Genomic DNA, 57671 nt, shown 5'->3' with positions numbered 1-57671 from the left:
GCTGATCTGCACCGAGGGCATGATTAAGCGCGTCAATGTCTGCCTGTTTGGCGGTCATCCCCAGAATCAGCGATCCCGGATCGCCCGGTGTCAAATACATAATAGTAAACACCAGGAACGTGGCACCAAACAGAACGGGGATGGTGAGTAATAGCCTTTTGATTACGTACTTATACATACTGTTTCCTCCGTCTTTTTCATTTAGGTTTTGTATAATACCAATTTTCTTTTATCGACATTTTAACTCATTTTGTAAAATTCGTCAATAAATTTGCAAAATTTATATTGCAAATTTTTTTAAAATTTGATAATATGGTGTTGCAAACAAAGAATCAATCAAAAATAAAGGAGGAACGCCAATGACTACCAATCAAAGGTGGCCCTATCCATCACAGGTCGGCAAAACCACCCATATGGAAGCTGATGTGCTGGTGCTGGGCGGCGGTATCGCAGGCTGTATGGCAGCGATTTCGGCGGCGAGAAAAGGCAAAAGCGTCATTCTCGTAGAAAAAGGCGCAACAAAGCGCAGCGGTGCAGGCGGCAGCGGCTGTGACCATTGGGAGTCCGCAGCAACCAATCCGTGCTCCGGAGTTACACCGGAAGAACTGGTTGAAGCTATGCTGGACGATAATGACGGCTACAACAACGCTATTTCCCATTACATAGAATGTAGAGAAGGCTGGGACCATCTGCAGGAAATTGAAGAAATGGGAGGCAAAATCAGAGACACAGAGGACGAATTCGCAGGAGCCGACTTCCGCGATGAGAAGACCAAGCTGATGTTTGCCTACGATTATAAGAATAAATTTACCATCCGTATCTGGGGTACTACTTTTAAACCAGCTATGGAAAAAGAGTTGAAGAGACTGGGTGTCAAAATCGTTGATCGTGTCATGGTCACTTCCCTCTTGACTGAGAGCGGAAAAGTCGGTGCTAAATGCATCGGCGCTACCGGCATTCACACCAGAACCGGCGAATTTTACGTATTCTCCGGAAAAGCAAGTATCATCACCATGTCAAGACCTGCAAGAGTATGGCTGTTCTCATCGGCACACCCCGGTCTTTGTGAATTCCGCCCGATGACAACCATCGGTGACGGTCACGCGATGGGATGGCGCGCAGGCGCTGAATTCAATATGATGGAAAAATCCGTTCGCGCAGAGTTTTCCTCCGCAGGACGTTCCTTCCCGCCGTACAGCGCAGGCAACAACCACAACACCTGGTATCCGGCTTCTCTCATCGATGCAGAGGGAAAAGAAATCCCATACGCAGACAGAGACGGCAATATCTTAAAGGATGTCAAATCCAGATTCTACCCTGCCGAAGGACAGCACTACTTTATGAAGGGCGGCAATATCGAGCAGGCGAAATATGAATATGACGGACCGGAAACCCTTCCATATGATAAATTGAAAGAAATGGGCTATAAGCTTCCTTTCTATGCAGATCTTTCCTCCATGCCGGAACTTGAGAGAAAAGTCATCTGGGGCATGATGGTCGGGCAGGAAGGCAAGACCAACGTACCGGTCTATAAAAATTTCACAGAAGCTGGATTCGATCCTGAGAAGCACGTGCTGCAGTGCTACGGCGTAGGCTGGACCAGTGCAGAGTTCCTGCCGCAGGAACGGCAGCTCTTCGGTATGCCTGGTGGTTTCATGAACGACTGGAATCTGATGACTAACATCGAAGGACTCTTTGTGGCAGGCGACAGCCTGTACTCTTCCAACTGCTTCGGTCACGCCGCTTCTACAGGAAGCTATGCAGGCAGAAAGGCTGCCGCCTTTGCAGAGGGCAAAGAACAGGTATCCCCTTACCAGCCGCAGATTGACGCAGAAATCGAACGAGTTTACGCTCCCCTTTACGCAGATCCGGAAACAGGCATCAGCTGGAAAGAACTCAACGAGGCCACCGCAAAAGCGATGCAGAATTACTGCGGTGAAATCAAGCGTGATGAACTCCTTGAGTCTGGTGTGGAACTTCTTGCAAGATACGAAAAGGAATTCGTTCCAAATGCTTACGCTGCAAACCCGCATGAACTGACGAGACTGCTGGAAGTATTCGATATCCTCACTGTATCTCAGATGATTCTGCAGGCTTGTCTGGCAAGACATCAAACCTGCGAAAAGCTGGAATTCTTCCGCTCCGACGATGACGGCAAAGAAAAAGCACCGTTCATCGTAATCAGTCAGGACGGCGAAAAAGTAGTTCGCAGAGAAGTACCGCTGGATTATGCAGGCAACATCAAGGAAAACTACGAAAAACACAATCAAGATTATATTGAGGAAAAGAAAGGAGGCTGCTGCGAATGAAACCGATGAAAGAATTTACCATTAGAAAGACGCCTCCTGCTGTACCTCTCACCTTTGATACAGAAAAGTGCATCGGCTGCGGTCTTTGCATGGAAGCATGCCAGATGGACGTTTTAATCCCGGCGGCAGAAAAAGGCGCACATCCTGAAGTTGCTTACGCCGACGAGTGCTGGTACTGCGGCTGCTGCGTCATGGAATGTCCGAAGGACGCCATCAAACTGCACCATCCGCTGATGAATCAGACCCGCTGGGTAGAAAAGGCAAGCTTACTTGCGAAAGGAACTGAAAAATAATGGAACTGTTAAAAGAACTGACCCAGGCCTGGGGCGTAGCAGGCCGCGAAAAAAATATCCGCGCCATCATCAAGAGAGAAATTGAAGGTCACTGTGATGAAATGTTGACAGATGCGGTAGGTAATTTAATCGCTGTCAAATACGGTGTCGACCATCCTGACAAGAAAAAAATCATGCTGGCTGCCCATATGGACGAAATCGGTCTGCAGGTGAAAAAGATCGAAGGCGACGGTCGCATCAAAGTATGCCATGTCGGTTTTGTCTGGGCAGGCGCCCTCTTCAACGACAAAGTGGTCTTCCAGAACGGCACTGTCGGTGTAGTTGGCTGCGAAGGCATGATCTGGGATGCCAAAAATGATTTAGATAAACTATACATAGACATCGGCTGCACGTCCAAAGAAGAAACCGAAAAATATGTCAAGGTCGGTGACTACTGCGGCTTTATCGGGAACTACTACGAGTTGAAAAACGAACGAATTACGGCCAAATCCTTCGACAACCGGGTCGGCTGTTACATTCTGATTGAGGCTTTAAAGAAAAACGACGGCACCGGTCCCAATGATATTTACTATGTCTTTACGGTACAGGAAGAAGTCGGCTGCCGCGGTGCGATCGTTTCTGCTGAAAGAATCAAGCCGGACATCGGTATTTCTGTCGATGTAACGCCGGATCACTTCTACCCAACTGACCTAACCGGCGCAAACGCTGTAGGCGAAGGAATCGGCGTCAGTGTGGGCAATCCATCAGCGATGCTGGACGAATATCTGGTCGACTCTATGATCGCATGCTGCGAAGAAAACGATATCAAATATCAGCGCGACGTCATGGACAGAGGCGGCACAGACGCCAGCAGCATCAACATGAGTGGCATGGGTGTTCGTGTCTGCGGCATTTCCGTTGTTGACAGATTTCCACACAGTCAGAGCTCCATCATCTCCAAGGAAGATGTCAGAGGCGCCATCAAACTGACTGACTTATACACCAAACAAGTCTTCCAATTTACAGAATAGGCACGTTGTCCATTCTGTAAGTCGTGATAGAACCGAAAGGAGAAGAATTATGAAAAAGAAATTGATGAAGGGACTTGCCCTGATGCTGTCCCTGACCCTTGTGATGGGTCTGTTTGCAAGCTGCGGCGGAGGCGGCGGTGACAACGGCGGCGGAGAAGCAAAAACTGATTTGACCGTAGCAATCGACTCTGACTATGCAACCCTGCACCCTGCCGACACCATGTCCGCAGCAGAAGCACGTATGACTGCGCAGATCTACGATCCACTGATTTTCAGAAATTATGAAGACCAGACCAAGCTGGAATCAAGAGTGGCGGAAAAATGGGAAGTCAGCGAAGATGGAAAATGTTACACTTTCTATCTCAGAGATGATGTGACATTCCACAACGGAGATCCTGTTACAGCAGAAGACGTTGGTTTCTCCCTGGATTTATTCAAAAAATCTCAGTATCAGGGTGCTGTCGTAGATGGACTGGATCACTACGACATCGTAGATGCACACACCATCAAAATCTATACCACCCACGTATACGCCCCATTCCTGACCAGCATGTCAGACCTTTACATTGCAAGTAAAAAATACTACGAATCCGTAGATGAAAATACGTTTGCACAGGAACCGATTGGATGCGGTCCTTACAAATTTGTCAGCCACGATATCGGCGACAAAGCAGTCTTTGAAGCATACGACGGATACTATCAGGGCGAAGCACCTATTAAAAAGGTAACCTGGAAAGTCATCAGTGACGTTGCTTCCATGGGTATGGCAATCCAGACCGGCGAAGTTGACTTTGCTGAAATCGACGCATCTGTAAAGAGCACGCTGGAAGGCGTTGACAGCGTGCGGCTTCTTGATGCAGACCAGACTACATTCGGATTCGTTGCCATGAACACCGAAAAAGAACCGTACAACAACGTAAAATTCCGTCAAGCAATCAACTATGCGATCGACCGTGAATCCATCGTAGCAAGCGTATGTGAAGGCCTTGGTGAACCAAACTCCAACCTGCTAACACCAGGCAGAATGGGCTATAGCGAAGAACAGATCCAGTACACTTATGATGTAGAAAAAGCAAAAGCCCTGCTGAAAGAAGCCGGCGTAAAAGAAGGTACTGACCTTGGAAAAATGTATGTCGCAGAACAATACAAGCTGTTAGCCCAGATGGTACAAGCAAACTTAGAGGCCGTTGGTTTGAAAGTACAGATCGAAATTCTGGAATTCAACGCTTATCTGGATAAACTGAGACAGGGAGACTTCGGCATTACTGCGCTGCAGATGGGACTGGAAGGCGATACACAGATGCTGTCCATGGCACTGACCAAAGATTACATCGGTATGGCAAATAACGCCCGCTACTCCAACAAAGAAATCGAAGATATGTTCAAAGAAGCAACTACCATCATCGATGATAAAGACAGAGAAGCACTGTATGTAAAGCTCTTCACAAAAGTACAGGAAGAAGCAGTCTATGCAATTCTGTATAACCCTGGCATGCTGTATGCTGCCAATGCAAATCTGAATGTACATACCCTGCCGCTTGAGGGTGAGTATTTCTTCTATGACTTCTCATGGTAAAGGATGATATCCTGTTTCCCAATGAACCAAAATTCTAAAGAGGATATGGAGCATCGTCTCCATATCCTTTTCTTTTATCAACCCTAAAGGAGGTACTGACATGGATCCCAGAAATCAAAAATTATCCGAAATGATTGTAAATTATTCTACCAACGTGCAAAAAGGTGAAAAAGTACTCATCGAATACGAAAACGAAGTCTGCATCCCGCTTGTGAAACAACTGATTGCCGATGTGTACAAAGCAGGCGGTCTGCCTTACGTCAATATCCGTGAGTCCGCGATTATCCGCGCCCTCTGCATGGGATGCACAGAAGAACAACTTGCATACCAGACTGACTACCTGCTCTATCAGGGACGGGAAATGGATGTATATATCGGCGTTAGAGCCTTCAACAACGTATCCGAAATGGCTGACGTGCCAGCAGATAAAATGAACCTGTATTTCCGCGTCAACAGCCCGACCAGAGAACAGCTGGTCAACGATACCAAATGGTCGGTGATGAAATATCCCAACGCAGCGATGGCGCAGCTTGCCAGCATGAGCGAAGACGCGTTCACAGACTTTTACTACGATGTCTGCACCATGGATTACGCAAAAATGAGCAAAGCCATGGATCCGCTGGTGAAGCTGATGGAAAAGACTGATCAGGTACATATCGTAGGTCCAGGTACTGACCTTACCTTCTCTATCAAGGACATTCCAGTCATCAAATGCGACGGCAAAATCAATATTCCAGACGGTGAAATCTACACCTCCCCTGTCAGAGATTCTGTTAACGGCGTGATTACCTATAACACACCGTCCCAAGAACAGGGATACACCTATGAAAATATTCGCTTTGAAGTCAAAGACGGAAAAATTATCGATGCGACCTGCAACGATAACAAACGAATCAACGAGCTGCTGGATACCGACGAAGGCGCTCGCTACTTCGGCGAATTCGCCATCGGCGTACATCCGTACATTCTCCATCCGATGAAAGATACCCTCTTCGACGAGAAAATCTGCGGCAGCTTCCACCTGACGCCGGGCAGAGCTTACGAAAACGCCTATAACGGCAATAATTCCGCTGTACACTGGGATTTAACCCTGATTCAGCGTCCAGAATACGGCGGCGGAGAAATGTGGTTTGATGACGTGCTGGTCAGAAAAGACGGACTATTTGTTCTGCCGGAACTGTTACCGCTGAACCCGGAAAATCTGAAATAAAGAGGAGTCCTTCAAATGAAACAGGAAATTACACGTCTTCGCACCGTCATGAAGGAACATGGACTGGACGGCTATCTGGTGCCGACCACCGATTTTCACGGCTCCGAATACGTCAACGATTATTTTAAATGCCGGCAGTACCTGTCCGGCTTCACTGGCTCCAACGGCACCCTGCTGGTAACCGAAGATGACGCCAGACTCTGGACTGACAGCCGCTATTTTATCCAGGCGGCAAAACAGCTTGACGGCACCGGTATCTCCATGATGCAATGCCAGCAGCCGGGCGTTCCGGAAATCGAAGACTATCTGCCTACCATCGCGGGAGAAGGTTTTAAACTAGGCTTTGACGGGCGCATTGTCAGCTTCCAAAACGGCGAAAAGTACGCTGCCAGCTGCGAAGTGGTCTACGATTTGGACTTGGTAGACGAAATCTGGGAGAATCGTCCTGCCATCAAAGCGTCAAAAATCTACGCCCTGCCCGATGCTGTCACTGGAGAAAAAGCTACTTTCAAGCTTTCCCGCGTCCAAAAGACGCTGGCAGAGGACGGTATCGATTATCATTTGATTACCAGCCTTGAGGACATCGCATGGCTTTTTAACCTGCGGGGAGACGATGTTGCCGATACACCGGTATTCTTTGCATTTGCACTGATTACATCAAACGACGCACGCCTTTATATTCTGGACGAAACTTTTGATAAAGAACTGGTGCCTGCAGGTGTGATTGTACTTCCTTACCTGCAGGTATTTGAAGATTTAAAGGGGCTGGCTTCCGGCAAGTGCCTTTTAAACAAGCGGCTGGTCAGCTATTCTCTGATGCAGTCCATTCCAGAAACTGTAGAGGTTGTAAACGGCGCAGGTCCCATTGAACTGATGAAAGCCATCAAGAATTCTGTGGAAATCGCTGCTACCCGGCACGCCCACATAAAAGACGGCGCGGCTATGGCAAATTTCATCTACTGGCTAAAGAAAAATGCTGGCAAAATGGAAATCACCGAGGTTTCCGCCAGCGAATATCTGAAGCAGTGCCGCTACGCGCAGGATGGGCTAATCGAACTGAGCTTTGAAACCATGGCGGGCTACGGCGTCAACGCCGCCAGCATCCACTACGATACGCAGCTTGGACACCCATGCTATCTGAAAGATGAAGGGCTTTTGCTGGTAGATTCAGGCGGGCAGTATATCGACGGCGGTACGACAGATATTACCAGAACCATTTCTCTGGGTACCTTAACCCGTGAAATGCAGGAGCACTACACCATGGTGCTGCAGGCTTATCTGGCGCTAGAACACGCTCAGTTTACCGCTGAGACGACCGGCCGGGAACTGGATCAGCTTCCGCGAGAAAAGGTAAAGGCAGCAGGTTCTTGTTACCAGTACGATACCGGTCACGGCGTAGGACATATTCTCAGCGTTCATGAGGGACCCCGCATGATTGGACCGACTGACAATCACATTCTGCCGGGCATGATTACCAGCAACGAACCGGGCATCTACATCGAAGGCAGCCACGGTGTACGCATCGAAAGCGAACTACTCTGCGTGGAAAATCCGGACGGCAGCCGCAGCTTTGAATGCATCACCATGTGCCCACTGGACAGAGCCGCCATCCTGCCGGAGCTTCTCACAGATGAGGAATTGACATGGGTCAACGCTTATCACAGAGAGGTTTACCAGAAGCTGGCGCCGCTGCTGGAAGAAGATATAAAAAGGTGGCTAGCAGAGGAAACAAAAGAAATTACCAGATAGTTGTTCTCATCATACAAAAGGCTGCGAAGCGCAGACGAAATCATTTCGCCTGCGCTTCGCAGCCTTGCTTTTTCGCAATACTTTGCCCGTCTCATATAAAGCTATTAGACGATTTTGAGAAAGCCTAAACCTCAACTCCTGTACCGTATCCGTACCGGGGCCGGTATTTCAGAAACATAAACACAGACAGGCAAGCGGCAGCAAACTCTGCAGCTGGTGTCGCCACCCAAATCCCTGTAATACCAAAGAGTGACGGCAGCACAATCATCGCAATCACCATGAACATAAAGGATCGCATAAAAGCGAGCACTGCTGACACAATACCATTTGACAACGCAGTAAACATGCCGCTGGCAAAAATATTAAAACCAATAAATAGCAGCGCGATCGTACAAATACGATTTCCGCCTACCGCCAGATCAAACACCGGGTTATCTGGTCGCGCGAAAACAGAAACCAACGGTTTTGTAAGAAGCAGCGACAGCGCAACTGTTGCTGCGGAAATGCAGCCAATGACTTTTAGACTGATCTTAATCAGCTTCTGTAATTTTTCACGATTTTTTTCTCCGTCATAAAAACTGATCATCGGTGCGACGCCATAAGAATAGCCGGTATACAAAGAACTTGCAAACATCAGCACGTACATAATAATCGTGACAGCTGCAATGCCGTCTTCTCCCACATAGTGCAGCATGGTCCAGTTAAACAGCATGGTGACAATCCCGGTAACAAGCGCAGTTGCCATCTCAGAGCAGCCATTGGATGCGGCACTGCGAAGAACGCGCAAACGAAATACTGGCTTTCTGAAATGCAGTAAGCTTTTTTTCTTGCTGAAGACAACCAAACCTACGACCGCCGTCACAGAATAGCCAAGCCCCGTTGCCAAAGCCGCACCGCTGATTCCCATGTCAAACCATGCAATCAGCACATAATCAAGCACCATATTCAAAATGCCGCCGCTGACAGAGCAAATCAGTGAAAGGCTTGCCTTCTCACTGGCAATCATATACAGGGTAAAATTGTTCATCAGCAAAATGGGAACCGAAAACAATAGATAGCGGCTCAGATAAGCCGTACAATAACCCATAACATCCGCAGATAATCCCATATTCGTGAGAATTGGCTTCATCACCCCATAGCCAAGCCTGCACATAAAAATCCCCACAACAACATTCACTAGAATGAGAAAAGTGAAATCTTCTCTGGCTTCCTCTGTCTTTTGTTCGCCCATTTTGCGCATAATCACCGCGCTGCCGCCTGTAGCAAGCATGGTTGATATTGCCGTAACCAGCTGAATGAACGGCGCTGTCAAATTGATGGCAGACAGCGCTTTGGTGCCAATCAAATTAGAAACAAACAGACCGTCCACCATGGTATAAAAAGACATAAATACGCTCATTGCAATGGTCGGTACCGCGAACTTCAAGATATTTCCTAGTGTTACAGGCTGTGCATATGCATTTTGTTTTTCCATTTTTCTTCTCCCCGCACTTGTTTCTCTCTACTGTATGTAGTATCATAAACCATACAGTAACTGTACAGTCAAGAGAAAAAGGAGAATTTTTATGGATACGAACGCAAAACTTCTCACGATTGGTCAATTTGCCGCCCTCCACGGAATCAATAAAAAAACACTCATGTGGTATGACGAAATCGGACTATTCAAACCCGCTCTCATCCACCCTGAAAATGGCTATCGCTACTACAATTATCATCAAAGCGCGCTGCTCGAAACCATTTTAATGCTCAGAGAATTAGATGTTCCTGTCAGCGAAATACAAACCTTTATCGCACATCGATCCGCAGAAACGCTGCAAAAGCTGCTGGACAAGAACATACTTCTGCTCGATAAAAAAATCGCTCATATGCAGGCGATGCGCAAAAACCTTTCTACGCGCCGTCAGCACATAGAGCATCTGCTGCATATGGATTTATCAGAAATCCGCCGCATCAAAAAAGATGCCTCCTGTCTGGTTACAGTTCCTATCGACAAACAGACATCCTATGATGAACAAGTAGAAATGATTCTGGAAGAAACACAAAAATATCAACTGCGCCGCCTTCACGACGCTTCCTACGGCACGATGATTTCTGTCAAAAGTTTGCTGGAAAAACAATTTGAAGATTACAGCAGTCTATTCATCGAAATTCCTTTCCCCATTCAAAGCGAGGGACTGCATATGCAGCCTGCGGGCGACTATCTTCAAGCATTTTACCAGGGCGATTGGAATCAAATGTCCGCTAAATACGAGGAAATTTTTTCTTATGCTAAAGACCATAATCTGCAGCTTTCAGGATACTCCTATGAAATGATAATTAACGACAACGTAACAGAGTCTATGGAGAATTACATCGTGCAGATTGAAATTCCTGTTTGTTCCGACCGTATATTATTGTGAGACTTTATTTTCTCGGCATTTCGCCCGATACTGACTTGGGGACATGCCGACCTGCCGCTTAAATGCCCTGCAGAAATATGCGGTATCCTGAAAGCGCATAGTTTCTGCAATTTCAGTTATATTAAGTTCTGTATTTACTAATAGTCGCTTCGCCTCCGAAAACTGTGCTTCACGGATCAAAGTACCTACTGTTTTGCCGGTGATTTTTTTAATTTGCTCATTAAGATGACTCTGGCTAACTCCCAAAATTTCCGCATATTCCGATACTGATAAATTTTCGCAAACACGCTGATCGATTAGATTTTGGAGCCGCAGATGCAGTTCCCCTGCCATGCCAGGCGTTCGTGCTATGCCCTGATGTGCAATTTCTCGATGCCGCCTGTGAAAATAAATCAACAAAATATTGAGACATGCCCGCAGCACCTGCGCATAGTCGGGCGACTTGCTTTCATATTCTTTCAGCATCATCCTGCAGACTGCCCGCATGGTCTGTGCAAAATCCTCGTCCATATAGATGGCAGGCATTTCTACCATTTCCTTAAAAAGTTGAATTTCCCAAACAGAACTGACACTGATGCTGGACTGAAACAGAAACTCCTCCTGGAAATAAATAAGAATGCCTTTCGCCCTGGTGACATTTTTCCAGTAGTGTACCTGACCGGGACTGATAAGAAAAACCACATTTTTCAGGTCATCGTACGCCGTGTAATCGATGATATGCGCTCCATCTGTCTCTTCAAGGAACACAATCTCATAAAACGGATGCCGATGTGCAAAAGCTGCCGAATCCCCAAAAGCGCTGTCGTCAATATTGTTATAAATACAGAACCCGAATTCCGGGTCTTTCAGCTTTTCCGGCTGATGAGTCTGAAGTGATTTGTAGTCTTCCAAAAGTTCAAGGGTATAAGTCTCTCCGCCATAGTCAAACACCCGGGCGTCTTCCAGAACCTCAAGTTCGTGGGTATGGTACGGCGGAATATGTACCAGACAATCCTTCTCTGCAATGTAGGTTTCACCTTCCACATCAAAACGAATTTTGCCGTCCGCCACATAATAGAGTTCCCAGTTTTGATTTGGATAATGCCATTCCACGCACAGTCCCTTCTGCAGGAAAGCGATGGATTATACGACGGAATTATGGTACTTTTTAATAAAATGCAACAAGTGCACACTAACCCATATCTTTCTTATACTTCGTCAGTTGTGCATATGCTGTCAATTTATCTCCAATCCGCACAACTTTCACGATGCAAGGTGTGCAAATCCTGCTGACCATGCTGCCTCTTGCACAACTTTTGCGCTTTGTAACACGAAAAACATTTTTTCCATCAAAAAAGTTGTGCAAAACGAGATGGTTTCATCCTGTTTTGCACAACATACTGCATGCCAGTTTGCCCTTCTTCACTAAAAGTTGTGCAAATTACGCATTTCAATCCTTCCTTGCACAATCAACTAGGCTAAAAGTTGTGCAGAAACGGTTTTATCACATTCATATGCACAACTCTGCAGCTTACATCCTTTTACCGCCTGCAATATACCTCTATCGCCCGGCTGACAAAGGCCGCCGTACCGGCGCCCCCAGCTTTATCGATGTTTGCCGAAAATTCCGCGTCTGCGATATACATCGCGCCAAGCCCTGCTAAGATCTCATCGGTACAGGTATAGTAGTGTTCCGTAATAAAATCCTGCAGCTTCTGCACCTGTGCCTGCACCTTATCAGATTCCGGCGCGCTTTCCCGCATAGCGCCGAATTCCGCAAAAATTTCCATCATCTGCATGCCCATATGCTGCATCTCCTCTCCGGTGCAGTTTTTCGTCTTTTCGGTAAATTCCTTGTACGCAGAGGTTTTTCCGTATGCCGCTTTTGCGCGCGCCGCGTATTCGTCCATTTTACTTGTATCAAATGGTGTAAAATCCATATTGCTCACTCCTGTCGTTTTGATTTCACGGGCAAGTTCAATAAGATTTTCAAGGTGCTGCTTTTTCATCGTCAGCAAAGTAATCTGCTGCGTAAGCGCCTTGTCTCTGTCAAAGTCCGGACTTCCCAGAATCTCTTTGATCTCCTTTAAGGAAAATTCCAGTTCTCGAAACAGCAAAATCTGCTGCAGCCGTGCCAGTGCTGTATCACCGTACAGCCGGTAGCCTGCCTCCGTCACAGCGTCCGGTTTCAAAAGCCCGATGGCATCATAATGATGCAGTGTGCGCACACTGACGCCGGTAAATGCACTGACCTCTTTTACTGTTTTCATACTGATTTCCTCCCGTGTAACTACAGTATAAACGATGACGTAACGTTAGAGTCAAGGGATTTTTCTATATTCACTCGTTGCATATAAACCGGCGTCTTGGGCACGTTGATCTCCACGCCGTCATCATTAGGCACAGGAATGAGTGGCAGATTCGTAATGCGTTCCACAACGTCCCAGCCGGAAATCACTTTGCCAAAAGCGGCAAAATTTCCGGAAAGCCGCTTGCCTGCCTCATCGGACAGTACAATGTAAAACTCACTGCCTGATGCGATTTTTCCATCGCCGCTCATGGCAACTGTTCCCTTTTCAAAGGGCACGCGGTTGACAAATCCATTCAGCGCGCACTCTGCGACTAGTTCCACATCGCAGCGTGAATCATCAAAATGGGTATAGCTGGGCTGCAAAACAAAGTCCGGCACAATGCGGCGAATCTGCCTGCCGTCATAAAGCCCTGCCTTTGCCATGCGAATAAAGGAAGCGACCGTCTCCGGCGCTTCCCTTTCATATAATCGGATTACTACACTGCCCAGCTGCGTATTATCCATTGCAAATTCTATCACTGCAGTGGAATCATTCATGCCTTGTTTTCCTTTCTCTGAAAAAATCCAAGCAGCAGCGGCATCATTTCCCTGCTGTATTCCGAAAGGGAATACGCGCCGCCCGTGAGACACCAGTCTGTTACAATGGCTCGCTCCGTCATCACATAAGCACGCACCAGCTGGCTGACCGTTTTATCTCTGGTAAGTTCCCCTCTGCGCTGTCCTTCCTCGATGATTCTGGTAATCAGGCGAAAGTACACACGATTGGTATCCAGAAGATGACGATATCCCTTGCCCTGCAGCTGCTCCGCATACATCGAAGCAATCAGATCCGGCGAAGTCATATCTTCTATCATAGCGTGGATTTCACCGTTGAGAAAAAGCAGTTTCTGAAAGCTGTCCATTTCCGGTTTCAGCTCTTTTTCCAGCTCCGTGTATTTCTCATCCAGAATATCAGACCAGGTCGCAAGCAGATCACCTTTGCTCCGGAAATAATAGTAAAAAGAGCCCTTGGCAATCCCTGCTTCCTCCAGAATATTGTCCAGGGTCGTATCTTCATATCCTTTCTCCCGGAACAATTTCCACGCGGCGTCGATAATGCGGCTTTTCATGTCCGTCCTTTTCATGTCCGTCCGAGTTTCACGATTCATCAGAAAACCGCCTTACATGCTCGCTGCTTTATCCATACATGCCTGCATACACTCGATCAAAGCGCTGCGAAATCCTCTTTCCTCCAGCACACGCACCGCCTCTATCGTCGTACCTGCCGGCGAGCAAACCATATCCTTCAGTTCGCCCGGATGTTTTCCCAGTTCGGTTACCATAGCAGCGCTGCCCTGTACTGCCTTTGCCGCAAACTTATACGCCTGCGGTCTTGGCATGCCGCCCATGACTGCCGCGTCCGCCATGGCTTCGATCATCATAAATACATAGGCAGGGGAACTGCCGCTGACGGCAACTACCGCATCCATCACGTTCTCAGCAATAATCTCATAGTCTCCAAAACCGCCTAAAATTCTGCTGGCAGTTTCCTTGTCTTCTTCTGTAACAAATGTATTGCAGCACATTGCCGTCATGCCGCAGCCTACCATAGCTGGCGTGTTCGGCATAGTTCTGATAATGCGCACGTCTTTGCCAAACTGGTCAGAAAGCCACTGCAGCGTTTTTCCCGGTGCAATAGTGATGATTAACTGTTCGCTGACTGCATCTGTGATCTCCGCAATTACGGACTGGTAGTATTGCGGTTTTACCGCTAAAACCACTATATCGACAGCTTTGACAAGCGCCACGTTGTCCGGTGCAGTCTGAATCCCGAACTGGCTGACGGCTTTTTCTATAGCAGCCGGCAGTGCATCTGTTCCATAAATATCCGTCGGTGCAAAGACCTTTTCCTTAATGATACCGCCCATAATTGCGGAAGCCATATTTCCGCATCCGATAAATCCTATCTTCATAGTCAAACCCTCTTCTCTTTACTGTAATTTTTCAAAGAATACACGGCAGGCAAGGCACGCCTCGTACAAGTCGCTTTTCAGCATAAATTCGTAAGGCGAATGCGCACCCAGCACGCAAATTGCCGCATCAAAGCTCTCCATACCCATGTTGGAATAATCCACTGCGATAGTACCAAAACCGCCAAACTTTTCGATGCCTGCAAACGGCTGCCAGATGATATCGTTGTCATTGAATATCTTTCGAACCTGCCCCAAAAATTCTGCGCTGGCTTCACTGGTGTCCATTTTTCCATAACGGCTGGCATATTTAATCACCTGCAAACCATGTCCCAAAAGGGAACCGCTATACGGCTCACAAACCTCTGGATAATTCGGGTCATTACCGCAGACCGCTTCCAACGACATCACTTTGCTGCCCAGCTGAATGCGGTTTAAGGCGATGCCATCTCCGCCGCATCCGCTCTTTTCCGCCAGCAAACGGAGGAAATAGTCCGTTACTCTGGAATGGGAACCGGAACGTCCTTCAAAACCAATTTCTTCTTTATCCGCAAAGATGGCAATTGCGGTTCGTTCTGGCGCCTCGCACGCCAAAATGCCATGAAGCTGCGCATATACTGCCGCCCGATCGTCAAAACCGTAGCCGCACAGCGCGCTGCTGTCAAGACCAATATCTCTGGTTCTGCCTGCCGGTACGATTTCGATTTCCGCACTGATAAAGTCTTCTTCTATCATACCATACTTTTCGTAAAGATACTGCAAAATATTTTCTTTTACGGCGTTTGCCATATCTCCTTCCGCAGGGGTTGCGCCCAGGAACACATTCATCTGCTCATGGTTATAGGCTTCTTCCTGCTTTCTCTGCCCCTGCTCCACAGAATAGTGCAGCGACATATCGGTGATAAAGAGAGCCGGTTCGTCTTCCGACGCACCCTCTGCAATTTCTATGACAGAACCGTCTTTGCGCACCACGGTGCCGTACATGGACAGAGGCGTGCTGGTCCATTTCTCCAGCTTGGAAAGGCTGTACATGCAGGTCTTTCCGTAAGCAAAACCATCTTTTTCAAAGATTGGCAGAATCTTAAAGTCAAGACGTGTACAGTCAGTATGAGCTGCCACAATGTTTGCGCCCTCCGTTAGCGGCTTCTTTCCGACCACAGTCAAATAGAGCAGCTTTCCGTTATCGTTATAGTACACCTTGTCGCCGGCGTTCACGCTGTCCTTTCTCGTGATATCAACAAAGCCTTTCGCCTCTGCCCGTCTGACCGCCTCCGCCACACAGAGGCGTTCTGTCTTGGACGCGTCGTTAAACGCCTTAAAATCTGCTGCCGTTTCCATAATACTGTTTTTCTTTTCTGCGGAAGCATTCTTCCAAATATTGGTACGCTTATAGTTCAGTTCCATCTTTTTTCCTCCTAGTTAAAATCCTGTTCGGTTCTCATGATGATTTCATCCTGCAGCGCTTTGGACAGGTTGCGGAAATAGTCGCTGTAGCCCGCCACGCGCACGATCAAATCCTTGTTTTCCTCCGGATGTTTCTGCGCCTCAATCAACGTATCTCTGCCCACCACGTTAAACTGGATGTGGTGACCATCCATGGCAAAATAGGATCGAATCAGGTTTGCCATCTGTTCCAGACCCGTATCTCCTTCCACGGTTTTCGGCGTAAATTTCTGGTTGAGCAGGGTGCCGCCTGTGGTCAGATGATCCATCTTTGCCGCCGATTTGATGACGCTGGTCGGTCCGTAAATGTCCGCCCCTTTTTCCGGTGAAATCCCCTCGGATACCGGCATGTGGGCGTGTCTGCCGTTGGCGCTTGCCAGCATCACCTCGCCGAAATAAACGTGACAGGTAGTCGGCAGCATATCGATGCGGAAATGTCCGCCCTTAGTATTCGGTCTTCCCGTTACGGAATCTCTGAAATAGGCGAAAACTTTTTTCATGATGTCGTCCGCGTAATCGTCGTCATTGCCGTATTTCGGGCTAGCGTCGTGTACCCAGTGATAGATATCATCGTGGCCTGCAAAGTCGTCTTCCAAAGCCTTCGAAAGCTGCTCCATATCAAAGTGCTTTTCATCGTACACGTTATATTTAATGGCCGCCAGGCAGTCAGTAATAGTGCCAATCCCCACACCCTGAATATAGCTGGTATTGTATCTGGCACCGCCTGCGTTGTAGTCCATAGCTTTTGCAATACAGTCGTTGGTAATGGAGGAAAGCAGTGGCACCGGCATATCCTTTGCGTAAATCTGCTCGATGACGTTAGTTCCTCTGATTTTGATATCCAGGAAGTACGCAACCTGCTCAAAATATGCTTTTTCCAGTTCCTCGTAGCTCTTATAGTCTGCGGCATGACCGGTTTTTAAGCCCAGCTGTTTTCCACCCACAGGGTCAAAACCGTTGTTCAGCGTAATCTCTAAAATCTTCGGCAGGTTGAAGTACCCGTTCAAAATATATGCTTCGTTTCCGAACGCGCCGGTTTCTACGCAGCCGCTGGTGCCGCCAAGGCGAGCATCCGCAATGGATTTTCCTGCATTGACCAGTTCCATGACGATGGCTTCTGTATTATAAAATGCCGGCTGTCCCCATCCCTGTCTGGAAATCTCACAGGCTCTTTTCAGGAATTTTTTCGGCGTTTTTCTGCTGATCTGCACGTTGGAGCTAGGCTGTAGCAGACGCATGTCGTCCATACAGTCTAAGATCAGATAGCTGACCTCGTTGACGCCGTTTTCCCCGTCCGGCGTGATCCCGCCGGTATTGATGTTTACAAAGTCCGTATAGGTGCTGCTTTCTTTCAAGGTGATGCCTACCTTCGGCGGCGCCGGCTGGTTGTTGAATTTTACCCACAGGCACTCCAAAAGTTCCAGCGCTTTTTCTCTGTCCAGGACGCCGTCTTCGGTGTCTTTTCTATAAAATGGAATCAAATGTTGATCCAGTCTGCCCGGTGAAAACGCATCCCAGTTGTTCAGTTCGCCAGTCACGCAGATATGTACAAACCAGTACATCTGAATCGCCTGCCAAAAGGTTTTCGGCGCATGCTCCGGTACTACCCTGCAGTTTTCGGAAATCTGCTGAAGCTCCGCCTTGCGTTTTTCGTCAGTTTCCTGTTCCGCAAGCTCGCCTGCATAGCTTGCATATCTTGCGCCCAGTGCGATAATGCCCTCGCACGCCAGCTTCATACCTTTCAGTTCGTGTTCCTTTGCCAGTGCCTGCGGGTCGTTATAATAATCGATGTTTTTTAGCTCTGTTTCAATTCTTTCAATACGCTCTGCAAATCCTTCCACGTAAATCCGATTGCCGCAAACGGTATGTCCCGGACCTCTCTGCTCCATGAACTCTGTAAAAATCCCTGCTTCATAAGCATCTTTCCATTCCTGGCTCATGTGGTCTTTTCTTCCTGATAGTGCGATTCTGCCAGTAAGGGATAATTTCCGTCTCCTGCAGGGCAAACCCCGCCTCATCGACAGAAAAATTGATTAAATCCCTGTCGTTCATCACGTGCATGTCTTCCATACTGTGACAGCAAAGTTCTGGAAAGGTCGGCGCACCTTGGGGCGACGCACCTTTTTCTCCCACAATCAATTCCCCTTCGCCGATGTAAAGGGTCTTTTTCTCACAGTAATCCTTCAGCGCCTGTCCCCGCAGCTCCGGTACGGAAAGCACTCCCTCAAACTGCTTATAGGTTTCCGTCATAATCTTCGCGCGCTCCATGTCGATGTAAGGCTGAGTGGTTACGCTCTTTTCCCGCAGCTTCTGCACTCTCTCATTCATGCCTCTTTGTTCCATCTTCTTATCCTCCAATCTTTACGTTCTGAAATCCCATTTGCTGTAATATGTTCTGATAATCCGACAATTCGCCATCTGTCGGCGGCGCAAATACATCTTCGTAGGTTTCACCCAGCTGCCGGTATTTATCTTTGCCGTGATCATGATACGGAATTAAATTGATTTGTGCCGGCGCTATGTGATTCTCTCTGAGCCAGCGTCCAACAGATTCTATATCTTCTGACGAACTGTTGACCGGCTTTGCCAGAGGCAGCCTGAGCCAGATCTTAGCACCTGTTTTTGACAGCTTCTGCAGATTTTCTAAAATCAGATTATTGTCCACGCCTGTATAATGCTGGTGTTTTTCCAAATCTAACGCTTTTAAATCATATAAAAAAGTATCTGCATAAGGTAAAACTTCTTCAAAATTTTCCCACGGGCAAAAGCCGCAGGTGTCAATATTGACTGAAATTCCTCTATCGTAAAGCGCCTGCACCAAGTTCTTCAAATAGCCCGTCTCAACCCCCATAACTTCACCACCGGAAAGGGTTACACCTCCACCAGATTCCTCATAAAAAATCTGATCTGCTTCCAACATTTTTACCAGTTTCGCAGCTTCATAGCTGCGCCCTACTCTTTCAAGCGCCTGATGTTTACAAGTATCTACACATCTGCCGCATTTTCTGCAAAGATTCATATCTATAGATATTCCATTTTCCTGCATTTGAATGGCACCAATCCCGCAGGTCTTGATACAGCTGCCGCAAGAGACACACCGCTCCCGAAAGATGCGAATCTGTCTGTCCGGATTCTGCGTTTCCGGGTTGTGACACCACTTGCATTTCAATGGACACCCCTTGAAAAATACTGTGGTTCTGATGCCCGCTCCGTCATGAATGCAATATTTCTGAATATTGGTTATGTATGTCATCAATCATTTCCTTTATTTTATTGAACTTCGGTTTGTACTGTAGTCTAATTATATCACTAGTTCTATTTTTCTGTCAACAGTTCTTGCAAATCGTTCGCAATATTTTGTACTGTACTCAAATATTTTTGATTAAAATTGTAATATTTTGCAATATATTATCTTTTTTTATTTATCTCTTGAATTTTCTTCAAAATTTTGCTAAAATATAAATAGATTGTTTTAGGAGGATTCATCATGGCAAACAGTACTACATTATCTGAGCAGATTTACGATGAACTTTATCATGATATTACTGACCAGAGACTGGTCTGCGGTCAAAAGCTTACGCTAAAAATGCTAAAAGAGCGATTCAATGTAAGTCATACCCCGATTAGAGAAGCGCTGACCCGGCTTTCTGAAAATGGGCTGGTTACCTACTACTCCAACTGCGGCGTTACCGTAAGGCAATTTACCGAAAGTGATATTCGCCAAATTTTCCAGCTGATTGGGGAACTTGATGCACTGGCAATCCAGTTTTGTAAAAATTCCTTTTCCGAAGCTCCCCTTGTCTTTGAGCTGGAGCAGATTATCAAGAAAGGCAATGCCCTTCTTGCTGATAACAAGATAAATGAATGGAAAGATTACTCTGAGGAGTTCCACATTGCCTTTTACCGGCATGCACAGAATGAGTATCTTAACGATGCAGCCAAGAGACTGCGCTCCCAGGTCGAGGTACTGTCCTGCTTATATTATCAGCCAGTCAATGTGGACGAAATCAACCTCCGTCACGGTGAAATCTTCCAGTATATCAGTATAGGTGATTTTGACAGCGCAGCAAACCTCATGCGCAAGCATCTCCAGTTCGATATGGTCTATGCTTTGAATGCTTATCAGGAATATCAAAAAAAGAATAATTAAAAGCAAAAGCTGTCTTGCCTATAAAATGCAAGACAGCTTTTTAAATTGATGAGATTATCTGTCTACGTTAAGTTCTGCGACAGAATAAAGCGCTGCTTTTCCTGCCAGCTTTACGCGATCTGCGTCAAGTCTGCAGTACAGGGTACCTCCTCTTTTAGACGCTTGATATGCGATTAGTTCTTTTTTTCCCCAAGACCTCTGCCCAGTATGGTATGATATGGCAGTGCCCAGAACCACAAACTGGGTCTTCCGACACATTTAGTTTCGGCGCAAAGGTGCGAGACACGCAGTCCACATCGTTTCCCGGTGCAGTTACCTGCAACAGTAAACCATCCAGAGCTTTTAGCTTTTCCTGATTCGGCGCAAGGCTTTCTATAATCCCAACATCATCAAATACGCAAAGAAGGTCGCGTCCCATATAGGCCGCCTTCGGTCTTGCACCTATTGCCGCTGTCATTTCTTCTGTCACCGCTACCGGCTGCAGATTATAAGCGGGAAAATCCATCTCGTAAAGATCGCCGGCTTTCACCACTGTCAGCTTGCCGCTCAAGGTATGAAATATAATCTGCTCTGCACCCCTTTCATATTCCTGCATTAAAACAAAAGCTGTCGCCAGGGTAGCATGTCCACAAAGGTCAATTTCTCCACCCGGTGTAAACCACCGCAAATGGTATCCGTCTCCCTCCTTCACTGCAAAAGCCGTTTCGAACAAATTATTTTCTATTGTAATATCCATCATCAGTTCATCTGATATCCACTGTTCTAAAATACAGATCGCGGCAGGATTACCCCAAATACGCGATCCGTAAAAGCGTCAACCACATATTGCTTTATCATGTTGAACTCCTCCTTGCCAAAGTTGTCATCATTATAGCATAAAAGCACTGATTTTAAAATCAATTCTTCATAAGACGGTTTATTGCGTTCTTATTTCTGCACAAATTTTTCTTTACTATTTTGCAAAATTTATCTTTATATTATAAATAATTTGCATTTTTCTATATAATATGGTAAAATACAGATATTCTTTTATTGATTTTGAGAGGACTTCAATGAGCAATAAAACTACTTTATCCGAACAGATTTATCAGGAACTTTTCCACGATATCACAACACAAAAACTCATATTTGGGCAGAAACTGACCCTGCACGATTTGAAGAACCGTTTTCAGGTCAGTCAGACACCGGTTCGAGAGGCCTTAACCAGACTGATCGACGATGGTCTAGTTAACTACTATTCCAATTTAGGTGTTGCAGTAACAGAATTCACTGAATCGGATATCCAGAAACTTTATCAATGTATCAGCGAACTTGACGCACTTGCCATCCTTTTCTGCAAAAATTCCTTCACTACAGCGCCGCTTATTTACGAACTTGAAAAAATCATGGAAGCCGGGGATAAATATCTGTCTGAGGGTAATATCGATAAATGGCGATACTATTCTGATGACGTTCATCTCGTATTTTACCGCCATGCCCAAAATCATTACCTAGATGAAGCCGCTAAAAAAGTACGTGCTAAGATTTACTTCTTCTCTAATATGTACTATTATGACGATCCTGTTCATGTAGAAAACATTCATATGGGGCACCGCGAGATTTTAGAGAATATCAAGCTAGGAGATTTTGATGAAGCTGCTAATATCATGCGGCTGCACCTGCAATACAACATGGTATACGCACTCAACGCCTACAAAGAAGCTCCAAAAGCAAAGGATACATTTAAATAACCGCACGCATATTAAAAGACCTGACAATGATTTGCCAGGTCTTTTATACTCGATATTTATTCAGCAGCAGATACTGTATAGTTTGCCAATACAAATTCCTGTGCGCGGTTTACACCGTCCACCACCGCCTTAGAAGAAATGGTTGCCTTGGAAATTGCATCAATTGGAGAGCCCTGTGCAGTTTCGCCTGCAATCACAACCGGCAGATATCTTCCTGTAAACTGACCTTTAAAAGCGTCTGTTGCGATTTTTTCGCCCAGATACTCAGTTTCCTTCTGGCGCAACACATCAATGCCAAGTACTAGCGTGCCATCCGCAGAAATAGTGACAGCCAGTTCAATCGGCTCTTCAGCATTGTAGCCTACTGTAGTTCCCTTTACAACGTAGCCTACCAAAGCACCAGCTGTATCGTACGCTTCTTCCACTGCAGTTACGTTATAGTCTGCTGCATTGGTGCCTGCGATATCAATATCCTGTGTGGAGGCAATGGTAAAGTCCACTTCCACAGGTTCTGTATATTTCTTATTTGCACTGCCATAAATCGCCTCTGAACCAAAAATCACTGCCGCAGAAACTGCAATCATGACAACCAGCGAAATCACCCAGCTGGTAGATTTCGGATTAAAATGTGCACTCTGTTTCATACTATTCCTCCTATTTTATATATTGCTCAAAACCTGCGCTATAGGTCTTTTTATAGTCTTTATCCACCCAAACGGCTTCCACATCGTCCATGGAATCCACAAGACTGCGTCCCTCCTCAATTGACATATTGAAAAGAGTTGTGGACAAGGCATCGCCCAGCGCAGAATCCTTGCAAAGCACCGAAACGCTTGCCATATATTCCGCCGGCATTAGAGTCTTCGGATTGATAATGTGGCAGTATTTCTTTCCATCAACGATATAATATCTCTGATAATCTCCGCTAGTTACTACTGAAAGCTCTGTGATTGCAAGACTCTCAAGGTTTTCCTTGCTGTCAGGGTCAGGACTTTCTATCCCGATGTTCCAAAGTGTCTTCCCATCGTCATTCTTGTAACCGAAGGTTACTACATTTCCTCCGATACTGATTGCCGCCGAGGACCAGAGATTTTCTTTTGCGTAAGCTGAGGCCTCTCTGACCGCAAATCCCTTTGCTACAGCACCTACATCTAAACGCAGATTTGGATCCTTAAAATAAACAGTACGTTTTTCTTTATCAATGATTAAGTCGTCAAAGTCTGTATGTTCTGCCGCCTGCTTCAACTCCTGCATATCCGGAAGATACGCTTTTTCGGGGTTGTTTACAGAATAGGTTCTGCTGTCATGCCAGAGAGAAAGTACTGTGCCAAAGCAAATGTTGGTCTGTCCATTGCTCATATCGTAAACTTCCCGGCAATATTCCAGAAGATCAATAATCCTTTGATCGACCTCTACCGGTTCGTCTTTTGCACGCTGATTGATGACAGCAAGATTCACCATACCATCGTAAGTATTGTAAATATCATACAGCTTATTATATTCTTCCAGCATTTGATGAAAGGTTTCTAAATGGGCATCAAAGTCCTCCTGGCTATTATCGTAAGCAATTACCGTCGAGGCCGTATCAAAGACGTCGATAAAACTTGAGGAAAACCTCTCCGTCTTACCGCCTTCGGAATTCCCACACCCAGTGCATACCATCACAAATGCGATGAATAACAGGATAATTTTTTTCTTCATGTTTACTATGGAAAAGAGAGCAAAGAAGCCCTTGCTCTCTTTCAAACTCCGTCAGTAATTATTTTGCCATTGCAGCTTCAATAGTAGCAGCGATAGCGGAAATTACAATTGTACAGCCAGCCAGAAGTTCTTCATCTGTAGGATATCCATCGCCATCAACAGCTCCAGTAATTTCGTCTACAGTTTTGCCTACTGCCCACTTTTCATAAGCAGCAGCCTGTTCGTACCATTCTTTTTCGATTGGGGAAGCACCCTTCATGTTATAGTCTTCCTTCAATTCTTTTTTAGTCATGTAGCTTCCGGCTTCAACCTTGAATTTTCCGCCGTCTAATGCGCATTTTGCCTGAGAAGCGTCGATGAGGCAAGAAGTAATTTTGCCTTCAGCATCTACAGTTACAGCTGCATAAGCTGCGTCATACTGCAGATTTTCATCGCTGCTCTGATAAGATTTTTCAGCTGTTACAGCCAGCTTCAGAGTATCATCTGCAGAAGCGCCTAAATCCTGTGCATTGTTAACTGCGTTAGTGATTGCTGTTACGATGTCGTTTAAGAAGATAGTGCAGCCGGCAGTCAAATCTTCGTCAGTCGGATAACCGTCTTCACCGATACCAGCAGCTACTTCGTCAGCAGATTTACCTACTGCCCATTCTTCTAATGCGGCAATCTGTTCATACCACTCTTTTTCGATTGGGGAAGCGCCCTTCATGTTGTAGTCTTCTTTCTTTTCCAGCTTGGATCTCAGATCAGCAACAGAGCCGTCATCAGTTCCAAGGTCCGGCTTAATCTGCATTTCGTCAACTTTCAGGCTAACGATTTTGCCGTCAGCATCAACCAGAACAGCAGCAACTACAGAATCGATAGTCAAGGTTTCATCTTCAACATCTGCGATAGAGCTTACTACTGCATAACCAGTCTTTGCTCCAGCCGCATTTGCGTCGCCGCCAGCATTGTCACCACCATCATCAGAGCTGCCACAAGCAGCAAAGGAAAATACCATAGCGAGCGCCAATGCGGAAATTAATAATTTTTTCATCTTCAGCATAGTTTTCTCTCCTAATTTTCTTTTCATATTTTAGTATTAGCGTATAGTTATATTATATCGAACAATCTCTCAATTGTCAATATTTTATCAAAGATTCATGATTACTCAAACACTTTAATAATCTTTCTCGGACACTTCTCCGCACATGCACCGCAATGCGTACATTTGCTGTAATCGATTCTTGCAATGTTATTTTCCATTACAATTGCATCTGATGGGCAGTTCTTTGCGCAAAGCCCACAGCCGATACATCCTGCTTTGCAGGCGTTCATTACCTCTTTGCCCTTAGCAAGAGATATGCACTGCACTCTGTGAGTTGAAGCAGCCGGTACCAATTCAATTAAGTCGTGCGGACAAACTTTGATACACTTTCCGCAGGCAATACAAAGCGCTTCGTCTACAACGGCTTTCTTATCGATGATACGGATTGCTCTCTCCGGACAAACCTTTGCGCAGGAACCATAGCCCAAACAGCCATATTTGCAGGCATACGGGCTGGAACCCGGCATTTTAGCCGCATAAGCACAGCTTTCGATACCGATGTACTGATAATCCACCTGTTTCATGTCGCTGGTTCCGTTACATCTGACATAAGCAACCATTTTCTCCATGTCGCCTACTTCCTGTCCCATAATCTTTGCGATTTCCTCTGCAACAGGCTTACCACCTACAGGACATGCAGTTACTGGAGTGCTGCCTTCTGCAATGGCTTTTGCAAGGGCGTCACAGCCTGCGTAGCCACAGCCACCACAGTTACTGCCGGGTAACACTTCACGAACTGCCACTTCAAGCTCATTGACTTCTACGTGGAACACTTTTTCAGCAATACTGAGCGCAATACCGATGATTGCACTAATCGCACACAGAGAAACGACTGCGATTACAATTTCACTCATATTCATATCTGGTCCCTCCTCTATGCTAACATACCGAATCCATAAAATGCGATAGACATCAAACAAGCTGTCATTAATACAGCCGGTGTTCCCCTGAAGGAATCAGGGAAATCATTAGTCTCGCTCTTTTCTCTCACACCCGCCATGATAATGATGGCAATACCAAAGCCGACAGCAGTTCCAATTCCGGATACAACACTTGTGATGAAGTCATTTCCTGACTGCACGTTGGTCAGCGCTGTACCAAGCACCGCACAGTTGGTCGTAATCAACGGCAGGAATACACCTAAGCTCTGATAAAGCGGCGGAATAGCTTTCTTCAGGAATAGCTCTACAAGCTGTACCAGAAAAGCGATTACCATAATGAACACGATAGTTCTCAGGTAAGTCAAATCAAACCTTACCAGCAAGTAATCATAGAGCAAGCTGGACACTGCGGAAGCAATAGTAATAACGAAGATTACTGCACCACTCATACCAGCAGCTGTTTTTACATTCTTAGATACACCTAGAAATGGACAGATTCCTAAAAACTGACTCAATACAACATTGTTAATCAGCGCTGTTGTAAGAAGTACTAAAAATAAGCTGTTACTCATTTGCCTCTACCTCCTCACATACAGCCGGGCACTGCTTGCAGTTGCCGCTGCAGCCACCTTCACCTTTGACATGACGGTTAGCCCCTTTCAATTTTAGCTTGTTCTGAATCATACAGAGTATGGACAGTACGAAAAACGCACCTGGTGCCATGACGAAAATAGAAATCGGTTCATAGCTTTCCGGCATAATCTGTATGTTGAAAATGGTCCCATTACCAATCAGTTCTCTCACCATACCGATAACGGTAAGCCCTAGGGTAAATCCAAGGCCTATGCCTACACCATCAAAGATGGATAGGAATGGTCCATATTTGGACGCATAAGTCTCTGCTCTTCCTAAAATGATACAGTTTACTACAATCAGAGGAATAAAGATTCCTAGACTTTCATAAAGGAATGTCATATATGCATGCATCAAAAGTTCCACAATTGTTACAAATGATGCAATAATGATGATATAAACCGGTACTCTGACACCGTTTGGAATCACCTTCCGTAAAAGTGAAATGATGAGATTCGACATAATCAGTACCGCCATGGTAGCGATACCCATACCGAAACCGTTGCTGGCACTGGTAGTTACTGCAAGAGTCGGACACATGCCGAGCATGAGCACAAAGGTTGGATTTTCCTTGATGATGCCGTTATATAATCTTTCTAATACTGCTTTCATCTACCTCACGCTCCTTTCAGTTCATTATTGTAATACTCAATTGCACCGTTTACCGCTGTCAATACAGCATCCGTTGTAATTGTCGCACCAGCAATCATGTCAATTTCATTGTTTTCCTGCTTTGCACCAGAAGAAACGTGGGAAACAGTCGCTGCCTTCATACCGATAAACTGCGCTGCAAACTCATCGCTGGTACACTGTCCGCCAAGGGTCTTTGTCTCGTTACAAATCAGCGTGGAAAAGCCTTTGATGACTCCATCGCTTCCGATTCCCAGTGCAATCTGTAAATCTCCATCATAACCATTATGTGCAGTTACAATAACGACATAGCCTTCGCCCTTTGCATCTTTGACCTCATTGACTGTATAGTCTTCACCGCTGACTTCACTGAATTCAATGTCTGTCAATTCTTCCGGAGCAATGCCCGGGAACGCTTTTTCCATCGGGTCTGCCTCCTCTGTCGGCGCAAGCCCTCCGCCGAAGTTAGCTTGGTAGAATGCGATGGCTGCATTGGCTGCATCGGTTACAGCACCTGTCGTAATGGTTGCACCGCCAATAGCATCAATTTCATTGTCAGCAGAAGCGCCAGTCTTGCTATATGCGAGCTGTTCTGCTTTTTTTCCTTTAAATTGCTCTGTAAAAGCAGGCTCTGTACACTTGGAGCCAAGTCCTGCAGTTTCCGAATGGGATACTACATTAAACCCTGTCAATGTGCCATCAGAAGTAATTCCGACTGCAATCTGAATGTTACCGCCGTATCCGCTAGGGGAAGTTGCTGCGATAACATAACCCTTTGGTGTCGCACTGGAATCTGCCGGGTCGATTACTGCTAAAACATCGTTAATAAAGCATCCGTCGTATCCTGCTCCAGCCAGCATTTCTGCCGAGCCTTCAAGAAGCGCATCTGTGTTATCAATCTGAGCAAAACCCTTTGCCTCTGGATACACAACTTTGTAAACTTCTGCTCTGGCGTTGATTTCTGCCTGGTCAATCGGACCCTTGGTAACCTGATAGACAACCGATAATGCCAGAATCGCTATAAAAGTAACAACTACTAATACTAATGTATTGGCAACCGTTGCCGTTTTCTTTTTCATGCTTTGCTTCCTCCTTTCGCCTTTTCACTGCCGAAAGGCTTTGGAATTGTAATATTCTCAATCAGCGGAACAAGAAGGTTGCAGATAATAATCGCATAGGACACACCTTCTGCGGAAGAACCTACGGTTCTAAACAGAGCTGTGAACAATCCCAGAAGAATGCCATAGAGTAATTGTCCCTTCGGCGTAATCGGGCTAGTCGCATAATCTGTCGCCATAAAGAATGCTCCTACAAGAAGACCACCAGAAAGAACCTGTGCTAACAGATAATTCGTACTGATGTCACCACCGTTAATCAAATTAATCAGCAGAATAAATGCTGCCGTTGACAGTATATAAGTAAGCGGAATTCTCACAGAAATCACTTTCTTTACAATCAGATAAATACCTCCCGCAAAAATTGCCAGCGCGGATACCTCTCCGATACATCCGCCGTGGAAGCCTAAAAACAATGACAGCAAATCAGGCAGTTCTCCGGCCTTCATTGCTGCAAGCGGAGTTGCAGAGGAAACACCATCCATAGTAAAATCTGTCATTCTTCCTGAAAATGAAATTAACAGAAAACATCTTGCTGCCAACGCAGGATTCATAAAGTTCTGCCCCAGACCGCCAAACAGCATTTTTACTGCAACGATAGCAAAGAGACCTCCCAGTACTGGCATCCACCATATTGCTGTAGCCGGCAGATTGATTGCGAGAATCAATCCTGTCACTACTGCACTGCCATCAAAGACAGTCACCGGTTTCTTGACTGCTAAATCAAATAAAATCTCTCCAATTACACAGGTCACTACTGAAATAATAATTACCTGCAGTGCACCTATTCCGAAATGATACACGCCAAAGGCGAGAATCGGAAGAAGTGCAATGATTACATCCCGCATAATAGACTGGGTCGTACTTTGCTCCCTCACATGAGGAGACACTGAAACATTATACATAAAACACCTCTACTTCTTAACCAATGATACGCATTTCACGCACTTTTGCCTTGCCTAGCTTAAACATCTGCGTGAGTGGAATCTTTGCTGGACAGCCATAAGTACAGCAACCGCACTCCATACATTCCATACCACCTAAACGGTCGAACTTCTCATAATTCTCTGCCTTAATTTCTTTTGCGAGCATTTGCGGAACCAAATCACTCGGACAAACGCCTACACATCTGCCACAATGGATACATGCCGACTGGGCAAGTGCAGCTACATCATCCTGATTGAATACAAGAATCGCAGAGGAGGTTTTCACCACAGGAACATCCAAAGTGCTAAGTGCTGCCCCCATCATAGGTCCTCCGGCAATAAATTTCACTGCGTCCTCTCTCGCACCCCCGGCAGCTTCCAGTACTTCACCGAAAGACATCCCCAGCGGAACATCTAAATTACAAGGCGTATTTACACCCTCACCTGTAATTGTCATAACCCTGTGAATCAGCGGCATATTCTGATATACTGCTTCATATATTGCAAAGCAAGTAGCTGCATTGACAACCAAACACCCTTTGTCCGCCGGCAGCATTTTAGAATTGATTTTTCTTCCTGTCACGGCATAAATCAGCTGTCTTTCGCCACCCTGCGGATATTTGGTCTTCAAAGAAACGACAGAAATTCGCTCTTCGCCTGCAGCCTTTTCCTGAAGCAGCGCAATCGCCTGCGGCTTATTGTCCTCTATTCCGATTACTGCTCTCGCTTTCTCAAAGAGCTTCAGGATAGCTTTGATGCCCAGAATCATTTCATTACTTCTTTCCAGCATTAAACGATAATCTGCCGTCAAATATGGCTCGCACTCTGCACCATTGATAATAATGGTATCGATATCCTGCGGATTCTTCGGAGAAAGCTTCACTCCGCTAGGAAAACCTGCACCGCCTAGACCGACAATACCAGCTTCTGTAATCGCATCAATAATTGCTTCTGCTGACACGTTGTCCAAATCACGGCTCTCACCATAACCATCTACGGTTTCATTCACATTATCGTTTTCGATTATAATACAGTCTGTTTTTTCTCCGTTTACAACAGTTCGCTTTTCAATGGACTTTACCGTTCCTGACACTGCGCTGTAAATTGAAGCAGAAATATACCCGTCAGATTCTGCAATCATTTGTCCTTTTAGTACACGTTCACCCGGTGAAACAATTGCTTTCGCCGGCGCTCCAATATGCTGCAGCAAAGGATATACCATGGTATTTGTCGCAGAGACAGAAGTGATAGGACTATCTTTGGATAGCTCCTTCCCTTCATACGGATGAGCTCCTTTTTTTGCCTTATTTTGACTCATTCAATCACGCTCCTCTTATTAAATAGGCAGTTTTATATCTTATTCTAGCATAGTACTTTAGTACTAGCAACGATTTTGTTAATTTCTTGACAAAATTTCCTAATATATGTATAATATTTTTTAATATATATTATTCAGTCTATTCCATCTACTGTTTTGCCTTTCGATATCCTGCCTCAATCGCTTCTTCCTCTGAATCAAAAATAATCAGATTCTTGGAATCTTCCATCTCCTCATAAGCTCGCTGACCCGGGCAGTGATAAATCTTAGAGCGTTTATTACCCCTTATCTCTTCGACAATTTTCTCCTCTTCATCATCCTGCGCTGCTGCATTATTTAGGTCGAGTCGATTAGCCCCATTGCTGTAATCAATTTCGATTCCTGGCTGTACATTATAAACAAATACATTAAAACAAACACCCTCGCCATCGTCCTCCACAGAATATCCTTCCATCTGCACTCCTCTGGCTACTAAATCGTTTCCATCATAAATTGGCGTTACACGATACAACACATGTCCGCCTGTTTCTTTTACATAATCCGCCACCATATCCTCAAAGGGAAGCATTCCGTCCACATTCATATATCTGGTGCCGGTAATGAGATTTTGCTCATTGGCATTCTCTCCAGTTAGCTGATATCCCAGAAGATGGCAGCGATTATAAAGATATTTTCCGTCTACAATGTCGTATTTGGCAAGCTGCCAGCCAGACGGCTTGACCATGCCGATGCTGCCTCTCTTTTCGGTGGGCATTAAATCCCTGCCTACATTGGCAAAAGCAACACCGCAGCGTCCAAGACGGTCCAGATCGCTATATGTCTCAAAGGATTCTGTGGACATATCTGCTTCTGAAAACGCTGGCATATTATCTTCCAGTACAACATAAGGGCTGTTCTCATAAGGCGGAATTTCTGAAAGAGAATAAGACGCAGTCTCTGAAGTTTCTAAAATCCCCATCTGCTCAAGCTGACTGCACCCGGACAATAATACTGTCAAAGTTAAAATCAGTATTAAAACTCTATTCTTATTATAAAACAATTTGTATAAATCCATTCCTGCACGCTCCTATCTATTTATTCTATTTCATTATCCCAAAAGAACATTCGTTCGTCAAGAGCTATTTTCAAAAAAAGAAAAACTGTGCATTCAATGTGGCACTGAATGCACAGTTTGGATCCTATCTCTTTTTACACACTTCTATAAGACTTTGTTCCGCCAATACGAGTCACCTGATAGATTCCTCGAGTTGTAATCTGCCGTTCTGCCAACACTCCCCGCACCCGTTCTATTGAGTCAATCCTCAGATAGAGTCCGGTGCTGCAGGAATGGGTTATCTGCGGAGGCAACTTTCGCAGGGCAGCATGAAATCCATTTTCCTCCAGGACATCTTTGGCATAGGCTGCTTTATAAAAAGAAGAAAAGGAAAGAATATACTCATTCTCCATGGTAGTCTCCTTCTATGTGCTTCTGAAATCAGAATAAATTTTTTATCTTCCGTATGTAATAGGTTAGGAAGGAAACTTTCTTTACATCTCTGTCGGACACCAGATCGTAGGTGCCTGCTTTTTCTTTTCCGATATATACAGTCAAAGTGCCTACTTTGTCACCTTTTCGCAGAGGCAGTTTTATGTTCTTATTTATGGTAACTTTACATGCCGCCTGCTTTTCTTCTCCTTTTTTAACAAAAGCTGTTATTTTTTCGGTAGTTAATGCTTGAAAAGAATAAGGTTCTCCTTTATCAAGGGTCACTTTTTTCATGCGCTGCCCCTTGTCTGCCAAGGTGACCGACGCATAGTTGGCAAATCCGTAATTCAAAAGCTTTGAAACTTCTTCAAACCGGATTTTTGAAGTCTTTGCACCTAACACCACGGCTATCAGCGTAGTATCATCCTTTGTCGCCGAAGCAGAAAGGCAGAAGCCCGCCTCCTGAGTGAAGCCAGTTTTTATACCATTAGCACCGGGATACTGTTTGATTAATTTGTTGGTATTGGTCAGTCCGAACTCCTTTTCTTTTCCGGGAAGCCCAACCTGTATCGTCGTCTGCCAGGTATTAAACCATTTTTGCGTGTGCTCGTGCTTCAAAAGCTTTTGCGACATCACTCCTATATCATATGCACTGGTGTAATGATCTGCTACAGGTAATCCGTTGGTATTTACAAAGTGCGTATCCCTCATGCCAAGTTCTTCAGCCCGCTTATTCATTTTTTCCACAAAAACTTCTTCACTGCCCGCAATGTATTCCGCCGTAGCAACACATGTGGCGTTTAATTGGGAGAACTTTTGGGAGCATTTCTGTCTGTTTTTTAAGCAATCCTGAATTTATAGTTGACTTCTACAGTGTGATCTTCAAATATGTAAATGCTGTCAATCAAATTCAAAACCATTTCTCTCGTTAATTCTTTTACATCGAAGTTATCTGCAAAATTCTCCAGCCAGGAACCGAAATCGGCTTTTCCTTCAGGTTCAACTTGCTCTCCTTTGCACTTCTGAATTTTTCGCTGCAGTTCTTTTTCTCTGTCGTCATAGTTTTCTTTCAGCTTTACATATTCAGACTTGTTTAAGAGTCCGTCTGCGAAATTTTCAAAGGCCTTAGCCTTATAGTTTCCTATTTTCTTCAGTTCCTCATTAAGCTCATTCAGCTTGTATGCTCTGTCTTCACTGCCGCTGATACACTTAAACGCTCTTATTCTGCCTTTGCTTTCGCTGCTCAATATAACCTTAGCCTGCTGCTGCAAATCCTTCAGAATTATTTCCTTCAATGTATCTTCACGGATGTTATGGCTGGTACAGTATCGGTTGCCAAATCTTTTATACTCACTGCAAATGTAGCATTTATGTCTTTCACCATTCTTTTTCCTCTTTGTGTAATATGGTGTCATAGGCTTTCCGCAGTCTCCGCAAAAAAGTCTTCGGGCAAACAGCCCTTCATTCAAGAGGTGAATATTCGTCTCTCTGTGTCGTTCTGTAAGCCTTTCCTGCACCCTTCGAAAAGTCTGTTCATCGATAATCGGTTCATGAGTATTTTCAACCCGGATCCATTCTTCTTCCGGCACAGCCTTTTTTTCTTTTGTTTTATATGATCGTTTCACACACTTGTTTTGAACCAAATGCCCAATGTACACTTCATTTTTAAGAATGGTATTGATCGTCTGGAAGGACCAGCGGCTGCTTTCTCCATATTTCTCATTGGCATTATGATAATTCAAATGAAGTACCCGCCTCTTATATTCCGAAGGGATAAGAACGCCTTCTTCAGTAAGAATACAGCCGATTTTGTCCTTGCCGATTCCACTCAGATACATATGAAATATCCGTTTTACAATGCCTGCCGCATATGGATCGGGAATCAGCAGATGATGATCCTCCGGCGATTTGACATAGCCATAGGGAGCAGATTGTCCTAAAAACTGGCCTTTCTGCTGTTTTATCTTAAAACTTGCCCTGATAGATTCTGACAGGTCTTCACAATACCACTCGTTGATCAAGGCATTAATCTGTCTTGATTTTTTGTTTCCCTTAACCGCCGTATCCACATTGTCCACCAGACTGATGAACCGAATTCCCCAGAGTGGAAAATCATGATGCAGATATTTCTCCAGATGTTCAATATTTCTGGTAAATCTAGACTGACTTTTTGAAATCACTACATCAAACTTTCTTGCTTCCGCATCGTGAATCAGTTTCTCAAAACCCGGTCTGTCATCATAAAGACCGGAATAGTCGTCATCCTTATATATGTCATATAGCTCAAAACCGTTTTTTTCAACGTAATCAAGAAGCATCATCGTTTGATTGATGATAGATTGACTCTCCTGTTCTTCGCATTCCTTGTCAAGATCTTCCTTAGATAATCTGCAGTATATTGCCGCCTTTAATTTCATTGGTACTCCTTTCCCGACAATATTTATAATGATTTGCTCTATATTACCGGATTATTTCCCTGCTGTAAACTTTGCGTTACTACCATTTTAATAATTTTAATCATACAATTCTCCAAAGATTCATTTCCATAGTTACACCTGATGGTATATCCACTGGATGTTTTTTCGTTTTTCAAATTCATTTTTCTTTCTTTCATCTCTTTATCACCCCATATAATCTATGATTAAATTGCATTAACATGTCCCCTTTTTTCATTTTTCTTTCTAAACAAAGCAACACAAAGTGATGAGTCTTAGTTTACCCTTCTCTTTCTTTATTCCGAACCGCTATTTTCCTGACCCAAAAGACGACTGTTCTTTTTCTTCACAAAATAGTCAAATCCCAGCCGAACTCCGCAGTATGTACAAATGTCTTTATGATTGTCCTTTGGATTCACCCTCCATATTCTGTACTGCTCATTCCAGTTAAACTGATTCCTGCACTTTGCACACAGTGTGAGTATCATTGGTGTTATCTTTTCAAGTTCCAGACTGACTGCAAGTGCCCGGTCAATTTCTTTCAACTGTTCAGGGCTCAAATGTCCCAGCTTTCGAATGAGCCTGGTTTTATCAATGGACTTTGGCTGCTCTAACAGTACCATGGAGGTTTTTAGTAGTCCGCCTGTATCTTTGAGCCGAATATGTGTCGGTAAATCACGCTTTACTTTTGCAGTAATCGGCGCAACAATAACCAGCGGACTGTAGCGGTTTCCCATATTGTTCTGTATAATCAGCACAGGTCTTGTTCCCCCCTGCTCACAGCCAAGACCGCAGGGAAGCTGCGCCATAAAGATATCTCCTCTTTTTATCATAATTTTTTCCTTTTCCGTTGTCATACTTTATGTAAATCTCAGTGAAACGGCTGCCTGCGAATCAGCTCCACGAGGTCTCCCTCCCCCGACTCTGTCCGGGCTGCCCCCATTGCGATGTCTGTGGCTGGGCAGGAGTATCATTGTTACTGTTATGGGTCATGGCAAATCCGGAAGCAATCCGGATCTTCAGGCAGATAGTTCTCGCTCTGACAGTTTCTTTTCACTGCCGTCCCGGCGTATCTCCTGATGTGCTTACGCTTTTGGCGATCATAACAGGAATGTATTTACTGAGACAGTATTCAGTTGTCAAGGTTCAAAGGTTCTTTCCTGTTCCTTTCACTATAGGTATTGCTGACTTTTTTTCATTTTGTCCCGCAAAAAGTTCGTATTTTTTTCAGAACATGATTTTTCCGTCTGTCAATGGTTGACTTTCCCACACCATACAATTTGGCCAGTTCTCTTGTGGTGTACCCTTCTTCGCTAAAATACAACAGATTAATCAGCTGCTTTTCCTCCGGCTCCAGCATCATTAAGGCTTCCCTCAATCTTTCACGTTCTTCCTTTTTGCATAATGCTTCATCCGGACCGCAATCCTCTGCTTTCAATTCTTCCAGCAGAGTCCCGGCACCAAACCGGTTATCCAGATACTCCGGTTTTGGGGCCTGTTCGCTTTGCTTCTTCAGGTACTGATGGCGGTTATACTCCCGTTTCCATTGTTCATAGACTTCCTTCGATGTCTCTATCACAATTTCACTGCAGTCATAGTCAATGTCATCTGTAAGCAGAATAAAGTATCTCTTTTCATGCTTCATTTCCGAGACGATCTCCCGAAATGCTTTCCCGCTGACTTCAATTAATGTTCCAATGTTTTCTTCATTTTCATTATCCTTTACCAGATATATCTTTCTTTTCATTTCCATGCGCTCCTTTCAGATTTTCGATAACTTTCAAAATCTGAAAGATCATGGATAAGCTGCGGTTCGCTCTGCCCATATCCGTTTCATAGGTCTTCCTTTCGGGCAAAACGAAAGCCACTGATTTCTATCAGTGGCAAAGATTGCAAAAAGAAAAAGAGCCCGGCAAAACAAAGCCCTGATAATTCAGGTTACTTTCGTTTTGCCAGGCTCTCCAGTCCAGCTCTTCACAAACTCTTGATTCTGAGGCCGAATCTGCAGATTCTCAGCCTGCTCTGACGGTACCATCAGAATCTCACTGATTCAGTTGTTTTATGCCTGTATCTTCTTTCAAATGGCAGGGAAGCCTTCATGAAATACTTCCTGCTGCGAAACAGGCAAAGGTTAGAATAAAATTCTCACCCTTTATTTTCTCCACGTGCTGCGTGATACTCTGACAGCTGCAGCACTCCTGCGTAATACTTGATGATCAGGCCCTGTCTGCATTTGGGACACTGTACCTCTATCTTATTTGCATCCTGTGCACGAAACAGCATCTTCCCACAGACCGGACAGTAAACATAGTATTCCTTACTCACACAGCATCCCTCCTTTGCCATGTATTCCTGCCATTTTAAACTGTAGCCAAGGGACTTACCTCATCATCAGCCGGAGTATTTCTTCGTTCTCCCTTTTCCCCGCACTTCCTGATGGTGATAACTCTGCATTTGGTTGTTCTTTCATCCCTGTAAAATTCTTTTTCATTCAGCCTCTTTTTCAAACCCATCGACCTCGCAATCAATTTAACTTTTTAATGACATTTACGGCTACACCCTGGATTCTGCAGTCAGAAACCAGAATATCCTCCATCTCCGAGTTTTCCGGATGAAGTCTGATCTGATCTTCTTCTTTGTAGAATCTTTTCAGAGTCGCCTCCTCATCCATCAGTGCAACAACGATTTCTCCGTTCTCCGCACTGTTCTGCTGCCGGATGACAACCAGATCGCCGTCTCCGATGCCTGCCTCAATCATGGATTCTCCATGTGCCCGGAGAATGAAGAACTCACCGTCTCCGAATAGTGATGCAGGGAGGGAAACATACTCTTCGATATTTTCTTCTGCGAGTAGTGGAACCCCGCAGGAGACACTGCCGAGTACAGCAGCCCTGTTCAGTTTCGGAGCAGTCTTTTCCATGATATTGGTGGTAATCACCTTGTTTGCGTAGGATAGCATGCCGTTTTCATTCATCTCCACGATGTACTTGTAAACAGTACCTTTTGCAATTCCCACACACGCGGCAATCTCTGCCATCGAAGGAGATTGATAATGCTCCAGATAATACCGGTTCACACAATCCAGAATTCTTTTCATTGTTTCTGTGCTTTTGCTTCTCATTGTCATCTCCTTTTCTAAAAGAAACTTTTCGTTTCCTTTAGATTCATTATATACTATTTGTGACAAATTGCAAGAGAGAAAAATAAAAAAGACAAAATGTGCAGGTCTGAAACTAATATATACCCCTTTATCGGGCGAACCAGTAGAGGGGTATATATCACTCAAATATTCTCTTCTTTGTTTTTCTCTTAAGATTTAAAAACAATCATTAGAACGTATAAAAATCACTCTTTGCTAAGAATGGGGAGCAAAAACAGTCCCCTACTTCCAGATAATAATCCGAAACTTCTTCCCTTGATATCCATACTTCCAATACTCCAGCCGTTTAAAGCTATTGCGATAGGAGTCTTCAGTGATGCGTATTTTTTTGTACCCTGCTTTTAGTATAAGCGCTTTGTCTTCTTCCGGCTGTTTTGCAGTTACCATAGGAAGTTTCCTAAACATACCGGTATCATCACTGTGCGTAGCTTTTTCAGGAATTCTCCTCTCCGTAATCAGAATAATTGCCTGAGACAACAGCCTCCACGCTGATTTTTTTAAACTTTTTTCTCCTCTGCGATAATCACCATCATAGATAATTACTTTACCGCCTGGCTTTAATACCTCTCGCCACCTGACAAAAGCTTTCTCAGGATCATATAATGTCCATACCACATCCCTGGAGATAATAACATCGTAGCTTTCTGCAGCTTCCACAGGCAATTCTACAGCATCTTCTACCTCAACCACAGCCTCGGCACTTTCCTTTTTCAGATTCCGGGCTGCACAGTCTACCATGCCTTCAGCCCCGTCGATAGCTTTTACCCGATGTCCCAGTCTGGAAAGCATAATAGATAGAAACCCTGGTCCACAGCCCACATCCAGCACATCTAAAGGCTCTTCTCCCAGAATCTGTTTCAGCTCTCTTGACCAATGAATTACATCTCGTCTGTTAGACAGCTGGGTCTGTACCAGGCGGTCATAGCTGTTTGAGTCCTCTGTCCACGCATCCTCTATTTCTTTAAACATAAGTTTATCCTCCCTCTTATGGCAATACATCTATTTCATCCCAGCACAGACCTTCATAAGACGTCGGAGCAATCTTTAGTCCTGTTACTCGTTCTTTGTTATAGATAACAGCGTTCTTCGGATAATACAGGGGTACTGTCACTGCTCGATCATTCATTTTAGATAGAATAGAATTGTACAGCTCTGTCCTTTTTTCCTCATCTAAAGTCTTTAATACTACACCGATCTCCTTACTGATTTCTTCATCATACCAGCATACCGCCTGGTTTCCCTCTGTCTGATAGAACATACTGCTCAAAAACCCATGAGGATTCCAGGAATCTTCATAAGAACGATAAATCAGCATATCATAATCTCTTGTACTCCAAATAGCATCATAATAGCCTGTGGATTCCATCTGCTCCAGTTTTATCTCTATTCCAATTTTTGCATATTCAGATTGCAGGTATTCGCAAAGCGTTTTCCAGTTGGAATATTCTTCTGTCTGGAAAACCAGTCTAAAGGAAAGCTTTTCTCCATTTTTTTCTAAAATTCCGTCACTGTTCGTATCCTTATATCCGGCCTCCGCCAGCAATTCCCGCGCCTTGTCCACATCATAGGGGTATCCTTTACTGTTTTCTTCCGTTACATAAGGGGTACTAGATGGGAAAATACCAGTTGCGGGGATCCCATCTCCGTCTAGCAAAGTATTTACAATACTCTCTTTATCAATTCCATAATTCAGTGCCTGTCTCACTCTCTCGTCCTGAAGCTGTTCATTTTCATAGTTTAAAATCAAATAAAAAGTTCGCACAGGTTCTCCTTCTATGGTGTCTAATGACTCTTCACTGTCAATGATCTGTCGACTCTCTGAAGGGATGTCCGCCAGACAAATATCCGCATCACCGCTCTGCATGGCCATAATTCTGGCCTGCCCATCGTCCACTTGTTTCAGAATAATTCTGTCCACCTTTGGCTTATCTCCATAATAATAAGGATTAGGCACCATTACCACTTCCTGATTAGTTTTATAACTCTCTACCATCCACTGTCCGGTACCAATCATCTCTTTAAAATTACCTTCCTCGTCCAGACTTTTTTCTCCTAAAATGCGATAAGGCCGTGGATAAGTAAATTCGGTTAAAATTGAATAAGCTACATCGTCAAAGACGAAAGTAACCGTATAATCATCCACCTTTTTCACATCTTTGAGAGCTGCAGAAAATGTCAGCTTATCCTCCCAGCGAGAAGCGTTGAACAGCACTGTATCAGCATTAAAATCGCTACCATCAGAAAATTTTACATCATCTCGCAAATAAAAGGTATATTCCTTTCCATCCTCACTAATTTCCCATTTCTTTGCCAAAGCCGGCTCAATTTCACCGCCTTCCCCATATCTCACCAACGGATCATAAACCATTTCAAATAAACGAAAATCTTCATTAATACCGGAAATGGTGTCTGCTTCTTCCGGTTTCAGATCCGAAGAGACCAATACCGTCACTTCTTTTTCATTCGATTTTTCCGTATTTGTGGAAGCATTCTCTCCACCGTTTTTGCTGCAGCCTGTAAAGAACAGTGCAGTACATAATACAACAGCCACTGTTAATTTACTTATTTTTCTTAACAACATATCGTTTCTCCTTTTCTTTTATTTTTTATAGCAATGACAGGCCACCCAGTGTCCTTCTGCTATAGGTGTCAATTCAGGTATCTCCTGTTTGCAAACTTCCCTGCATCGCTCGCACCGACTTTGATAACTGCATCCGGTTCTTGCAAAAATAGACGGAACCAGTGGTTTTCCCTTTTCCATACCAAGCTTACGCTTTCTTGGATCAGTTGCAGGAACAGAGTGAAACAGAAGCTGTGTATAGGGATGCTCTGCCATCTCCTCAATGCAGTCAGTTCGTTCTATATATTCAACCACCCGTCCTTGATACATAATTGCCACTGCATCACAGACATAGGGCACATTGGATAAATCATGGGTAATCAAAAGATAGGTGACATTAAATTCCTCCTGCATTTCCTTGAGCAGATTCAGAATCTGTTTCCGAATGGAATAATCAAGACTGGATACCGGTTCATCACAGATAACCAGCTCCGGATGCAACACTAAGGCCCTGGCAATATTTGCCCGTTGGCACTGACCTCCGGATAGCTGACTGACATAGCGATTTTTCAACTTTGCTTCCAGCCCTACTTTCTCAAGCACTTCTTCAATGGCATCGTCGTATTCTTTCCTAGAAAGCGATACATAGTTTTTCATAACCTCCCGAATACTCTCTCCAATGGTATAAGTAGGATCAAATACACTGTTACTACTTTGGAAAATCATCTGCAAATTCTTTCGCATGGGACGCAAATCTCGTTCCTTTTTGCCATGTACTGCTTCTCCTTTAAAAAAAACCTTGCCTCCTGTAGGCTTTTCCAGCCCCGCCGCTAGCATACCAAAAGTAGTCTTGCCACTCCCACTCTCGCCAATCAAAGCCAAAGATTTTCCCTTCCATAGTTTCAAGGAAACACCATCCACGGCTTTTACCACCGAAAGTCTGTTATTCTCTACAATTTTTTCTTTTCCGTAATATTTTTTCAGATTCTCTGTCTCTAATAAAAGTTCCACTTCTTCCGGCTCCTTTACAAAATGGAATTTAAAAGTTTCTTCGTATATGCATGCTGAGGATTTTCAAAAATTGTATTCACCTCTGCATTCTCAACAACTTTCCCGTCCTGCATAATACAGACGTCGTCGGCAATTTCCGCTACCACCCCTAAATCATGGGTGATAAACAACACCCCCATCTCCTCTTCCCTGCTCATCCGATAAATCTCTGTTAAAATCTGCTGCTGTACGGTTACATCCAATGCAGTAGTGGGCTCATCTGCAATTAGAAAAGACGGTTTAAGTCCCATCGTAATCGCAATCATCACTCTCTGGCACATACCACCAGAGAGTTCAAAAGGATATTTTCTCATTAAAAGCTCTGAATCTTGCAGATTCACTGCTTTTAAGCAAGAAACAGCCTGGTCATAGGCTTCCTTTTTGCCAATTCTCTGATGCTGCATAATTCCTTCTATCATCTGGTTGCCCACAGTATATAAAGGATCCAGGGAAGTCGATGGATCCTGAAAGATCATACCCATGACCGTTCCGTTTAATTCTTGACGTTCCTTACTTGTCAGTTTTTGAACATTCATTTCGCCTAGGAAAATTTCTCCGGATCGCACTTTGGCATTTGGGGGTAATAAATTCATAACTGCTAAAGAGGTCACGGATTTTCCGCTTCCGCTTTCTCCCACAAGGGCTGTTACTTTTCCGCGTTTGACTTCCAGACTGACACCTTCTACTGCAGAGATAATGCCTCCTTTTGTCTTGAATTCCACATGCAAATCCCTTATTTTAAGTGATCTATTGTCCCGAAATTCCATTTTTCATTCCCTCTCCTAACAAGTTAAAAGCCATTACAACAATTACTATGACAATACCCGGGTAAACCATCAATTGTGGGAATGTCTGAATATAGTTTTTACTGTCACTTAGCATAATGCCCCATTCCGGTGTAGGCGGCTGTACACCCAAACCGATGAAAGAGAATCCGGCGATTGCCAAAATGATGGTTCCGATTTCCATTGCTGCAAGGGCGATGATGGAAGGAGCAATATTACGTAATATATGTTTAAAAATTATCTGACCTTGCTTACAGCCTCCTGCCTTTAATGCCATCATATAATTCTGCTCCTTTACCTGCATAGTGAGGGACCGTACCAGTCTGGCATAACCTGCCCAGTATACAAAAGACATGGCCAAAACCAGATTTTTACCGTTTGCACCCAGAGTACCCGCTATAGCCAGTGCCACAATAAAACTTGGCATAGCCATAAAAATATCAATGACCCGCATGATAAACAAATCCACTTTGCCGCCCACATAACCTGAAATCAGTCCAATGGGTACACCCACCAGCAACGTGATAAACAGCACAATAGTACTATACAAAAGAGAATTTCTGGTGCCCCAAATTAATCGAGAGACGATGCATCGTCCCAGCTGATCAGTTCCCAGCCAATAGGTAGCGCTGGGTCCCTCCAGCTTTTGAGCAACATCTACCAAAAATGGATCATTTGGCGCAATTATTGGCGCCAATATGGCAATTACCACAAAAATGCTTACAATGGTAAGCCCGATTTTTATCTGAAACTGGCCCAACATCTTCCGCCAACGATTCTGTTTTACGCAAGCCATTTCCAGGATTTCTACTTTTTTCTTCATCACGATCACCTACCTACTTTAACTGAATTCTGGCATCCACTACTGAATAAATAATATCGATTAGTAAGTTCATCAATACCACAAAACAGGCCAATACTAGAATAAAGCACTGCAAAAGTGGCAAATCCTTTGTATATACTGCTTCAAGAGCCATTTCTCCTATTCCCTTGATAGAAAAAATAGATTCAATGACTGCTGAACCGCATAACAGACCCACGCACATGGTACTCATTTGGGTGATAACCGGTAGAATCGCATTTTTCATTCCGTGTTTTAAAATAATACGAAGGTTAGAAATCCCCTTGGCTTTACATGCACGAATATAATCCTTTTTCAGAACCTCGCTTAAATTTGCGCGTATAAGCCTGATTAAAATACCAAAATATCCCATATCCAAAGTAAATGCCGCTAGAACAGGAATTCCTGCGGTTGTCCCTTCTATGACAGAAATGACTCCCAGTTTTACGCCGAATATGTATAACAGCATCAGACCAATCCAAAACGAAGGCACGGATACACTAAAAAAGGAAAATACCTGTACAATTTTATCTATCCATGAGTGCTCCCATACTGCAGAAATCATGCCCAGAAAGATAGAAACTATAATCAATATAATAAACGCTGTCGCCGCCAGCTTTAATGTAACCGGCAATCGGCTTATGAATTCTTCCATCGCCGGCTTCTGCGTGGAATAAGATTCCCCGAAGTCGCCGTGAAGCGCATTTCCCAGCCATCGTACATATTGCTTATAGATAGGCTGATCCAAACCGTTTTCATGCCGTACCTGCTCAATTTCCGTCTGTGTGGGATGTTCGTAAATCTGCTCTGCTAATACACGAGCCGCATCTCCGGAGGAGAACATACTGAGCCCAAACACAAGGATGGATACTACCAGCAGAATCGGAATCAATGTCATCAGTCTTTTTATTATATACTTAACCACGTTTTCCCTCTTCTCTATTTTTATTCTTCTTCCATCTGCATGGAAATCAACTCTCGAAAGAAACCTTCCTCTGCCATCAAATCTTCATATGTACCGTTCTGTACTACATGACCTTCTTTTAATACCACAATTCTGTCCGCCGAACGAATGGTAGATAACCTGTGAGCTACAATTAAAGTGGTTTTGTTCTTACTGAAACGACGAATAGACTCCTGAATTTCTCGCTCGTTTTCTGTATCCAGATTGGAAACTGCCTCATCCAGAATTAAAATTGGGGCATCCTGCAGTATCGCACGGGCAATGGCAATTCGTTGTCTCTGACCTCCGGAAAGCTTAGCTCCGCCTTCTCCTGCAATAGTTTCATAGCCATTCTTCATATCTAAAATAAAATCATGTGCCAAGGCCATTTTAGCCACATTCTCAATTTCTGCATCAGTCGCTTCCGGTTTACCAAGTCGGATATTCTCCCGAATGGTGTCCCGAAACAAATACACATCCTGAAGCACTACGGATGTCAAACTCCTTAAGTTCTCCAATGTCATGTCCTGCAAATTACAACCACCAATAGACACATTGCCACTTTCCGGGTCCCAATAGCGTAATATCAGCTGAATGCATGTACTTTTTCCCGCTCCCGAAGGGCCTACCAGAGCCACTGTCTCTCCGGGATTTACTGAAAAGGAAATCTGTTCCACTGCCAGATCCAAGTCGTTCCTGTAGCGAAAACTCGCTGATTCAAACTGAATCCCGGGAACCAATTGTTTTATGTCTATGTCCTTTCCTTTATCCTCTACCTGAGGCTTCGCTTCCAAGACTCGATATACCCGATCAGCTGCCGCAAAAATAAGTCCGAAATTCCGAGCAGTGTTGCACACTTCCACAACCGGTCCCAAGACCATACCCGCCAGCACTACTACAAGTGGATACATGGCTGTATCTATTTGTCCACTGGCTGACAAGCCTGCAGCTACTGCTGCTACACAAATCATAGAACACCCCAGAACGACCTGTAGAAAAGCACCTTCAGTTCCCAGCCTCTTTCCATAAATTAATTGACTGTCGTAGAGACGACTCATATAGAATTCATTCTTTTTTTGGTATGAATTTTTATAATTCAAAGATAAGATCTCTTTTATTCCCTGAACGCCCTCCATAGTTACCGCATTTGCTTCCCCAAGGTGTTCTCTTACTTTTATTCCCTGAAGATCTGCCTTTTCTCGCATCCAGACAGGTATACAAATAACCGGCACCAAAAAGCAAATCAAAATAAGAGGCAGCGCCCAGAAAATAAAACCCAGGCAAACCAGCAGAATTAACGGCACTAACACTGCCACCAGAATACTTCCGAAAGAATGAGCAAAGAACCATTCCAGAATCTCCACATCGCTCATCAGCGTAGAAGCCAGCTGACCAGAGCGCATGTTCAATAAAATCGCCGGAGATACCCGCTCAATAGCGGAAAACAGCATGACCCGAAAGTCGGCCAACACTTTAAAGGCCACATCATGTGCAAGCCACATTTCCATAAAATAGAAGAATACCTTGACCGCTACAATTACTATCAAAACTACCAATACTTCAGGAAATTGCTCCATAAGCCGGCTTTCCAGAGCCAGTCCCACCAGATAGGCCCCAAAAACAGAAAGACCTACAGTAGAAAGTTGATTTCCAATGCCGCCAATAACTGCTCCAACCATACGAGCCCAGTAAGCCTTTAGCTTCCCTGATAAACGAACTGCATTTTTAATTCTGATTTTTTCGGTTTTTCTGTCATATTTCTGCATAGTTTTGTGCCCTTACCAACCTTTGATAACTTTGATTATGTCGTAACAATTCCTGATGATTCCCGTATCCCATCACCCGTCCTTTTTCCAGTACATAAATCCTGTCTGCATGCTCCACAGCAGACAGCCGATGTGCGATGACAATCGTTGTCTTGTCTTTCATACATCGGTTTAACGCCTCCTGAATATGCATCTCGTTTTTCATATCCACACTGGAAGTAGCCTCATCCAGGATGAGAATCGGGGTATCTTTTAAAATGGCTCGGGCGATGGAGATCCGCTGCCGTTCACCACCGGACAGGGTTGCGCCTCGTTCCCCCACAATGGTCTCATAGCCTTGTGGAAGTGCTTCAATAAAATTATGAGCATTAGCCATTTTAGCTGCCTCTATCACTTCTGCCTCTGATGCATCCGGGCGTGCCATTTTGATATTTTCCAATACAGTCCCATAAAAAAGATAAGTTTCCTGGAATACCACTGCAATCTGACTACGCAAATATTCCATGGAATAGCTCCGAATATCCTTTCCATCTATTTTCACAATTCCTTCTGTCGCATCAAAAAAACGCAACAGTAGATTGACAATAGTAGATTTTCCAGAACCGGATTTTCCCACAATAGCTGTCACTTTTCCTGGTTCCATGGTCATATTTACTTTCTTTAAGGCATCACCCGCATCCTCCTCATAGCGAAAGGTTACGCCTGTAAGTTCAACCGCCGGCAGTGCACAAGAAATTCTTTGACCGAGAATTCCATCTTCTAAAACTATCGGCTCGTCAAGTACTGAAAATAATTCCTGCGCCACAGATAATCCTAAGTAACTCCCATGCCAATAGATATTTAAATCGTTCAGTGGCTTCATGCACTCGCCGGAAAAAAATAAGATTATTAAAAGCGCGTGGTATTCCAATTTACCCTGGGCCATATGAAAGGCTGCCAACGCTACACTAGCTACTGTTCCTACTGTTGTACAAGCTACAATCACCGCTGAATCCGATAGAGAAATGCTTAAATTTTTCATGGATTCGCCGGCAAATGCCCAAACTCTTTTTGAGAGCTTCTCACCTTCCCTCCGACTAACCCCTAGAGATTTTAAAGTACTCATTCCCTGCATATCGTCAATGTACTGTGAGTTTAAGTCTGCATAATCCTGCCAGTATTTAATCATCACCCGAGATACTGCAGGCATAAAAAGATGAGGTACAATAATGGAAATAACAGCCATTAGCAACATTAAAACTCCTACACTCCAGTCTAAAGACCACATATACACTGTAGAAAAAGTGATTGTTGCCAGCACCACAACAGTCTGAGGCAAGTACTGAGTCAAAAAGACTTCAAGAGATTCGATACCATCAGTAATCAATGACTGTAAATTACCACTTCGCTTATCATTCTTATAGGCCGGCCCCAGCGCCATCAGCTTCCGAAGTATGTCACAGCGTACTTTGTTCTTTACCTTTGCAGCCATTTTTTTTGTATAACCTTCTTGGTATCGGCTAAACCAGGCTCGAATAAGCAGTACTATCAGGCACAAGGTAAACCAGAAACCAATATTCCTAAAAGTAACTCCGTCAAAAACTGCTGTTACACCTTTCGCTAAAAAAAATGCCTGAGTGAAGCTGCACGCCACAATTATTATGCCGATAAAAGTTTTTATCGCCGTCTCTTTCTTTGCATGTTTTAAAAAGGTAATCAATCGCAAGTATTTTCCCATGTTTCACTCACTATTTCTCCGCGCCTACCATAAATGCGGGTGTCAGTCTGTTTATCTCTTTTTCCATTTCATTACAAATCTTGTCCATAATATCAGGCTCTGAAAAAACCTTGGAAAACCTCAGCTCAATAAGATAGTTCAAGTCCCATTGAGGTCGTATCTTATCGCTCATAAAAAGACGGCGGCTTAATTCATCACCTTTTTGCGGATCAGCATGAGCATGAATTTTTCGACCATATTTTTCTCTCACCCTTTTTTCGTTTTCTTCATATCGAATTTGAAGTTTTTCATCATAGAGGTGTCGATACCAGCAGGCATCGAAAATTAACAGTCTTCCTCCTGTTTTCAACACTCGTTTCCATTCCTGATAAGCTCGTTTTGGGTCGTCCAATGTCCAGGTAATATTACGGCATATTACCATATCAAAACTTTCATCGGGAAAGCTTAAATTCTGGCAATCCATGGTCATCAATACAGCACTTTGTCCTTGCCTCTTTACGTTTTCCTTTGCCCTGGCAATCATATTTTCCGTAATATCAATACCAGTTACTTTATGACCTTCTTCACTTAGAATAATAGGGAAAAAACCCGGACCTGTGCCTACATCCAGAATTTTCAGTTTTGCTTTTCTGGGAGCATAGGACAGGATCAGCTCCTTCCATGCTTGTCTTTGAGAACTTTCCAGTTCTTCCTTAATGCCACGGCTGTATACATCCGCTTCTCCTTCCCAGTAATCCTTGATTTCTTCATTTAATCTCATGGTATCTCCTTTCTATTAATACAGTTTGTTTAGTACAAAAAATCACGTAAACGACTTCAAGCTTTTCCGCCACATATCACAGTTTTTTCTCTACAATGTCAAAATGAGCAATTACACTAAAGCTCTCTCTAAGAGACGTGTGCTTCTCTTCTACAAAGTGTTCTCCTTAAACACAAGAACAATAACAATTAGCAAACTCCAGCACTAATGTATCGTACATATTTCTTTTCGCGTTGCGTTTCTGTAATGCTGACTGCATTCTTCCGCATATAATTCCTCCTGCTCTTAATCCGGTAAATAATATCTTAACTGAAATAATACATTTGTCCATGACCCACAAGTTTGAATCAATCGCTTCACAATATACGGTGGAACATCTTTTTTGGTCGGCATTCTTTTAAGTGTTTCACTTAACTGTTGTAAATACTCTAAATCCGCTTTTGCTTCATCGGTAAGGTTTAAAACCCTGTAATAACAGTCATACAAAGTGTTTTTGTGTTTCCTTACCCCCTTTCTGTTGCTCAAGACCAGATCCGTCGATGAAAAGGGAGTGATTCGCATAACAGGTTCAAGACCTATCTGATACAATGCGTTTCTCCAAGAAGAGCAGCGCTCTATCAATTTTTGTCTCATTTCTCTGTCTACTTCGTCATGAAGTGGAGCGCGTCCTCTTTCCATAGATAATTGCTTTATAGTATCCAGCATCTGTCGGTAATCATCTTCCAGGTCGTCAATTCGATACACAGATTGTTGGCTTAATAAACAATCTTGAATCCCCGCAGCTTTTATCACCTGCCCCCATGTTTTCATATATTTTTTTAAATTTTCACATACTTCCGGAAGTTCATGAGGGTGAGGAATTCTCCCTGTCACCATGGCCTGTTTCCGAACAGTCTCCAGTTGTTTTTCTACATATTTTTTTTCTTTTTCAAATTGTTCTAAAGACTTCCCCTTGTTACCCGCAGACGCAGGAAGGCCGGCAGTTCTAAGTGCATATGGCCATTTTTTAAATCTTTGCTTAATATAGTCTTTCCATATCCAGAACACTTCTTTTTGCGAAGGGGATGTTCCTAAGACCTGTGCTCTATTACGCAAAACATTTAAAAGCATCTCGTCTGTTAACTGATCATAGAAAGCCTTACCCGTTTCACTTAAAAGTGAGAATGTTTCACAAGTCTCCGTATCGACCTCTTGTTCCATATTCTCATTATCATAAAATTCCTGCGACATTCTCAAAAGTCTTTGATACATAACATGAAATTTTTCTTCTGTTATCGTCGATTTGTCCATACCTTTCACCTTTTGTTAAAATCTGCTAAAAAAAACGTCTGTTCCGAAAGAACAGACGAAAAACAATGCAATCCTAACGGAAAAAAGAACACGACCTGAGCTGACTTATGCTAAAGCAATCACAGCTATATGTGGCGGAATTTCACCGCTCTAAAGATTAAGAGTACATGTTCCAAGAACAATCCTCATCGCATTTGTTTATTATATCAAATTAAAAAACCCTGTAAAACTCCAAAGTTAAACAGGTTCACACAACAATAAAATTCACAGCACTATCTGTGAAAACTATCCTTTATCTATACCTCCTGAACTCGAAGAGTGTAACGAATAATGCATATGAATGTATCCTGACTTATACATCATCATGGCCTCTTGTCTTCCCGATAAAAATCAGTGACTGAACAACGTTCTCAAAAGGACACTCCGTAATTACAGTAGCGTTCCTGTGTAAGACTCTCACTTACTTCCTGCAGAAAAATTCCGCAAAATTCAAAATGCATTTACATATTCACTTTTATATAAAAATACAACATTTTTCACATTTTGTCAATATAAAGGACTTTTATTTTTCCTGCAAAAATAAACGTAAAAACCAGAATAAACGTTTTTATTATTATATTAAAATATTTATTATATTATAACAAATTATATTTTTTAAATTCTGATTTCAATTTTATATATAGAGTATTCTAATAATAAAAAATGTCTTCCTTCTATAGCAGACTTCCGCCAATCATAGGATAAGTAATTTCAAAAAAAACGCATCGTTTATCACAAACATACTCGGAAAATACACGATCTGCCAATACAACATCTTTATCCCCCATCAGTCTCTCAAGTTCATGCAGTTCTGAAAAATAAAATATCTCCTCCATTAAGAAAGTTTCGTAAAATTCTCTGGTTTCCATGTCGGGTGCATACAACCCCAATTCTACTGATATACCCTGTTTTTCATAGTACTTCTTCAATCTGCTCCCCAATAGTGCCTCTGTCATAATCAGCATTTTTGCACCTTTTTTTATCTTAGGAAATACTTCCTCTGATACGGGGTGCAGTTCCTGATATATCGGAATATGCCATTTCTGACACCATGTTTCAGCCAAACAGCTGCCTTCCAGATTCCACGGCCAAAGGGAACAAATCTCAGGGAGCGTATCAAGCTCCCATAACTGAAACAGATGTACGCAATCAAACCCTTGTTTTTTTATCTGCTCTACTGCTCTTGTATAATATTGCCGGCAGGCAGTGCCAAGAGGGTAATGTCCAAGAATAAGAATTGTATGACCGCCCGGCTGCAGACGGTGTTTCTCTGCAAATCGTTCTCCCATTATCTTTAAAGCTTCTGCCGCCGCTTTTACGCCATAATGGAAACCATCTGTATAAAAGATCTCCCTTTGATTGTGTCGTAAAAACAATGTCTGTTCTATGCCGCTCATCTTTGTTACAGACCCAAACAGGCAGCAAAGCATTTTTTCTGAAGGAAAGTTCTCATTCAGAAGCTGTTGTAAATGTGAAGAAAAACCGGAACAAACATCCAGGTCATTAAATGAAGTCCGATACATACCATGGCTCTTATGAATCTCTGTTGACAGATCCAGGCAACGGCCACACCCTCCCGGAGTTATTAACAGCTGATCAACAGGAAAGGTTTGTAGCATAGAAAAAACAGCAGCAATATCCGGAGCCATAACAGGCATAATTTCCCCGCCTGTTGGTGACATTTTCTCACTGCTCCCATTATCGGAGATAGTGGGATATGATAAAAGCTCTTTCAGGATACTATCTCTTTCTTCTCTTGGCTTCTTCCTTCGCTTTACCATGGGACCACGCTGCAGAATTCTAACAGGTTTACCTTTCGGATTGTCCGCTTTTCTGAGCACTTCTTCTAAATCCATCCCCGAAATCACTTCCAGACAGGAAACATAAAAAACTATTCCTCTGATATCCTCGGCTGCAGCTGCCATCTCCAGCATAGCTTTGATTTTCTCGCTATTGCCCAAGACATAGTCATTTTCAGTCATCATACAAGGATAAAATCTTTTCAGTGCGCCTTTACGCTGCGCTTCCAGATACAAACTTCGCAGACATATGAGAGAACCGGCTGCTACTAAAGCTATGCCTTCTGTTTCAAGAATTGGTGCAGCCACACTTTCTTCCAGCCCTGAGAAATCCAGACTCTGTATGGCACAAGTCATTTCTTCACCTCCGACTTTAAATGAATTCGCTTTCGAAAAAGTTCCAATTCTTCTTTTTTTACTGGTTGGGGCAAGAAGTGCTCCCCATTTTCAATTCTTTCGGCCAAATGAACAAACTGTGCAAAAGCTTTGCTATCTGGCTGAGTTTCTGCTAAAGTTTTTCTGCAAAAGTCTGCGACCTTCAATTCCTTACTTTCTTCAATAACTCCTACAACCGGACATTTCACCAGCTCTGAAAACTCGTTCAGTATAGTCGCATCCCATAAGCCGCTATAGTGATTGTGGATCAGGCCACCCAATGCCGCACCATTAATTTGAAAAGTTTTTATGCCTTCAAGAATATTATTTGCTGCATACAATGCCATAAAATTTGCGGATGTCACAACATATACCGTGTCAACTAGCCTCTTTCGCATGGGCGCAGAAAAACCTCCACACACTACATCTCCCAGAACGTCATACACAATATAGTCCCAGGATTCCTCCAATATTCCCAATTCAGCAAGATGTTCCATAGTAATGGTGATACCCAGACCTGCACATCCCTGCCCTGCCGAAGGCCCCCCACTTTCTACACAAGAGATATCAAAGCAGCCGGAAAAAAGAATATCTTCTCTGCGTACTGTACTCTTTTGCTGTAGAACTTCCAGCACTGAAGGAATATTATCTCCGATTAATAATCTGGAAGAGTCCATTTTAGGATCGCATCCAATATGTAATACTCTATTTCCTTTCTTTGCCATAAGAGCAGAAAAGTTTGCAGCAATGGTTGACTTTCCGATACCACCTTTTCCATAAAAAGCAATTCTTCTCATCTACATTCACCCCATTTCTTCTCCATGTCTACCTGATATACAGACCATTCGGTTCAGACACTGTTCATAAACTAAATGTACGTCAATTTGATACAACTCTTTCATGGCCTCTTCTGTCACAAGTTCTTCGGTCTTTCCTGAGATCAAAGTACCGTCTCTGTTAAGAATCCCTACGTTTCCGTCCAGCAGCAGCACATGATCCGGCATGTGACTTGTAATGATTACGCCAAATCCTTTATTGGTTAGTTTTTTTATCTGTTTAAGCATTCGCAGCTGATTTCCGTAATCCAGATGGTTTGCAGGTTCATCCAGCATAATCAGTTCCGGCTCCTGCACTACTGCTCTGGCGATAGAAACCATTTGCCGTTCTCCTCCACTAAGTTCCGTGTATGGTTTTTCTGCCAGATGAAGAATATCAAACTCCTGAAGCACCTCATGCACAAGCCTGTATTCTTTGCTTCCCGGCTGCTGAAAAGTGCCCAGATAGGGTGCTCTTCCCATAACCACATAATCCCTGACAAGATAACCATATACAGGATCATGATTCTGCGGCACGTAACCGATTATCTTTGCCACCTCCCGAAATGAAAGACTACTAATTGGTTTTCCGTTAAGCATTATCCTTCCATCCGCAGGTGTTCTCAAATTGGCAATACAGCTCAGCAGTGTAGATTTTCCCGCACCGTTAGCTCCCAAAATGGAAAATACCTGGCCCTTATCCACACACAAGTTTACATGTTCAAATAATGTTTTCTGACCGGGATATGCGAATTTTAAGTTTTCAATTTCCAGTATCATGACAGTTTCATCCTCTGTTTCAACAGCAAATAGAAATAAAATGGTGCACCAACAAAACCGGTTAAAATGCTGAGTGGGAGTTCTGCATTTGTAATTACTCTTGCCATAGTATCAATCAAGAGCAAAAAAATTGCACCCATTACGATGGAAAAAGGAATTACTTTCCGATTATCCGGTCCAATCATCATGCGACACAGATGCGGTATTACAAGTCCGATCCATCCGATAGTCCCGCTTATACACACAGCACTTGCAGTAAGAATGGTGGCACACACGACTACTATACCTCTGATTCTTCTGATGTCCATACCAAGTGTTCTTGCCTCTCCTTCTCCCAGAGAAAGAATATTAATTCTCCACCTTATTGTAATCAGTATGATACCGGCCAGCAAAATCGGCGGACCGATATAGGCAACATCGTTCCAGGTTGCTTTTGTCAGACTGCCCAATTGCCAATGCGTAATTTCTGCAAGCTCGGTATCCGGATCTGCAACATATTTCAAAAGCCCCATTATCGAATCCAATAATCCCGTAACGATAATACCCGAAAGCACAAGCATCATCATGGAATGATTCTTCATAATCTTTGGTATTGATGTCGCTAGAACAACCGCAATCATTCCACCTGCAAATGCGACTATCTGAACTGTCACACCTCCGGCATTGCACAGGATTCCCACAGAAGCACCTACACAGGCTCCCGTTGATACGCCTAACATATCCGGGGCAACAAGAGGATTCTTAAATACCCCCTGATAGACAGCGCCGGAAAGGGCCAGTGCCCCGCCTACCAGTACAGCTGTTATGATTCTTGGAAGGCGGAGTGACATCACAACGGAATAGGCTTGCGGTTCCCAAGTCTGAGAAAAATCAAAAACATTAGATAAAACCACTTTCACAACATCAAGAGTGGGGATATGATATCTCCCCACTCCGCTTCCAACTATGATTAAGAGCATTAGTCCCAGAATCGCCACGATCATTACGATTGTAAAATTTTGAAAAATTTTTCTTTTGTCTTTCATCCTCGAGACTCCACGCACTTATTTGCTATTCTTATTTTCATCTTCCTTCATAATCTGTTTCAGATCGGCATCAGTCAAATCAGTATCAAAATACTTTTCAAAAAAGTTCGAAACTTCCTGCTCAATATTGATATCATCGAAAATATCAGGCTGTATCAACTGTGCCAGCCACATCATCATCAGAGGCGTTTCTACACCCGGTGCATCCCATCGATAAATACCCATCGGTACTTTATAGACTCTCTTTTCCTTTACAGCCTTAACTGTACTCCAGTCCTGACCTTTAATCCTGTTTTCATAAAGGTCTTCCGGAACAAATGAATCAAAATTGCTAAGCAAAATGATATCCGGATCAATCTTCAGAATTTCTTCCATCGTGATATCACTTGCATCAGCAGCAACATTATCTGCTCCTGCCATCTCCAATGCTGTTTTAACAAAATTATCGTTGCCCTGCAGTTTCAGTTCACTGTCTCTCAAATACAACACCTTTGGTTTATCTGCCTGTTCTACTTTTTCTTTATATGAACTGATTTTTTCATAAGTATCTGCATAAAGATCAATGAATAACTGTGCTCTATCTTCTTTTCCCAGCATTTGTCCTATGGCTCTAATACTGTCCTGCAACTGTTCTACTGTCTCATTTTTCACCATAATCGGCGCAATGCCAACTTCTTTCAGCTTTTCTGCTTCCTCAGTCTGGTAATCCCAAATGACACAAGCCTGCACACCATCTTCCACCAGCTGCTCGATATTGATGGAAAAATCGCTGCCAATACTGGAAGTGTCCAGTTTTCCATAGTTTTCATCTAAAGATTCCAGAAACTGTCCCGTATAGGCTGTCAATGCTCCCGGATTAATTGATACCATGCGCTCTGAGCTTCCGTCTATAGCATATATCACCGAAGACCATGGAAGCGGGGTCACCGCAATTTTCTGCAAATCAGACGGAACCGTCACCGCGTTTCCTTCTGCATCTGTCACCACTTTTACATCTTCGGATTCTTCCTGGCCGCTATTATTGCTGTTGCATCCTGCCAGACAAGACATGCAAAGGATAAGAATCATCAGAATTGCTATCACTTTTTTTGATAAATTAATACTCATCTGTTTTCCTCTTCTTTCTTCTCATATCGGCCAAAAGAAAAACTCTCTATGCCCATTGCATAAAGAGTTAAAACCGGCATCACCCGGTATCAACCTTATTTAATGGCCCGTTAAATAAAGTGTTCTGTACAAGATGTTCAAGTATCCTGGCTTGACTTCTCCGTCTCAGCAAACTTCCCAAAGCACAGCTTCAGTGTTCTTCTGCCTGACTCCGTCCTACAGTGGCGGCACCGCATCGGCATTTGACCGATTTCCATAAAACATCCTGCTATTCAGTTCTTATTCATTCTAGCATAGCCCTTTGCCTTTTTCAAGGCTCTGCTCCTTTAAAAAATCTCATTGCCAGTTATCATTTTTTTTGATAGTATTGTTTCGGGAGGACAAGTAACATGACACTACAGCAAATGAAATATATTATTGCAATTGCAAATTATTGCTCTTTTTCAAAGGCAGCAAAAAATCTTTTTGTTTCTCAATCTACCTTATCTACTGCAGTAAAAGAAACAGAAAAAAATCTGGGCATCACTATATTTCAAAGGAATAATCGAGGCGTTAGTCTCACCTGTGACGGCGAAGATTTAATCCGCTATATCCGTGATCTGGTAGGTCAGGCAGATTATCTTGAACAGAAATACCGTTCCCGTAAGTCTGTTCCGACTCGTTTTTCTGTCTCCAGCCAGCATCTTCCCTTTGCAACCAGAGCCTTTGTCAGCTTTTTACAGCAGATAGATATCCCTGCTTTTGACATCGCCATGAGAGAATGCGATACCTATTCTGTGATTCGTAATGTGTCCGATTCCCGAAGTGAACTTGGAGTGCTGACCATTTTAGAAACTTATATACAGCCGTTTGAACGAATTTTTGCCACCTACAATTTAACCTTTGTTCCCATTGCATCCATGCGCAACTATGTATTTTTCCGCAGTTCTCATCCACTTGCGGATAAGAAGGAAGTCTCTCTCCATGATCTGGCAGCATATCCTTTTGTCACCTATGATCAGTCTCCTGAGAGTTCTCATTATACAGAGGAGTCCCTTTTTTATGAATCGCTGAATCAAAATGTTCATGTCTGTGATCGCAGCACAAAAATTGCCATGATTCGCGGAAGCGATGCTTTCAGCATCGGTCCTGACTTAACCAACAGCAATGCTGACAAGTTTCACAGCAATCTGGGAGAAATCATGGCAAAACCACTCAATACACAGCTGGACAAAATCATAGCCGGTTATCTGGTACAAAGAGAACACCATTTAAGTGACTATGGAAAGATCTATCTAAAGAATCTGGAAAAAGATATTCATACAATTATCAATTTCGGTTAGTTCAGTCAGTCAGTGTATTATGAAACTTTCTCAGTTTTGTCATGATATAATCATAGTTGTTTTTTCTATGAGGTACTTTACACTGACTGCAGTCTTTTACTCCGTTATCAAGATACGCATAATTCCCGCCACAGTCTTTTCCCATAGGATACAGTGGGCAGTAGCAGAACAGGCAGTTAAACTCCTCTTTATCTGTGTCACTATGACACGGAAAATATTCGCATTCTTTATGAGAAAAAAATTTAAAATTTTCACCTGCGCTAAAATCCTCGGACTGCTCAGACCGATACAGACAATAGCACTCGTAGTTTTCACCCATATAGACCCATACATTTTCACCCATTTCAATATGTTCATCAAATAACATGTCCGGAATAAAAAGCTTGATGGATGTGCGCCTGCGCCCCTTCAAAACAATACCTTCCTTGACAGGATCAGCTTCAAAGCGCTCAATTTCATCTCTCAAGTTACTGATACCTGTCTCTTTTGAGAAATTATCTGTAAACTCACCGATATCAGCATACACCACATTATCCGGATTTTTAAACCAGTTCAGATTCATCATTGTATTACCTTCCCTTCTTCAACAAAAAAAGACTGCAAAAATGCAGTCCGTATTTACTGTCTTGTGCTTTTTCTTCCCGGTTCACCGCCGTAAAAAGCGATTCTGTGCAGGTCTTCTGGCTCACAGATCAATGCTCCCATTCGCCTTCCCGATTACTCAGTGGCCGGCTTCTGCCTGAATGTTCACTCCCTGAATACAGTGACGGTAACCGCGCAGGACTCTCACCCGCTTCCCTCTTAGCCTGTCTGATCAAAAGTATCGATGCAGACAGGAACACAAAACTCTTATATTTATATATCAATTATAGTATACCACATTATTATTTCCTGCTCAAGCTGTAAAATCTTTTATCCGATACACAGCGGCACCAGAATCGGTACAAAAATACTCACAGAGATTCCATTCATAAAAGAATATACGGCAATCCCTCCCCGAGTAGACTTTACAATCAGAGGCAGGCATATATCGGATGAACTGGATCCCGGCAGCGCCACCGCTTCGATAAATCCCAAATTTTTGGCTACTATGGGAATCAGCAGCATAGATAGCAGTTCCCTCATTACATTGTGCATAAAAGATACTGCACTGACCAATACAAACTGAAGGTTTGTCAAACATATGTTACACCGTCATGCAAAAAATTAAATAAAGTATCTTTAGGAGAAAGCCACTTTAA

At 43.7% G+C, this 57671-nt stretch carries 55 protein-coding genes, 1 pseudogene and 3 riboswitches (1 of these 59 running past the window's edge); of the genes and pseudogenes, 10 read left to right on the top strand and 46 right to left on the bottom strand.

From position 1 onward, the window contains the following. Window positions 1-178, bottom strand: partial view of an ABC transporter permease gene (locus D1155_RS06160; protein WP_160201514.1) — the 5' end (the start) only. The gene continues 755 nt to the left of window position 1, outside the view; 178 of the gene's 933 nt are visible here — the first part of the coding sequence; it begins with the start codon at window positions 176-178; its stop codon lies off the left edge, out of view. Window positions 179-359: 181 nt separating this feature from the next. Here D1155_RS06160 and D1155_RS06155 point away from each other — a divergent pair, with 181 nt between their 5' ends. The 6 genes from D1155_RS06155 (at window position 360) to D1155_RS06130 (ending at window position 8147) form a co-directional block, all read left to right on the top strand. Then, complete coding sequence (locus D1155_RS06155) at window positions 360-2309, top strand: FAD-dependent oxidoreductase (protein WP_160201513.1); 1950 nt, start codon at window positions 360-362, stop codon at window positions 2307-2309. Further along, window positions 2306-2602, top strand: coding sequence for a ferredoxin family protein (locus D1155_RS06150; RefSeq protein ID WP_160201512.1), 297 nt, complete (start codon window positions 2306-2308; stop codon window positions 2600-2602). The genes D1155_RS06155 and D1155_RS06150 overlap by 4 nt, the downstream gene beginning before the upstream one ends. After that, window positions 2602-3612 (top strand): M20/M25/M40 family metallo-hydrolase, encoded by a 1011-nt coding sequence (locus D1155_RS06145; protein ID WP_160201511.1) that lies wholly within the window; start codon window positions 2602-2604, stop codon window positions 3610-3612. The genes D1155_RS06150 and D1155_RS06145 overlap by 1 nt, the downstream gene beginning before the upstream one ends. Window positions 3613-3661: 49 nt before the next feature. Next, window positions 3662-5188, top strand: a complete 1527-nt coding sequence (locus D1155_RS06140) for an ABC transporter substrate-binding protein (protein ID WP_160201510.1) — start codon at window positions 3662-3664, stop codon at window positions 5186-5188. A 100-nt stretch (window positions 5189-5288) separates the two neighbouring features. Continuing rightward, a complete protein-coding gene (locus D1155_RS06135; protein ID WP_160201509.1) occupies window positions 5289-6398 on the top strand; it encodes an aminopeptidase in 1110 nt (369 codons plus the stop codon). A 15-nt stretch (window positions 6399-6413) separates the two neighbouring features. Continuing rightward, window positions 6414-8147: an aminopeptidase P family N-terminal domain-containing protein gene (locus tag D1155_RS06130; protein ID WP_160201508.1), complete on the top strand. Its 1734-nt coding sequence runs from the start codon at window positions 6414-6416 to the stop codon at window positions 8145-8147. Window positions 8148-8271: 124 nt separating this feature from the next. On the opposite strand, the gene D1155_RS06125 is transcribed toward D1155_RS06130, so the two are convergent. Next, window positions 8272-9621 (bottom strand): MATE family efflux transporter, encoded by a 1350-nt coding sequence (locus tag D1155_RS06125; RefSeq protein ID WP_160201507.1) that lies wholly within the window; start codon window positions 9619-9621, stop codon window positions 8272-8274. A gap of 91 nt (window positions 9622-9712) precedes the next feature. Between D1155_RS06125 and D1155_RS06120 the strand changes: the two genes are divergently transcribed. After that, on the top strand, window positions 9713-10546 hold the full coding sequence (locus D1155_RS06120) for a MerR family transcriptional regulator (protein WP_160201506.1): 834 nt from the start codon (window positions 9713-9715) through the stop codon (window positions 10544-10546). Here D1155_RS06120 and D1155_RS06115 read toward each other — a convergent pair. The 8 genes and pseudogenes from D1155_RS06115 to D1155_RS06080 all read right to left on the bottom strand — a co-directional run bounded on the left by D1155_RS06115 (window position 10538) and on the right by D1155_RS06080 (window position 19481). After that, entirely contained in the window at window positions 10538-11638 is a 1101-nt protein-coding gene (locus D1155_RS06115) for a helix-turn-helix domain-containing protein (protein ID WP_160201505.1), read from the bottom strand. The genes D1155_RS06120 and D1155_RS06115 overlap by 9 nt on opposite strands. 428 nt (window positions 11639-12066) lie before the next feature. Continuing rightward, entirely contained in the window at window positions 12067-12795 is a 729-nt protein-coding gene (locus tag D1155_RS06110) for a MerR family transcriptional regulator (RefSeq protein ID WP_160201504.1), read from the bottom strand. A gap of 20 nt (window positions 12796-12815) precedes the next feature. Beyond that, window positions 12816-13373 (bottom strand): peptidylprolyl isomerase, encoded by a 558-nt coding sequence (locus tag D1155_RS06105; protein WP_160201503.1) that lies wholly within the window; start codon window positions 13371-13373, stop codon window positions 12816-12818. Continuing rightward, window positions 13370-13984, bottom strand: a complete 615-nt coding sequence (locus D1155_RS06100) for a TetR/AcrR family transcriptional regulator (protein WP_160201502.1) — start codon at window positions 13982-13984, stop codon at window positions 13370-13372. The genes D1155_RS06105 and D1155_RS06100 overlap by 4 nt, the downstream gene beginning before the upstream one ends. A gap of 12 nt (window positions 13985-13996) precedes the next feature. Next, window positions 13997-14794, bottom strand: coding sequence for a pyrroline-5-carboxylate reductase (gene proC / locus D1155_RS06095; protein ID WP_347560972.1), 798 nt, complete (start codon window positions 14792-14794; stop codon window positions 13997-13999). A 12-nt stretch (window positions 14795-14806) separates the two neighbouring features. Beyond that, entirely contained in the window at window positions 14807-16189 is a 1383-nt protein-coding gene (locus D1155_RS06090; protein WP_160201500.1) for an aminopeptidase, read from the bottom strand. A gap of 11 nt (window positions 16190-16200) precedes the next feature. After that, window positions 16201-18571, bottom strand: a pseudogene (gene hypD, locus D1155_RS06085) (trans-4-hydroxy-L-proline dehydratase). Window positions 18572-18575: 4 nt separating this feature from the next. After that, window positions 18576-19481, bottom strand: coding sequence for a glycyl-radical enzyme activating protein (locus D1155_RS06080; protein WP_160201499.1), 906 nt, complete (start codon window positions 19479-19481; stop codon window positions 18576-18578). Between the two features lie 234 nt (window positions 19482-19715). Here D1155_RS06080 and D1155_RS06075 point away from each other — a divergent pair, with 234 nt between their 5' ends. Beyond that, a complete protein-coding gene (locus D1155_RS06075; protein ID WP_160201498.1) occupies window positions 19716-20378 on the top strand; it encodes a GntR family transcriptional regulator in 663 nt (220 codons plus the stop codon). 154 nt (window positions 20379-20532) lie between these two features. Here the strand turns inward: D1155_RS06075 and D1155_RS06070 are convergent, their stop codons facing one another. Further along, window positions 20533-21117 (bottom strand): PhzF family phenazine biosynthesis protein, encoded by a 585-nt coding sequence (locus D1155_RS06070; protein ID WP_347560971.1) that lies wholly within the window; start codon window positions 21115-21117, stop codon window positions 20533-20535. A gap of 313 nt (window positions 21118-21430) precedes the next feature. On the opposite strand from D1155_RS06070, the gene D1155_RS06065 reads away from it, so the two are divergent. After that, entirely contained in the window at window positions 21431-22108 is a 678-nt protein-coding gene (locus D1155_RS06065; protein WP_160201497.1) for a GntR family transcriptional regulator, read from the top strand. A gap of 56 nt (window positions 22109-22164) precedes the next feature. Here the strand turns inward: D1155_RS06065 and D1155_RS06060 are convergent, their stop codons facing one another. The 33 genes from D1155_RS06060 to D1155_RS05900 all read right to left on the bottom strand — a co-directional run bounded on the left by D1155_RS06060 (window position 22165) and on the right by D1155_RS05900 (window position 55108). Further along, window positions 22165-22752, bottom strand: a complete 588-nt coding sequence (locus D1155_RS06060) for an FMN-binding protein (protein WP_160201496.1) — start codon at window positions 22750-22752, stop codon at window positions 22165-22167. A gap of 10 nt (window positions 22753-22762) precedes the next feature. After that, window positions 22763-23809 carry an FAD:protein FMN transferase gene (locus tag D1155_RS06055; protein ID WP_160201495.1) on the bottom strand — a complete coding sequence of 349 codons (1047 nt, stop codon included), beginning with the start codon at window positions 23807-23809 and terminating at the stop codon, window positions 22763-22765. 58 nt (window positions 23810-23867) lie between these two features. Then, window positions 23868-24851 carry a hypothetical protein gene (locus tag D1155_RS06050; protein ID WP_160201494.1) on the bottom strand — a complete coding sequence of 328 codons (984 nt, stop codon included), beginning with the start codon at window positions 24849-24851 and terminating at the stop codon, window positions 23868-23870. A 101-nt stretch (window positions 24852-24952) separates the two neighbouring features. Continuing rightward, complete coding sequence (locus tag D1155_RS06045; protein WP_160201493.1) at window positions 24953-25753, bottom strand: RnfABCDGE type electron transport complex subunit B; 801 nt, start codon at window positions 25751-25753, stop codon at window positions 24953-24955. 14 nt (window positions 25754-25767) lie between these two features. Further along, window positions 25768-26346 carry an RnfABCDGE type electron transport complex subunit A gene (locus D1155_RS06040; protein ID WP_160201492.1) on the bottom strand — a complete coding sequence of 193 codons (579 nt, stop codon included), beginning with the start codon at window positions 26344-26346 and terminating at the stop codon, window positions 25768-25770. Continuing rightward, window positions 26339-27019, bottom strand: a complete 681-nt coding sequence (locus tag D1155_RS06035; RefSeq protein WP_160201491.1) for an electron transport complex subunit E — start codon at window positions 27017-27019, stop codon at window positions 26339-26341. Before D1155_RS06035 ends, D1155_RS06040 begins: the two co-directional genes overlap by 8 nt. A 5-nt stretch (window positions 27020-27024) precedes the next feature. Then, on the bottom strand, window positions 27025-28116 hold the full coding sequence (locus D1155_RS06030) for an RnfABCDGE type electron transport complex subunit G (RefSeq protein WP_160201490.1): 1092 nt from the start codon (window positions 28114-28116) through the stop codon (window positions 27025-27027). Beyond that, window positions 28113-29057: an RnfABCDGE type electron transport complex subunit D gene (locus D1155_RS06025; protein WP_160201489.1), complete on the bottom strand. Its 945-nt coding sequence runs from the start codon at window positions 29055-29057 to the stop codon at window positions 28113-28115. The genes D1155_RS06030 and D1155_RS06025 overlap by 4 nt, the downstream gene beginning before the upstream one ends. Window positions 29058-29073: 16 nt before the next feature. Continuing rightward, entirely contained in the window at window positions 29074-30396 is a 1323-nt protein-coding gene (gene rsxC / locus D1155_RS06020; protein ID WP_160201488.1) for an electron transport complex subunit RsxC, read from the bottom strand. Window positions 30397-30544: 148 nt separating this feature from the next. Then, window positions 30545-31450 carry a DNA/RNA non-specific endonuclease gene (locus D1155_RS06015; RefSeq protein WP_160201487.1) on the bottom strand — a complete coding sequence of 302 codons (906 nt, stop codon included), beginning with the start codon at window positions 31448-31450 and terminating at the stop codon, window positions 30545-30547. Window positions 31451-31584: 134 nt separating this feature from the next. Further along, window positions 31585-31842, bottom strand: a complete 258-nt coding sequence (locus tag D1155_RS06010; protein WP_160201486.1) for a DUF3343 domain-containing protein — start codon at window positions 31840-31842, stop codon at window positions 31585-31587. A gap of 28 nt (window positions 31843-31870) precedes the next feature. Continuing rightward, a complete protein-coding gene (locus D1155_RS16100) occupies window positions 31871-32716 on the bottom strand; it encodes a D-alanyl-D-alanine carboxypeptidase family protein (protein ID WP_347560974.1) in 846 nt (281 codons plus the stop codon). Then, window positions 32701-34278 (bottom strand): recombinase family protein, encoded by a 1578-nt coding sequence (locus D1155_RS06000; RefSeq protein WP_160201484.1) that lies wholly within the window; start codon window positions 34276-34278, stop codon window positions 32701-32703. The genes D1155_RS16100 and D1155_RS06000 overlap by 16 nt, the downstream gene beginning before the upstream one ends. A gap of 314 nt (window positions 34279-34592) precedes the next feature. Further along, window positions 34593-35129: a type II toxin-antitoxin system PemK/MazF family toxin gene (locus D1155_RS05995; RefSeq protein ID WP_201759542.1), complete on the bottom strand. Its 537-nt coding sequence runs from the start codon at window positions 35127-35129 to the stop codon at window positions 34593-34595. A 362-nt stretch (window positions 35130-35491) separates the two neighbouring features. Continuing rightward, the gene (locus tag D1155_RS05990) at window positions 35492-36043 is read right to left on the bottom strand and encodes a sigma-70 family RNA polymerase sigma factor (protein ID WP_160201483.1); all 552 of its coding nucleotides are present in this window, start codon (window positions 36041-36043) and stop codon (window positions 35492-35494) included. Window positions 36044-36441: 398 nt separating this feature from the next. After that, window positions 36442-36621, bottom strand: coding sequence for a hypothetical protein (locus tag D1155_RS05985; RefSeq protein WP_160201481.1), 180 nt, complete (start codon window positions 36619-36621; stop codon window positions 36442-36444). A 35-nt stretch (window positions 36622-36656) separates the two neighbouring features. Next, window positions 36657-36803 carry a hypothetical protein gene (locus tag D1155_RS05980; protein WP_160201480.1) on the bottom strand — a complete coding sequence of 49 codons (147 nt, stop codon included), beginning with the start codon at window positions 36801-36803 and terminating at the stop codon, window positions 36657-36659. A 17-nt stretch (window positions 36804-36820) separates the two neighbouring features. Then, window positions 36821-37417 (bottom strand): transcriptional repressor LexA, encoded by a 597-nt coding sequence (gene lexA, locus D1155_RS05975; RefSeq protein WP_160201479.1) that lies wholly within the window; start codon window positions 37415-37417, stop codon window positions 36821-36823. A gap of 261 nt (window positions 37418-37678) precedes the next feature. Then, the gene (locus D1155_RS05970; RefSeq protein WP_201759541.1) at window positions 37679-38425 is read right to left on the bottom strand and encodes a class I SAM-dependent methyltransferase; all 747 of its coding nucleotides are present in this window, start codon (window positions 38423-38425) and stop codon (window positions 37679-37681) included. 16 nt (window positions 38426-38441) lie between these two features. Beyond that, the gene (locus D1155_RS05965; RefSeq protein ID WP_160201477.1) at window positions 38442-40037 is read right to left on the bottom strand and encodes a nickel ABC transporter substrate-binding protein; all 1596 of its coding nucleotides are present in this window, start codon (window positions 40035-40037) and stop codon (window positions 38442-38444) included. 18 nt (window positions 40038-40055) lie between these two features. Beyond that, window positions 40056-41027, bottom strand: a complete 972-nt coding sequence (locus D1155_RS05960; protein ID WP_160201476.1) for an ABC transporter ATP-binding protein — start codon at window positions 41025-41027, stop codon at window positions 40056-40058. 14 nt (window positions 41028-41041) lie between these two features. Beyond that, complete coding sequence (locus D1155_RS05955; protein WP_347560970.1) at window positions 41042-41788, bottom strand: ABC transporter ATP-binding protein; 747 nt, start codon at window positions 41786-41788, stop codon at window positions 41042-41044. A gap of 25 nt (window positions 41789-41813) precedes the next feature. Beyond that, the gene (gene nikC, locus D1155_RS05950) at window positions 41814-42674 is read right to left on the bottom strand and encodes a nickel transporter permease (RefSeq protein ID WP_160201474.1); all 861 of its coding nucleotides are present in this window, start codon (window positions 42672-42674) and stop codon (window positions 41814-41816) included. A gap of 13 nt (window positions 42675-42687) precedes the next feature. After that, window positions 42688-43617 (bottom strand): ABC transporter permease, encoded by a 930-nt coding sequence (locus D1155_RS16095; RefSeq protein WP_160201473.1) that lies wholly within the window; start codon window positions 43615-43617, stop codon window positions 42688-42690. A 20-nt stretch (window positions 43618-43637) separates the two neighbouring features. After that, on the bottom strand, window positions 43638-45401 hold the full coding sequence (locus D1155_RS05940; protein WP_160201472.1) for an ABC transporter ATP-binding protein: 1764 nt from the start codon (window positions 45399-45401) through the stop codon (window positions 43638-43640). Beyond that, window positions 45388-47118, bottom strand: coding sequence for an ABC transporter ATP-binding protein (locus D1155_RS05935; RefSeq protein WP_160201471.1), 1731 nt, complete (start codon window positions 47116-47118; stop codon window positions 45388-45390). The genes D1155_RS05940 and D1155_RS05935 overlap by 14 nt, the downstream gene beginning before the upstream one ends. A 10-nt stretch (window positions 47119-47128) precedes the next feature. Continuing rightward, on the bottom strand, window positions 47129-47878 hold the full coding sequence (locus D1155_RS05930; protein WP_160201470.1) for a class I SAM-dependent methyltransferase: 750 nt from the start codon (window positions 47876-47878) through the stop codon (window positions 47129-47131). A 285-nt stretch (window positions 47879-48163) separates the two neighbouring features. Beyond that, window positions 48164-49168: a hypothetical protein gene (locus D1155_RS05925; protein ID WP_160201469.1), complete on the bottom strand. Its 1005-nt coding sequence runs from the start codon at window positions 49166-49168 to the stop codon at window positions 48164-48166. Window positions 49169-49488: 320 nt separating this feature from the next. After that, a riboswitch (cobalamin riboswitch) is annotated at window positions 49489-49677 on the bottom strand. 204 nt (window positions 49678-49881) lie between these two features. Further along, window positions 49882-51363: a nitrogenase component 1 gene (locus D1155_RS05920; RefSeq protein ID WP_160201468.1), complete on the bottom strand. Its 1482-nt coding sequence runs from the start codon at window positions 51361-51363 to the stop codon at window positions 49882-49884. Further along, entirely contained in the window at window positions 51360-52178 is an 819-nt protein-coding gene (locus tag D1155_RS05915) for a nitrogenase iron protein NifH (RefSeq protein ID WP_160201467.1), read from the bottom strand. Before D1155_RS05915 ends, D1155_RS05920 begins: the two co-directional genes overlap by 4 nt. A 6-nt stretch (window positions 52179-52184) precedes the next feature. Further along, window positions 52185-52976 (bottom strand): ABC transporter ATP-binding protein, encoded by a 792-nt coding sequence (locus D1155_RS05910; protein WP_160201466.1) that lies wholly within the window; start codon window positions 52974-52976, stop codon window positions 52185-52187. After that, entirely contained in the window at window positions 52973-54001 is a 1029-nt protein-coding gene (locus tag D1155_RS05905) for an iron ABC transporter permease (protein ID WP_160201465.1), read from the bottom strand. Before D1155_RS05905 ends, D1155_RS05910 begins: the two co-directional genes overlap by 4 nt. 18 nt (window positions 54002-54019) lie before the next feature. After that, window positions 54020-55108, bottom strand: coding sequence for an ABC transporter substrate-binding protein (locus tag D1155_RS05900; RefSeq protein ID WP_160201464.1), 1089 nt, complete (start codon window positions 55106-55108; stop codon window positions 54020-54022). A 141-nt stretch (window positions 55109-55249) separates the two neighbouring features. After that, window positions 55250-55363, bottom strand: a riboswitch (cobalamin riboswitch). A 134-nt stretch (window positions 55364-55497) separates the two neighbouring features. On the opposite strand from D1155_RS05900, the gene D1155_RS05895 reads away from it, so the two are divergent. Beyond that, window positions 55498-56430: a LysR family transcriptional regulator gene (locus D1155_RS05895; protein WP_160201463.1), complete on the top strand. Its 933-nt coding sequence runs from the start codon at window positions 55498-55500 to the stop codon at window positions 56428-56430. A gap of 1 nt (window position 56431) precedes the next feature. On the opposite strand, the gene D1155_RS16090 is transcribed toward D1155_RS05895, so the two are convergent. Further along, window positions 56432-56995: a cysteine-rich small domain-containing protein gene (locus D1155_RS16090; protein WP_347560969.1), complete on the bottom strand. Its 564-nt coding sequence runs from the start codon at window positions 56993-56995 to the stop codon at window positions 56432-56434. Between the two features lie 87 nt (window positions 56996-57082). Then, window positions 57083-57289, bottom strand: a riboswitch (cobalamin riboswitch). A gap of 53 nt (window positions 57290-57342) precedes the next feature. Beyond that, entirely contained in the window at window positions 57343-57609 is a 267-nt protein-coding gene (locus D1155_RS05885) for a LysO family transporter (protein ID WP_279261520.1), read from the bottom strand. Window positions 57610-57671: the final 62 nt, after the last annotated feature.

Source organism: Anaerotruncus sp. 80, assembly GCF_009936115.1.
GTDB classification, from domain to species: Bacteria; Bacillota; Clostridia; order Peptostreptococcales; family Anaerovoracaceae; genus Senimuribacter; species Senimuribacter intestinalis.
The sequence above is the reverse complement of the archived record's forward strand: the minus strand, read 5'-3'. Positions and strand labels throughout refer to the sequence as shown.

What these genes read in the sequence shown, in the direction of transcription:
- D1155_RS06155 (WP_160201513.1), top strand. Translation starts at nt 360, where the DNA reads ATGACTACCAATCAAAGGTGGCCCTATCCATCACAGGTCGGCAAAACC.
- D1155_RS06150 (WP_160201512.1), top strand. Translation starts at nt 2,306, where the DNA reads ATGAAACCGATGAAAGAATTTACCATTAGAAAGACGCCTCCTGCTGTA.
- D1155_RS06145 (WP_160201511.1), top strand. Translation starts at nt 2,602, where the DNA reads ATGGAACTGTTAAAAGAACTGACCCAGGCCTGGGGCGTAGCAGGCCGC.
- D1155_RS06140 (WP_160201510.1), top strand. Translation starts at nt 3,662, where the DNA reads ATGAAAAAGAAATTGATGAAGGGACTTGCCCTGATGCTGTCCCTGACC.
- D1155_RS06135 (WP_160201509.1), top strand. Translation starts at nt 5,289, where the DNA reads ATGGATCCCAGAAATCAAAAATTATCCGAAATGATTGTAAATTATTCT.
- D1155_RS06130 (WP_160201508.1), top strand. Translation starts at nt 6,414, where the DNA reads ATGAAACAGGAAATTACACGTCTTCGCACCGTCATGAAGGAACATGGA.
- D1155_RS06125 (WP_160201507.1), bottom strand. Translation starts at nt 9,621, where the DNA reads ATGGAAAAACAAAATGCATATGCACAGCCTGTAACACTAGGAAATATC.
- D1155_RS06120 (WP_160201506.1), top strand. Translation starts at nt 9,713, where the DNA reads ATGGATACGAACGCAAAACTTCTCACGATTGGTCAATTTGCCGCCCTC.
- D1155_RS06110 (WP_160201504.1), bottom strand. Translation starts at nt 12,795, where the DNA reads ATGAAAACAGTAAAAGAGGTCAGTGCATTTACCGGCGTCAGTGTGCGC.
- D1155_RS06105 (WP_160201503.1), bottom strand. Translation starts at nt 13,373, where the DNA reads ATGAATGATTCCACTGCAGTGATAGAATTTGCAATGGATAATACGCAG.
- D1155_RS06100 (WP_160201502.1), bottom strand. Translation starts at nt 13,984, where the DNA reads ATGAATCGTGAAACTCGGACGGACATGAAAAGGACGGACATGAAAAGC.
- D1155_RS06090 (WP_160201500.1), bottom strand. Translation starts at nt 16,189, where the DNA reads ATGGAACTGAACTATAAGCGTACCAATATTTGGAAGAATGCTTCCGCA.
- D1155_RS06080 (WP_160201499.1), bottom strand. Translation starts at nt 19,481, where the DNA reads ATGACATACATAACCAATATTCAGAAATATTGCATTCATGACGGAGCG.
- D1155_RS06075 (WP_160201498.1), top strand. Translation starts at nt 19,716, where the DNA reads ATGGCAAACAGTACTACATTATCTGAGCAGATTTACGATGAACTTTAT.
- D1155_RS06070 (WP_347560971.1), bottom strand. Translation starts at nt 21,117, where the DNA reads ATGATGGATATTACAATAGAAAATAATTTGTTCGAAACGGCTTTTGCA.
- D1155_RS06065 (WP_160201497.1), top strand. Translation starts at nt 21,431, where the DNA reads ATGAGCAATAAAACTACTTTATCCGAACAGATTTATCAGGAACTTTTC.
- D1155_RS06060 (WP_160201496.1), bottom strand. Translation starts at nt 22,752, where the DNA reads ATGAAACAGAGTGCACATTTTAATCCGAAATCTACCAGCTGGGTGATT.
- D1155_RS06055 (WP_160201495.1), bottom strand. Translation starts at nt 23,809, where the DNA reads ATGAAGAAAAAAATTATCCTGTTATTCATCGCATTTGTGATGGTATGC.
- D1155_RS06050 (WP_160201494.1), bottom strand. Translation starts at nt 24,851, where the DNA reads ATGCTGAAGATGAAAAAATTATTAATTTCCGCATTGGCGCTCGCTATG.
- D1155_RS06045 (WP_160201493.1), bottom strand. Translation starts at nt 25,753, where the DNA reads ATGAATATGAGTGAAATTGTAATCGCAGTCGTTTCTCTGTGTGCGATT.
- D1155_RS06040 (WP_160201492.1), bottom strand. Translation starts at nt 26,346, where the DNA reads ATGAGTAACAGCTTATTTTTAGTACTTCTTACAACAGCGCTGATTAAC.
- D1155_RS06035 (WP_160201491.1), bottom strand. Translation starts at nt 27,019, where the DNA reads ATGAAAGCAGTATTAGAAAGATTATATAACGGCATCATCAAGGAAAAT.
- D1155_RS06030 (WP_160201490.1), bottom strand. Translation starts at nt 28,116, where the DNA reads ATGAAAAAGAAAACGGCAACGGTTGCCAATACATTAGTATTAGTAGTT.
- D1155_RS06025 (WP_160201489.1), bottom strand. Translation starts at nt 29,057, where the DNA reads ATGTATAATGTTTCAGTGTCTCCTCATGTGAGGGAGCAAAGTACGACC.
- rsxC (WP_160201488.1), bottom strand. Translation starts at nt 30,396, where the DNA reads ATGAGTCAAAATAAGGCAAAAAAAGGAGCTCATCCGTATGAAGGGAAG.
- D1155_RS06015 (WP_160201487.1), bottom strand. Translation starts at nt 31,450, where the DNA reads ATGGATTTATACAAATTGTTTTATAATAAGAATAGAGTTTTAATACTG.
- D1155_RS06010 (WP_160201486.1), bottom strand. Translation starts at nt 31,842, where the DNA reads ATGGAGAATGAGTATATTCTTTCCTTTTCTTCTTTTTATAAAGCAGCC.
- D1155_RS06000 (WP_160201484.1), bottom strand. Translation starts at nt 34,278, where the DNA reads ATGAAATTAAAGGCGGCAATATACTGCAGATTATCTAAGGAAGATCTT.
- D1155_RS05995 (WP_201759542.1), bottom strand. Translation starts at nt 35,129, where the DNA reads ATGATAAAAAGAGGAGATATCTTTATGGCGCAGCTTCCCTGCGGTCTT.
- D1155_RS05990 (WP_160201483.1), bottom strand. Translation starts at nt 36,043, where the DNA reads ATGAAAAGAAAGATATATCTGGTAAAGGATAATGAAAATGAAGAAAAC.
- lexA (WP_160201479.1), bottom strand. Translation starts at nt 37,417, where the DNA reads ATGAGAAGCAAAAGCACAGAAACAATGAAAAGAATTCTGGATTGTGTG.
- D1155_RS05970 (WP_201759541.1), bottom strand. Translation starts at nt 38,425, where the DNA reads ATGTTTAAAGAAATAGAGGATGCGTGGACAGAGGACTCAAACAGCTAT.
- D1155_RS05965 (WP_160201477.1), bottom strand. Translation starts at nt 40,037, where the DNA reads ATGTTGTTAAGAAAAATAAGTAAATTAACAGTGGCTGTTGTATTATGT.
- nikC (WP_160201474.1), bottom strand. Translation starts at nt 42,674, where the DNA reads ATGAAGAAAAAAGTAGAAATCCTGGAAATGGCTTGCGTAAAACAGAAT.
- D1155_RS05940 (WP_160201472.1), bottom strand. Translation starts at nt 45,401, where the DNA reads ATGCAGAAATATGACAGAAAAACCGAAAAAATCAGAATTAAAAATGCA.
- D1155_RS05935 (WP_160201471.1), bottom strand. Translation starts at nt 47,118, where the DNA reads ATGGGAAAATACTTGCGATTGATTACCTTTTTAAAACATGCAAAGAAA.
- D1155_RS05930 (WP_160201470.1), bottom strand. Translation starts at nt 47,878, where the DNA reads ATGAGATTAAATGAAGAAATCAAGGATTACTGGGAAGGAGAAGCGGAT.
- D1155_RS05925 (WP_160201469.1), bottom strand. Translation starts at nt 49,168, where the DNA reads ATGGACAAATCGACGATAACAGAAGAAAAATTTCATGTTATGTATCAA.
- D1155_RS05920 (WP_160201468.1), bottom strand. Translation starts at nt 51,363, where the DNA reads ATGACTTGTGCCATACAGAGTCTGGATTTCTCAGGGCTGGAAGAAAGT.
- D1155_RS05915 (WP_160201467.1), bottom strand. Translation starts at nt 52,178, where the DNA reads ATGAGAAGAATTGCTTTTTATGGAAAAGGTGGTATCGGAAAGTCAACC.
- D1155_RS05910 (WP_160201466.1), bottom strand. Translation starts at nt 52,976, where the DNA reads ATGATACTGGAAATTGAAAACTTAAAATTCGCATATCCCGGTCAGAAA.
- D1155_RS05905 (WP_160201465.1), bottom strand. Translation starts at nt 54,001, where the DNA reads ATGAAAGACAAAAGAAAAATTTTTCAAAATTTTACAATCGTAATGATC.
- D1155_RS05900 (WP_160201464.1), bottom strand. Translation starts at nt 55,108, where the DNA reads ATGAGTATTAATTTATCAAAAAAAGTGATAGCAATTCTGATGATTCTT.
- D1155_RS05895 (WP_160201463.1), top strand. Translation starts at nt 55,498, where the DNA reads ATGACACTACAGCAAATGAAATATATTATTGCAATTGCAAATTATTGC.
- D1155_RS16090 (WP_347560969.1), bottom strand. Translation starts at nt 56,995, where the DNA reads ATGATGAATCTGAACTGGTTTAAAAATCCGGATAATGTGGTGTATGCT.